Genomic DNA, 57671 nt, shown 5'->3' with positions numbered 1-57671 from the left:
TAAATTTAATACCCGACTAGCAAAACATAAGCTAACTTTGGCTATAATCCCTAAATTTTTTAAAAAGTAGGAATCATGAGCTTTTTAGATATTTTTTCCAAAACAAGAAAGCAACAATCCGCTCCTAGCGAGGCTCCGGCGCACTGGGTCAAATGCGACAGCTGTCACTCGCTAATGTATTACAAAGAGGTCGAGGCAAATTTTAACGTCTGTCCAAAGTGCGGTTTTCATATGAGATTAGCCGCCGACAAGAGGATAGCGATGATCTGCGACGAAGGCAGTTTCGTCGAGCTTGATACCAAGCTAAAGCCCGTCGATCCGATCAAATTCGTCGATAAAAAATCCTATAAAAAACGCATAAGTGAAAACGAGGAAAAGACGGGCAGAAGCTCGGCCGTGATCTGCGGCGAGGCCAAGATCGACGGCATGAACGTACAGCTGGCGGTTTTTGATTTTAGCTTTATGGGCGGCTCTTTAGGCTCGGTCGAGGGCGAAAAGATCGTGCGCGCCGTAAAAAGGTCGCTCGATAAAAAACAGCCTCTCATCATCGTTTCGGCTTCGGGCGGAGCGAGGATGCAGGAGAGTACGTTTTCGCTGATGCAGATGTCAAAAACATCCGCCGCTCTAAAGCTGCTTGACGAGGCCAAGGTGCCGTATATCTCAGTCCTAACCGATCCTACAATGGGCGGAGTTAGCGCGTCTTTCGCGTGGCTGGGCGATATCATCATCGCAGAGCCGGGCGCTCTCATCGGCTTTGCCGGACAGCGCGTTATCAAACAAACCATCGGAGCCGATTTGCCCGAAGGCTTTCAAAGATCTGAGTTTTTGCTAGAGCACGGTCTAATAGACGCCATAGTCGAGCGTAAAGAGCATAAGCAGTTTTTAAGCGATATGATAAGACTGCTCTCAAACAACCCGGCCTACGCCGCCAAGCAGCCTAGCGCTCAAAATTTGGACGACGAGGAATAAATTTGGAAATTTCCGTGTTTTGCATCCAAAAGTCAAAACGTGAAAATTTTGAAAACGAGATCAAAGAGTACGCGAAGATGTCGTCGAAATTCGCCAAAATTTCAGACGTTGTTATCTTTAACGACAAGATCGCCAAAGCCCAAAGCAAGGGGCGAGATGAGGCGCTAAAAGCCTACGACGAGGTTTATGAGCCAAATTTAAGCGGCTTTTGCGTGGCACTTGACGAAGCGGGCCGCGAATTTAACAGCGAGGAGTTTGCTAAACTCATCTCGGATAAGGCTCAAATTTCGTTTTTTATCGGCGGAGCTTACGGGCTCAGTCAAAATTTTAAACAAAAAACCGACGCCGTCGTTAGCCTCAGCCGCATGACGATGGCGCACAAGATCGCCAAACTTATGCTTCACGAGCAGATTTTCAGAGCTCTTTGCATAAACGCGAACCACCCATATCACAAATAAAGGAAAAAAATGCGCAAAAGCGACCTGGAGCAGTTCAAGGCACTTTTACTGGAGCGAAAAGCACAGATAACTAAAAATATTTTAGACTCGTCAAACGAGATGGCAGGACTACGCCAAAGCGGCGTTAGCGACGAGTTTGATATCGCCTCCGTAAACGCCGATCAGCTCATCGAGCAATCAATCAGCGCTCAACAAAGACAAGAACTAGCCGAGATCGATGTCTCGCTGCGAAAGATCGCCGACAAAACCTACGGCATCTGCGAGATGTGCGAGGAGGATATCGGGCTGGCGCGTTTACGCGTCAAACCGCACGCAAAATACTGCATCACCTGCCGTGAGATAGTGGAAAAAACCGCAAAATAGGGGTACGCCATGCAAATCAAACGTTTTATAGCTTGCGCCGTGCTTTACCTGGTCGTAGTCGGCGCGATTGTTTATCTTTTTGAGGCCGGCTCTTACGAACTTCATCTTAAATTTGCCCTCTTTGGCAGCGGCACCGAGTATGCGCTAAATTTACCCGTCGCCGTCTGGATGATACTGCCGCCTGCGATTTTGACGCTATTTTGCGTGCTTCACATGGCCTATCACGGGTTTAAATTTTACGCCTTTAAACGCAAAATTTCGCACGATGAGAAATTTTACAGAGAGCTCGGCAAAGAAATTTTACTCGGCCTTGATACGAACAAAGACTTTAAAACGAACTTTTATAAAATCCCGTCCCAGATAGCTAGAATCCTCTCGCCGTGGGATAGATACAAGGACGCAAATATCGAGGGCGAGGAGCTACAAAACGCCTTAGACATAATGCGCACGGTCAAAAACGGCGAAGTCGCCGACCTAAAGAAATTTAAGCTACCTAAGGACAATCCGCTCTTTATCAAAAACGAGCTAAACAAAATAGCAAATTTGGACGGATACTATCTAGAAACGCTTAAAAAACCTATGGGCGATCAGGGCGAAATAGTCCGCGAAGCAAGGAAAAAGCTAATAAATTTAGGCTCGCTCGCCGATATCAAAAAATTTGCTCCAGATCTGGACGAAAAAGAGATCATGACCCTTATCGCCCGCTTTGCCAAAGATGAGATAAATTTGAGCAACGACGAGATTTTGGAGCTGTTAAATTCGGATAAAATTTCAAAAGACAGCTTTAGTATCAGCGCCGCGACGCTAAAAAGCAAAATCGCTCCGGACGCTATCATCGGCATCTTCGAGCGGCTCAAAAACGAACGTCAAGAGGCGCAAGAGGCATACGTTTATCTGCTGTTTGAGTTTGAGATGCTCGAGCGCGCGCAGGAGGTTTTAGCAGGCCTTGAAGCCGGCGAATATCAAAATTTCCGCACCCTGCTATATCTCAGACAAAACGGCAAAAACGTCCCGACCGATCTATTTTTCAAGCACGCCCATTGCTGATAGATTTTTCAAAAAAGCCGCTTTTTCTAGCTCCGCTCGCGGGCTTTTCAGACCTGCCGCTTAGAAGCGTGGTAAAGCAGTTTAGCTGCGACGTGACCGTAAGCGAGATGATTAGCGCAAACGCCCTAGTTTACGAGGGTAGTAAAACGCTTGAGATGCTCAAAAAATCACCGCTTGAAACGCCATATATCGTGCAAATCGCAGGCAGCGACGCGGACATCGTCAAAAAGGCGGTGGAAATTTTAAACGGTATCGAGGGTATAGATGGTATCGATCTAAACTGCGGCTGCCCCGTGCCAAAAGTCGTCAAACAGTCCGCAGGCTCGGCTCTGCTAAAAGATATCTCGAATCTGAAACGTATTGTAGAAACCATCAAAAAAACCTCAAATAAGCAAATGACCAGCGTCAAACTACGCCTGGGTTTTGACGAGAAAATTCCTGAAATTTTAGCCCTCGCTGCGCAGGACGCTGGAGCGGACTACATCGCATTTCACGGACGCACGAGAGCGGGCGGCTACACGGCAGCGGTAGACTACGCCGCGATCGGCCGAGCCAAAGAAGCGGTAACCATCCCCGTCATCGCAAACGGCGATATCTCACCCGAAAACGCCGCCCAGGCGCTAAATTTAACCAACGCAGATGCGCTAATGATAGGACGCGCCTGCATCGGCAAACCGTGGGTTTTCCACGAGATAAAGACGGGCGAGAGTATCGACGCGGCGACGAAAAAGGCGATCATCTTGGCGCATTTTGACGCGATGATCGAGCACTACGGTGAGCACGGAGCAGCGATATTTCGCAAGCACCTACACCGCTACTCCAAAGGTATCGACGGCGCAAGCGCCTTTCGCGACGAGATAAACCACATCGCCGAGCCAGGCATCCTGCGCCAACAAATCAAAACCTTTTTCTAGCCATGCAAGGATACATCCTGCACACGCAAAAGGTGCGCGACGAGGACCTGCTCGTCTACATCCTCACGCCCTCGCTACTAGTCAAATCCTACCGCTTCTACGGCGCGCGCCACTCAAACGTCCTGCAAGGCTACAAGATCGACTTCGAACTCGAAGGCGGTGAAAACTTCCTCCCGCACCTGCGCAGCGTCCTGCACCTAGGCTACCGCTGGCTACTCTCGCGCGAGCGCCTGCTCGTGTGGCAGCAGTTTATGCGCCTACTCTACGCACACCTGCGAGACGTCGAGCAGATAGACGAGGTGTACTTTCGCGAGCTTGAGCTTTGCGCCTCGCGCTTTGACAGAGGCGCCCCCAAACGCCTACTCATCGAGAGCTACGTGCGCATTTTAGAGGCTGAGGGCAGGCTGCACGATGAGTTTTTTTGCTTTATCTGCGACGAGCCCGTGGAGGATAGAGTTGCGCTAGCTAGGAGCTTCTTGCCTGCCCACGAGCACTGCGCTGCACAAAAGGGCTTTAGTGTAGAAAAGATAAAAATGCTCTTTAGCGAGCGCTCTACGCTGCTACTTGATGATGACGAGATAGACGCGCTCTACTCGGTTTTGCTTCAGGGGCTTTGAGTAAATTTGGTGTTTCAAATTTGACTTGTCCGATTTTACTTTCAAATTTAACCCGCTCAAATTTTATGCGGACGGATCTCGCCGCGCCCTGCTCCCGATATCCAAATTTATCAGCTCATATTGCATCAAATTTACCGCCTCTTTACCTGGTTTTGGCTAAGATTTTGTAAATTTGACTTAAGGGATAAATTTGAAAAAATTCGCACTCGGCTTTACCGCCCTTTTCTTCGTCGTTTTCGTAAATTTTATTTACGAAAAGCTATCTCGCCCTACTCATTTTACCGTCACTCCCGATACTAAAATAGACCCAAACTCCGAGCTAGCTAAATACGTAACGCAAGAGGAGATAGACGACTTTGGTTTTAGATACTGGGATATAGACGAATACGAGGAAAACAACGCCACCCTTAACGCTTTAAGAAATTTGCTGAGGCTAAAAGATACGGATAAGATTTTAAATTTTATGACAAGAAACGGGCTTAGCGCCGACGTAAAGATGAAGGCAGGCACAACGCCGCTGATGTACGCTAGCTTTTACGACGACGAAACCACAGCAAAAAGACTTATAGATATGGGCGCGGACGCTCATGCGAAAGATAACTACAAACTCTCGCCCCTGGCCTACGCCATAGAAAACAACTCTACAAAGACCGTTAAGCTCTTACTTGATAGCGGGGTTAAATTTAGCAATAAAGAAAAAATTCAAAGATATTTAAAAGCGCCCCAAAACGATAGGATAAAAAGCTTGACTATAGACGGAGATAATATATTTGTAGAGTACGAAGTAAAATACGGTCAGAAAAACGAAGGCTCAAAAGGCTGGATATTGCCTTTTGATTATATTACCTTTGGCAACTTTACCGAGATGCTACAAATACTATTTAGTATGGGGTATTTTGACGAGAACGGCAACTATTTTAAAGATATGGAATATATGCCAAACTACGAACCTATGCTAAATTTACTACTAGACAACAACGTTTCGGGGCAACCTACTAAAGAGGAGCTAAAGAAGGCGTATGAAGAGTGCTACGATAACGTAAAATACTATACGAAAGAAAAAGAAAACTATATCTATAAAATGAATAAAGGCAGAGACGAAGAAGGCGAGGCTAGGTTGCGCAAAAACGACAAATATAGGCATTTATGCACCGAGTGCTTATATCATGAAGGTCTTTTAAAATACAAACCAAAGCCGCCAGATCCCGAACAAATAAAAAGATTTGACGATACGATAAATTTTTACTCTAAACACTGTTTGGACGAAAATGCTACATTTAAAGATACCGAATCTTTTGTAAAATGGGCAAATGAAGAAAAAAGGCGAGAGAATGTATTGCGGTTTTTAGAAGCGCACAAAAACAACCCCGCTAAGGTGATCTATATCGACGCCAACATAAGTAGTCAAGACAAAGAAAATCTAATATCCAATAAACTAATCCAAAAATTAAGGAGCAAAGATGCCGCAGAGCGACGATAATAGATCGCTATATAGCGCGGCGGGAGAATGAGGCAACCTGGCGGCAAAAGTCAAATTTGACCGAAAGAGCGGTCAAATTTAAGCTAAATTTGACGAGTCCTCACTCCTCGTCGGTCAAATTTTGAGCCTGAGAGGCGAAAAACGTATCGTTGTGGATATTTTCAAAAGCAGCCTTTAGCGAGACGAAAAGCTTTGGATTTTGCTTTTCTAAATTTGCCAAAAGCTCCTTAGTTTCGGCTCTAGCGTGAGGCATCTTGATATCAAATCGCATCGCCGGACACGCCTCGTCGCCGATAACCGTAAGCCCGTTTCGCACGGCGTTTTCGCGTAGCTGTCGTTCGCGCACGAATATAAACGGCCTGATAACCTCGATACCGTTTGCTGCGACGTATTTTGGAGCAAGCGTTCGTAGTGCGCCGTTATAAGTAAAATTCATAAAAAAACTCTCGACCGCGTCGTCGAGGTGGTGGGCGATGGCGAGCTTGTTAAAGCCGTGCTCGAGCGCGTAGGTGTAGAGATAGCCGCGCCTCATGCGCGAGAAAAAGCTGCAAAAGCTGGAGTTTTTGCGGATCTTATCCTTAGATATCTCAAAGATCGAGCTATCGATCACGTCGTGCTCGATGCCGTGCTCGGCGCAATGGCGCGTGAGATAGGCATAGTCCTCGCCCATGCCGTAGCTTAGCGTCACGGCCTTAAACTCAAATTTTTCAGGCGTGACGTTTTGCATATGCTTTAGCACGTGCGCGAGCGCGAGGCTGTCCTTGCCGCCGCTAAGACCGAGCAAAATTTTATCCCCGCCGCACACCATGCGGTATCTGGCGTTGGTCTGCCCAACCTGGCGCAGCAGACGCTTGCTAAGCTCTATCATAGCCGCTCGATCATAGCGAGCATAAACTGCGCGCTGACGTTTGCCGAGTCTTGCAAAAATTTATCGAAGTCAAACTCCGCACTGCCGCCCGCCTCGTCGCTGATCGCGCGAAGCACGAAAAACGGCACGCCCAAACTCTCGCAAACTAACGCCACGCTAGCGCCCTCCATCTCGGCCGCATCGGCTTTGAAGGTCGCTTTTAGCCACTCTTTTTTAGCGTTATCGCAGATAAACTGATCGCCCGTGGCTATGATGCCGCCTTTCAGCTCGATGCCTTTTTCTGCCGCGACGCTAGAGGCTAGCGCGTTTAGAGCGTCGTCGCTTTTGATAAAGATGCTAGTCTCAGGCACGTAGCCGTGCGGGTGTCCAAACGCCGTAATATCGACGTCGTGCTGCACTAGGCTAGTCGCGTAAAGCATATCGCCGATTTTCAAATTTGGATTTAGTGCGCCTGCGACGCCGGTAAAAAGTAGCTTGTCGGCGCCGAATTTCTCTATCATCGCGCTTGCGGTCAGGGCGGCGTTTACCTTGCCGATCTTTGAGTAGGCGATCACAAGCTCTTTGTTGCCGAAATTTGCTAGGTAAAATACGTTATTTGCGTGCTTAACTTCTTTGTAGTCCTTGATGCGCTCAAGCAGAGGAGCGACCTCCTCGCGCATCGCGCCTAAGATCGCTATCATTTAAGCTCCTTTAAAAGCTCGTCAAGGCTGCTAAGATCGGTGACACTAAAGGTCGGCTTTTCAGTGATTTTTTTGTTGATGCCTTTTAGCACGCTACCACCAAACTCCACGAAAATATCAACCTCATTTTCGATGCTTTTGATGCTTTGCTTGTATAAAACGGGGCTAACGAGCTGAGCTTTTAGCAAATTTAGCGCTTCGTCTTTGGTGCCGTAAGCCTTCGCCGAGGCATTTGAAACGACTGGGGCAAATTTAGAAGCCAATGCCGGCTCTAACTGCGCTGTTAGCTTCTCGCTAGCACTCTTTAAAAGTGGGCAGTGGCTGATGACGGACATATTTAGAGGCAATACGCGCTTAGCGCCCGCTTCTTTAAACGCGGACTCAAATTTGGCAATGTCGTCTTTTAGCCCCGCGATCACGATCTGGCCGTCGCAGTTGTAGTTCGCGGCATAAATTTGATGGCCGTCCGCTTGCGCGTTTTTGCAAATTTGCTCGACTGTCTCGTCGCTAAGACCCAAAATAACGCTCATCGTCACGTCTTTGCCAGCGCAGTCCTCTTGCATAAATTTACCGCGTAAATTTACGATCCTAAGCGCATCGATAAAATCAAATGCGCCGCTAACCGCAAGCGCGCTAAACTCGCCCAAAGAGTGGCCAAGCGCAAAGCTGGGCTCTAAATTTACGCTTTGCTTAAAAGCAAGATAGCACATAAGCGAATTTAAAACGATGGCGGGCTGGGTAAATTCGCTCCTGTTTATAAGGTTATTTTCGTTGAAAAGTAGATTTGAAAAGTCAATTTTTAGGCTATCACTTACATTTTGCAAAAACTCGGCGGCCGGGCGAAAATTTTCGTAAATTTCCTTACCCATGCCGATACTTTGCGAGCCTTGTCCCGGAAATATAAACGCCGCTCTCATCTAGATACTCTTAGTGGCAACCGCATCCGCCGTCATCGTGATGATGACCATGCCCGCCGCAGCAACCGCCCTCTTTATGCTCGTGATGACCGTGGCCTCCGCAACAACCGCCCTCGCCGTGATGATGGTCGTGATCATGTCCGCCGCAACCGCATGTATGTACGCCACCTACCATGCCGGTAGCTATCTCGTCCTCTGTAGCATCGCGTTTGTCGAAAATTTGAACCTTAAACTCCAAATCTTTGCCTGCGTAAGGGTGGTTAAAATCAACCGTTACGTCGTCCTCGCCGATAGATTTTACTATCACGCGTACGCTCTCACCATGCTCGCCTTGACCAAAAAGCTCCATCCCCTCTTTTAGCTCGATGCCAGCAAATTGCTCTTTAGGCAACATCTGAACCGCGCTAGAGTCGTACTCACCGCAAGCCTGCGCAGCCGGGATAATGATAACCTTCGTTTCGCCTTTTTCTAGTTTGGCAACCTCTTCTTCTAGTTTCTCGATGATATGTCCGCGGCCCGTTAAAAAGGAAATTTCCTGCCCTACTTGCATATTGGACTCTAAAATTTCGCCCGTTTTTGCGTCTTTTAGCTCATAAAACATAGCTATAACTTGTTCTTTCACGTTCTTCTCCTATTTATGAAAATAACGTGATTATATCGTTAAATTTATTAAAGAATGTTTTAGTTTCGAGTAGGTGCGGCTTTGGCTTCTTTACTGTCCGGATAGCCTAGTTTTAGCGCTTTGTAAAATTTATTTGCACTTGCCGTGTCTTTTATCTTATCAAAGCTAATAGCAGTGTGATAAAGAAGCTTTGGTGTATACTCGGCCTTGTCGTAGAGCTGGATACTTTGCTGGTAGTATTTTATGGCGTTGTTGTAAGCTTTTTGCTGATACGCTATCTCACCGAGATAAAAATTCGCCATTGCAGGCTTATGATCTTTGCTTAAAAGATACTCGTATCTAGCCTTTGCATCATCGAGCTTACCTGCGTCAAATAGCTTTTTGGCTTCGCTTGCTACGTCTTGATTTTTTTGCTTGGTAAAATCAATTTTCGGAGCTTGCGACTCAGCAGCGGCTGGGCTACTGCTAGCTACCGGCTTGTCTTCATCGTTTTTTTTTGTGGCAGCAGGTGCGGCGTTGCTCTTATCTATCAAAGCGCCCATATCTTTAAGGGCTTTGGTGATTTTTGCGTTGTTGGTCTCTTGTATTTTTCGGCTTTCTTCTACGTATTTTTTAAGCTCGTCAAAATCGCTTTTTGCTGTAGAATTTCCGTCGTTTCCTTCGATATCGTTTAGTCTTTTTTCTATCCTAGACATTCTTGAGTTCAGTCCGTCTAGTACGCTCTGCAAGCCTTCTAAGCGCTCTTGCATAGCATTTAAATTTGACTCAACGTCGCCCATATTTCTACTTAAATTTTCTACGTTTTGCTTGTTTTTTAGAAAAGTTTTTTCGTTATCAGTCAAACCGTAGGGACTCGAGCTATCTAAATTCCCAGCATCAAATACTGAAATTTCACTGGAAGCGGAATAAGAGAGGGTGGCTCCTATAAAAAGAGCCACGAAAGTTTTTAAATTCGTCATAAACTTAATTATGGAAGAACTTTGAATTCAGCGCGTCTGTTTTGAGCGTCGCAAGCTTTTGTTTTGTCTGTGCAAACAGGATTGCTTTCGCCATAGCTTACAACTGTGATTCTATCAGCAGCAACACCTTGTTTTACAAGAGCGTCTTTAGCAGCTTTTGCTCTTTTTAGACCAAGTGCATAGTTATACTCATCTGTACCCCATTCGTCGCAGTTACCCTCTACTTTTACAGAAAGAGCTTGAGCCTCTGATTGATTAAATAGACCTGCGTTTGTGTTGATAGCAGACTGCATGTCGCCTTTGATATTAAATTTGTCAAAGTCAAAGTATACAGTTTGAACTTGACCTTCAATGCTTGAGATTAATTGTTGCAATCTCTCGCTATCACTCATCATGTTATCGCTTGAGTTCATACCGCCCATATTTTGATTAGCGTCAGCGCTCATATCAACTTCAGGGTTTTTAGAGCTACAACCGCTCAACAATAAAGCCGCAATAGCAGCAGAAGTTAAAACTACTTTTTTCATTTTCATCCTTTTATAGAAATTTAACGTGATTATATCATAAAATTTACTAAATATTACCAATCAATCGACTGAATTTTGCCGATTTTTAACGGAAATTGGAAACTTTTGTTCTCATTTACGCGAATTATGCCAAGAGAACTCTGGCCTCCAAGCTCTTTTATAAACACTACGCTTTGCCCGTCGCTAGAAAATCTAGGGTATAAATTTTTACCGCTTGCGGTTAGTTGCCTAATGTAGTCAGTCTGCGTAGATATCATATAAATGTTAAAATCTCTCGTTCCAAAGCTACTCTTGCCGTCTTCTCTGCTAGAATAAACTATATAGTTTTGATAGGTACTAACGGAGTTGTTGTTTTTGCCGTGATATACCAACTGCTCAAAACCGCTTCCATCGACGTTTTGCGCGAATACGTTAGGATAGCCGAGTCTATCGGAAACGAAAACTACGCGTCTATCGCCGTCGACGAAGTTGCCGTTAACGTCTATACCGCTATAGTTGGTTACCTGAGAAAGCCTTTTTGAATTTAGATCATATATATAGATATCAGGCTGATCTTGTGGGGCCATAGTTAGCAAAATTTTATCTCCGTTTTGACTAACATCAGAGGCTATTAGCATACCTCCCTTACTATCTAAAATTTTAGTTTTTTGGCCGCTTGCAACATCGTATCTATAAAGAACTAAGTTTTTACCGCTGTAATCAGAGTAGTAAAACGCGCTCTGATCAGCTCCTATCCATTTAGGAAATATATTCAAACCGCCGCGAACAAGTACTTTTTGGTACGTCAAAGTGTAGTCGGCTATGACGATCTCACTTTGCTTAGAGCCCGTTCCTTTAGCAAAAATGATAAATTTTTCCATCCAGTTTACAGGCGGCATTTTTAGCTCGTTAATGAGCTCAACTATCGCTTTGTGTGCGATAAACGGATACTTTGCCCCGTCGTTCATATTGTAAATTTTCTCGTACTGAGTAGTCGCCGTTTTTGCATTAACTAGCTTAACCCTGAGGGTTAGAGGCGAGTTTGCAGAGCCCTCAAGCGCGTATCTAAATATAAGCTGCGCGCCTTTTTCGCTCATAACGTTCGTGTTCGAGTCGCCCTCATAGCTACTGGCGATATATTCGTCCACAACCTCAAAATCAGAGCTGACCTTCAAGTCGCCCAACATGATTTTATGAAATTTGCTTTTAAAAGCCTGATCGCCGACGGCCGTTGTCGCATCTTGAAGCACGATTTTTGGTAGGGCTAAGCCTTTGTTGACGACCGAAATAGTTGCATCAACGGCAAAAAGCCAACTGGTAAAAGCAAGAAAAAGTAAAATTTTCTTCATTTTTCCTCCATTATTCTAGTTTGTCTTCTAGTTTGGTTCCGAGCCTAACAGCTCTGCCTATCTGGGTAGGCGGCGGAAATTTCTCAAAAGTCATACTTTGCAAGAAATCCCTAACTTTGTTATTAAATTCGCTATTATATGATAACTTTTTTATATCGTAACTAAACGATCCATCAATGCCAATGACGATCTCAACCTCCGCCTCATCAGTAGAATCAGCCTTATAAGCACTCCATTTACTCTGCAAAATTCTACTAATCATACCGAAGTATTCGTTATATTCGCCTGTCATTTGCGACTTTGGAGTCTTGGCAACCTGATCTAAGGTAAGCGCATTTATAACGTCGCTAGCTTTTTTTTGCTGGCTAGTTATCTGGGCTTTTTCCGGTTTTTTACGACTTTGCTCTTTTGGTTGCTCTTTTTTCTTAACAACCTTATCTTCTTTTAGTTTAGAGGTGTCGATACTGCCAAATAAATCCTTTAAATTTGGCTCTTCAACTTTTTTTTCTTCAGGTTTTGGCGGTGCAGGATCCGGTTCAGGCGGCTTGTTTGTAGTGTCCGGCTTTGGCTCTTCTTTTTTAACCTCTTCCTTTACCGGTTGAGGTTTTTCCTCTTTTACAATCTCTTTTTTAGGCTCAGGTGCTTTTACGGTGATGTCGGGCTCGCGCTCAACTATCATAATATCCATAAAAGCATCTTTAGTATCGGTGTATTTTTTCGGCTCTTCTTTAAAATAAGTAAGCTTAATAAAAATACCGCTTATGATACAAAGGTAAAGAAAAGCCGATAGTAAGAAGTAACCGGAAGTGTTAAATTTGAGATCAAATTTATCCATTAGTTTGGAGCGCCACCTTTGTAAAGCCTGCGTTTTTTACACTCTTTAAAACAAACATCACATCATCGTATATGAGGCTTTTGTCGGCCTTAATATAAACAGGCGAGTTTTTATCGTATTTTGCCCCGATAAGCACTATATTGTCAGGAAGTTCGCGCAAATTCATGGTATTTTGATCTATTCTAACCTTTTTTGTGGCATCAACGATAACAGTCAAATCTTTTTTTTGAGCCGAGGATGTTTTAGTTTTTGAGCCGTCCGGTAGCAAAATTTGCTCCTCATAAACGATAGTAGGCGTCGTAACCATAAGGATCGCCAGCAAAACAAGCATGATATCCACAAGTGGAGTTATGTTTAGCTCCGGAGTTTCGTCGAGATTTATCATTGATCTTCTTTAAGCGTTACTAGGATATCGACTTCACGCCTGATGACACCCATGAGCTCATACGCTTTTCGTTTGATAAGCAAGCTAAACGTATAAGCGGGAATCGCTACAAATATACCTGCTCCGGTAGCCACGAGAGCCTCACTAATAGCTGGAGCAATAACTCCTAACGACGAATTTCCTCCGCCTTGACCAAGCTGAGAAAAGGTCTCCAAGATAGAAACAACCGTGCCGAAAAGTCCGATAAAAGGCGATGTAGAAGCAATAATACTAAGCCAAGTAATGCCACTAGTTGCATTTCGCTCAGCGATACTAACGGCGACCGAGAGCTTCTCTCTAGATATCGAGCCACTTATAAACCGTTTTAAAATGGATTCGTTTAAAACATGTTTAGACCCGCCCATTAATAACGACTCAAGAGCATTTTGTTCTTTTTTTTGCCAAGAGCTAAGCCCTGCCATACGAGATAAAAGTATGGTAAGGCTTATTATGAAATAAAAAGAGAGCCAACTAAGTACGAATATAGTAATAAAACTACTTCTTGATAAGTAGTTCAAAAAAATATCAAGCCCAGCCACTATCTTGTCCGAGCCATACTATCTAGTTTTGCTACGGCAGCGGCCATAGCGTTATTTTCGCTACTCATGCTAGCGATCAGATCCTTCGCCTTTTGCAATGAATTTGCTATCTCGCTCTCGGAATTTCCAGACACGTGAACGGCACCGTCGGCAAGGATGGTCGCCTTACCCTCGTTTATCTCGGCATATCCCCAGTTTATCGCGACGGCATCATGGCTTTTATCTTCGCTCTCGATGTCTATAACGCCGGCTTTCAAAAGCGAAATAAGCGAAGCGTGTCCGGGCAAAACCCCGAACTCACCCTCACTACCAGGCAAAACTACGCTTTTGATATCGTTTGAAAACACTAAACCCTCAGGCGTAACGATTTCTAAATGTAATTTATTCATTACTTTTTCCTTTAAATTTAGGCTTTAAGTTTTTCAGCTTTTGCTATCGCCTCGTCGATGTTTCCTACCATATAAAATGCATTTTCCGGCAAATCATCATATTTACCTTCCAAAATTCCCTTAAAGCCAGCAATATTCTCCTCAAGACTTACGTATTTACCAGGGCTTCCCGTAAATACCTCGGCAACGAAGAACGGCTGAGATAAAAATCTCTCTATCTTTCTAGCGCGGTCAACTGTGACCTTATCTTCTTCGCTAAGCTCGTCCATACCAAGGATAGCGATGATGTCTTGGAGGTCTTTATATTTTTGTAAAACCGCCTGCACGCCGCGAGCTACTTTATAGTGCTCACCGCCCAAAATTTGAGGATCGAGCATTCTTGATGTCGAATCAAGCGGATCGACCGCAGGATAAATTCCCTTTTCCGCGATAGCTCTGTTTAGAACGGTAGTCGCATCAAGGTGTGCGAAAACGGTCGCAGGAGCTGGGTCGGTAAGGTCGTCTGCAGGGACATAAACAGCCTGAACCGAAGTAATTGAGCCTTTTTTAGTTGATGTAATTCTCTCTTGGAATTTACCCATTTCGCTTGCCAAAGTCGGCTGATAACCAACAGCAGACGGGATACGTCCAAGAAGCGCCGACATCTCTGCACCCGACTGAGAGAAACGGAAGATATTGTCGATAAACATCAAAACGTCAAGTCCCATCTCGTCGCGGAAATACTCAGCCATCGTTAGACCTGTTAGAGCAATACGGTTTCTTGCCCCTGGTGGCTCGTTCATCTGGCCGTAGCACAAGGCGACTTTGTCCAAAACGTTACTTTCTTTCATCTCGTGATAAAGGTCGTTTCCTTCGCGAGTTCTCTCGCCAACACCTGCAAATACAGAGTAACCGCTGTGTTTAAATGCAACGTTGTGGATAAGCTCCATGATAATAACCGTTTTGCCAACGCCGGCACCGCCGAATAGTCCAACCTTACCTCCCTTTGCATAAGGAGCCAAAAGGTCAACTACCTTTATGCCTGTTTCAAAAATTTCACTTTTTGTGCTTTGCTCTTCAAACGGCGGAGGATCGCGGTGAATAGACCATTTTTTGTCAAATTCTACACCTTCGCCTTCGTCGATTAGATCGCCGACGACGTTGAAAATTCTGCCTAAAACTTTTTCGCCAACCGGAACGCTAATAGGCGCACCAAGAGCCGTAGCCTCAAGGCCTCTGGTTAAACCTTCGCTCATATCCATGGCGATCGTTCTTACGCGGTTATCGCCAAGGTGTGCGGCAACCTCTAGTATGAGTCTATTTTGCTTGCCCTCAACCTCGAAATTTACTTCGACGGCTTCGTTGATCTTGGGTAAATAATCCGTGAAATCGACGTCGACTACCGGACCCATTACCTGAGAAATGATACCTTTCATCCATACTCCTTAATTATTTCATTGATTCGACGCCACTGATGATCTCGATAAGCTCAGTGGTGATAGACTCTTGGCGAGCCTTGTTATACGATAGTTTTAGCTGCGCGACGCGCTCTTTGGCGTTGTTGGTCGCATTATCCATTGCCTGCATTCTGGCGCTGTGCTCAGCCGCAAGACTATCTACTAAAGCGTAGTACATACTATATTCGAAATACTTAGTAAGTAGTTCGTTTAAAATTTTACCGTCGTCGCTCGGCTCAAATTCCATCAAAGAATTCGTCTCCACTTCGACGAGTTTCGGCGGCTCGACCGGAACGATGTCGTTTATGCGAATTTGCTGCGAGATCATATTATTATAGCCGTTATGTACCAAAATAACTTTATCAGTCACACCGCTTATAAAGTCGTCTATCGCGTCTTTTATGATATTTTGAGCTTTCTCATAGGTTGGAGACGAGCTCACGCCGACATATTTTTCAAGCAAATTTATACCCTGGAAGCTAAAAAATTCTATACCTTTTTTACCTACCGCGCGAAGTCTTATCTTTACTTTTTTCGCCTTAAATTCGTTAATCATATTTCTAACGGTTTTGATGGTCTGAATATTAAAACCGCCGCAAAGACCCTTGTCTGCGGTAACGAATATAATATCGACCTTCTCGATATTCTCCTTAACGTCGAAAAATTTACTCTCGGCGTTTACGGAGCGATATTGATTGATCTTATAGGCGATTTCAGATAAAACCTCGTTGATCTTGAGCGCATAAACCCTAGAGTGACGAGCTGCTTCTTCAGCCTTGCGAAGTTTAGCCGTAGATACCAGCTTCATCGCGCGCGTCGTCTTTTGAGTGTTTTGGACGCTCTTGATCTTTCGTTTTATATCTTTTAAATTTGACATATTCTAGCCTTAGTTAGCGGCAAACGTCGCTTTAAAGTCTTTTAGCGCCTTATGCAAAAGCTCCTCGATCTCTTTGTCAAGTGCTTTTTTGGTTCGAATTTGCTCGAAAATTTCAGGATACTTCGCCTCAATATAAGGATAAAGCTCAGCTTCAAATTTTGTAACCGCTACAGTCGGGATATCATCTAAGTAGCCTTTCGTACCGGCAAAGATAATAACGACTTGCTTTTCAACGGCTAGCGGGCTGTAAGGAGGCTGTTTTAATACCTCGACCATCCTTTGACCGCGCTCGAGCTGTTTTCTCGAACTCTCGTCTAGGTCGCTCGCAAACTGTGCAAACGCTTGAAGCTCGCGGTATTGCGCAAGGTCAAGTCTCAATGTTCCAGAAACTTGCTTGGTCGCTTTTATCTGGGCCGCACCGCCGACGCGAGAAACCGAAAGACCGACGTTGATCGCAGGGCGGATACCTGAGTTAAATAAGTCAGACTCAAGGAAAATTTGACCATCGGTAATAGAAATAACGTTTGTCGGAATATACGCCGAAACGTCGCCCGCTTGTGTCTCGATAATAGGAAGAGCTGTTAGGGAGCCTGCACCTAGCTTATCATTTAGCTTAGATGCGCGTTCTAGCAAACGAGAGTGCAAATAAAAAACGTCGCCAGGATACGCTTCGCGGCCCGGCGGTCTACGAAGAATCAAGCTCATTTCGCGGTATGCGACGGCGTGTTTTGAAAGATCGTCATAGATGATTAGGGCGTGACGAGAGTTATCTCTGAAATATTCACCCATTGTTACGCCAGCATAAGGAGCTAGGTACTGAAGTGCAGCAGCGTCGGAAGCGCCTGCATTTACGACGATAGTGTACTCCATAGCACCATACTCTTCTAGCTTTTTAACGACTTGAGCGACCGTTGATTGTTTTTGTCCGATCGCTACGTAGATACAAATAACGTCTTGACCTTTTTGGTTGATGATGGTGTCTATCGCGACGGTAGTTTTACCGGTTTGGCGGTCGCCGATGATGAGCTCGCGTTGTCCACGGCCGATCGGTACTAGCGCGTCGATAGCCTTGATACCAGTTTGAAGCGGTTCGTGAACGCTCTTTCTGGCCATGATACCTTTTGCTTTTTCCTCGACAAATCTAGTCTCGCTAGCTTCGATCGGGCCTTTAGCATCTATCGGCTCGCCGAGTGAATTTACAACGCGGCCTATCAAAGCATCGCCCACAGGAACGCGTAAAAGCTTAGCTAGGCGTTTTACGCTTGATCCCTCTTTGATGCCGTCCGTTTTACCCAAAATAACGATACCGACGCTACTTTCCTCTAGGTTTAGAGCCATGCCTTTTTCGCCGTTCTCAAACTCGACCATCTCGCCAGCCATAACGTTTTTTAGGCCGTAAACGTTAGCAACGCCGTCGGCCACGGATATAACTTTGCCCGTCTCGTTCACATCAACGTTAAGGCTAAAATTTTCAATCCTTTCCTTGATGATGGCGCTGATTTCATCTGCTTTTATTTTTGCACTCACGCTTTTTCTCCTTTATATTGCTTTTAATATGTATTCGCTCATTTGGGCTTTTAGCCTATCTACCGAAAAGCTAGCCTCCACGCCCAAATCGTCTAGTTCGATCTTGATGCCGTTGTAGTCGCTTTTTACCGGCTCTAAAATGATTTTTGCGTTAAATCTCTTAGAAAAGCTGCTTTCAAGCTCTGAAATTTGAGCCTGACTGATCTGCGAGCCGCCGTAAATTTTGCCGTAAAAAACATTATCCATTTTTGATTTTTGCGCTAAAAGCTCTGAAACGATATTAGGCAAAATATCAAGTCTTTTATTTTCGCCGAGTAGTTTTATGAAATTTACAAATTTCTGATCCGCCTCACCGACTAAAGATAGAACAAAATCAGCTTTTTGACTATTTTTTAAATTCGGCGAAACGATGATATTTTGAAATTTTTCATTTGCAAATGCGTTTGCGATCTCTTGTAGCTTGGCGGTAAAGCTATTAAACTCATCTTTGCTAAGGTCGCTAACTAGGGCTTTTACGTATTTTTTTGCGATAAGTTCTTTCATTAGCCGACCCTTTTAAGCATGATATTGATAAGCTCGCTTTGATCCATTTTGACGCTGTCGCTTGCAAAAATTTCATTTAAAATTTCGCCCACGACAGACTTAACCATGCGTCTTTTTTCAAATTCTTTTTGATCTTGGAAGCTTTTTTCCAAATTTGCGACCTCTTGTCTAGTCTCTTCTTTGATGCGCTCTGAGATCAAAACAGCCTCTTTTCTAGCGGTTTCTACTAAGCTAGCGGCATTTGCTTTTGCCTCTTCTACGCGCCTTAGAGCATCGTCTTTTTTGGCTTTTGAATCTTTTAGTTTTTGCTCGATATTATCAAGTCTTGCCGCGATACCGGCAATTCTTCCCTTGTAGGCATTTTTGATAGGGTTTGCTATAAAATAATACAAAATCGCAGCAAAAACGATAAAGTTTATCGTTCTAGGCACGATGTCGTATCCGCCGTCCGCCATTAAAACAAAAGGACATAATAAAAGTAAAATTTTGCTTTTCATATTAAATCCTTGCGAGTTTTGCTTTTAAAGCAGCTTGAAGTTCAGGTAGTTTTTGCTGCAAATCAGCTCTAAAATCGCTCTTTTGAGAGTTTAAATTTTGGATAAATGCGTCATAATCAGCCTCCAAAACTCCGCGCTTTTCGCTGACTATCTTAGCGGCCGCGTCTTTTGCGGCATTGATAGCCTCTTGCTTTATTTTGCCCGCCTCGCTTCTTGCAGCGGCTATGAGCTGTTCTATCTGCGCTTCGTACACGCCAAGATCGCTCGTATTTTTACTAGCGCTCTCTTCGTCGTTTTTTATCGCATCGTTTCTAGCGTCTATAAATTTAAGTAGAGGCTTGTAAAGGATGGAATTTAAAACGGCGATAAGCCCTAGAAAAATAACTGCCGTTAGGACGACTAACGGCAAATTAATTTCCAACATCAAATCTCCTTAAAGTTTAATATTTTCTTAAGCATAATAAAATCGCGCTTATTTTACAAAAAAAAAGGATAAAACAAGCTAAATTTAAATAAATATTTTTATTTTATCTTGTTTATTAGCCTATCGATATCAGCTATGTCATCAAATTCGATAGTGATTTTTTTGCCTTTTATCTTAACCGGTACGTCAATTTTAGAAAAAATCTCTTTTAAATTTGTTAGTCTTTCTAGATATCTTTCATCTAACTTAAGTGCAGCTTTAGGCGGTAATTTATTTTTTAGATTTTTGACCAAATTTTCCGTCTCGCGCACGCTAAGGCGCTGCCCGATGATAGTATCGACCGCTGTTTTTTCATCGTTTGGCTCAAGCCCCACGATGACCTTGGCGTGTCCTTGCGTTAGTTTGCCCTCTTTTATGTACTCCTGCGTCACGGCGCTAAGACTCAAAAGCCGCATGGTATTTGTTATCTGAACCCTACTTTTGTGGATGATGTTTGCAAGTCCGTCCTGAGTAATTTTATATTCGTCTATGAGCTCTTTATAAGAATTTGCAAGCTCAATCGGATTTAGGTCCTCTCTTTGGATATTTTCTATGAGCGCTAGTTCGCGCAGGCTTTGGCTCTCGATGTCGGCGACTATGGCCTTTATCTTGCTTTCGCCAAGCAGTTTGGTCGCGCGAAATCTCCTCTCACCCGCGATCAGCATATATCCGCCGTCTTTTTCTATGACGATGATCGGTTGGATGAGTCCGTGTCTTTTGATACTTTCGCTAAGCTCTCTTAACGCAGTTTCGTCGAAATTTTTACGCGGCTGATACGGGTTTTCGGTAATCAACTCAAGGTCTATTTCTTTTATTATTTCGCTGTTACCTTCGTTTATTTCAGCTTTATACGCTAGCTCTACATCACCCAAAATCGCTTCTAGTCCGCGCCCTAGTCCGCCTTTTTTAGCCATTCGTTATCCTAAAATACAGCATGCCAAATTTTGATACGCTACCGAGCCGGGTGATTTTATGTCGTATAAAATTACTGGCTTACCAAAGCTCGGGCTTTCGGCAAGCTTTACGTTTCGCGGTACTATTACGAATTCATCGCCCATATCCTTGTTTTTAAACAGTTTATTTTCAAAATGCTGCTTTAAATTTGCCACGGTTTCCTTGGCGAGGTTATTTTGCGAACTGTACATAGTCGGCAAAAATCCTTTGATATTTAGCTTCGGATTTATGGTTTTTTTGATGATTTTTACCGTATTTAAAATTTGCGCAAGTCCCTCTAATGCGTAAAATTCGCACTGTATCGGGATTATCACGCTATCGCTAGCGCTTAGTGCGTTTACGGTGATGCTGCCCAGCGCCGGAGGACTATCGATTATAATGAAATCATACTGCCCCTCGACCTCTTCGATCTTACTTTTTAGTATCTTTTGATAGTCTTTGTTTTGTTCGCTTAGTTCTTGCTCGATGCCTACGAGACCGATGTTTGAAGGCGCTAGAAAAAGCGTCGGTATCTCGGTTTTTAGCACTATTTGAGACAGCTTTTTGCGGCCGGTGAGTACGTGATATATATTATATTCGTAGTCGTTTCTACTAAAGCCCATTCCAGTTGTCGCATTTGCTTGCGGATCGATGTCAATGAGTAGGACTTTTTTTTCGGCTACCGCTAGCGATGCAGCCAAATTTACCGCCGTAGTCGTCTTTCCGACGCCGCCTTTCTGGTTTGCGATAGTTATAATTTCACACATGAGAATTTTCCAATTTTTTTGTTTTTTAATTGATTAATTTTACAAAAAACTTACTTTGTCCAAGTTTAGTTTCGGCTTTAAAATTTCTGAAAGAATTTCGCGGCTCGTCCCCGCCGATATTTTGTAAAAATATTAAATTTTACGTCAAATTTAAGCAAATTTATCTGAGCGAAAAAACCCTTCGTCCATCTATATCCAAAGAGCCGTCAGATAGGAGTTTTGCGTATTTGAGTGACACCTCTTCGCCCTCAAAGTGCGTGATAAATTCTCTTGATTTTTCAAATTCGCTCTCAAATTTTTTAAAAATTTCCGCCCATGACGGAGCCGTTTGTAGCTGCTTGCAAAACTCTCCGACCGCAACGCTAGGACTTACGTCTATATCTAAAATTCCGGCGTTTTCGGGCGCGTTTTTTAGATTTATACCCATGCCGCAAACGTAAATTTCGCCGACTCTCGTCGTCAAAGTTCCGCCGATTTTTTTGTCGTCGACGTAAAAATCGTTCGGCCATTTTAGCCAAATTTGAGAGCCGCGAGCCGCGAGCACTTCGCGCATTATCATCGAAAAGTAAATCGATGCTGACTCGCCTTTTAGATCGCCGGGCAGCGCCGTCTCGCTCATGCAAAACGAAAAAAATAGATTACCCTCCAGCCCGCTCCACGTGTTGTTTCTACTGCCGATACCTTGTGTCTGCTCCTTTGCCACTAGCGCAAAAGGCGGCTGTATTTCGCCGTTTCGCAGCCCTTCGACCAAAACTTTTTGCGTAGATGGGACGCTATCTGCGAACTCTATTCTCAAATTTTATTCCTTTTAAATTTACTGATAAATTTGACGTTGTGGCGCGCTTGCTACCGTTACTCTACTCATATTACAAAGCTATATCGCCGATACCAAGGCGCTTGCCGTTTAGATACGCGCTAGCGTCTACGGGCTTTTTACCGGACTCTTGCACCTTTATGATCTTAACCGCGCCCTCGCTGCATGCAACGCCAAAGCCAAGCTTGTCGACGCTTAAAATTTCGCCAGCGCGTTCAAATTTACGCCCGCAAAATTCGCGCATGATTTCTAAATCCAAAATTTTTAGCCCGCTAACTAGATAAATCCCCGGCCATGGCATTAATGCGCGAAATTTATTATAAATTTGCCCTGCTTTTTCATCAAAGCTAAAAAGGCCGTCGGATTTTGCTATTTTTTTGCAGTGCGTAGCCTGCGCATCGTCCTGCCTAAGCGGCGTCAAATTTGCAAAATTTCGTAGCACTCGTACTATAAGCTCGCCCGCGAGATCCCCGAGCTCGTCAAACAGCTGCGCCGCCATTTTATCCTCGCAAGGCGTGTAGGCAAAATCAAGCATATCGCCCGTATCAAGCCCCGCATCCATCAGCATCGCCGTCACTCCCGTCTGCTTCTCGCCCGCTAGTAGCGCACTTTGGATGGGGCTCGCGCCGCGGTATTTTGGCAGGATCGAAGCGTGCAAGTTTATGCAAAGCGCAATATCAAGGACGGCCTGTGGCAAAATTTTACCGTATGCGGCAACCACGATAAAATCAGGCTTTAGCTCTTTTATCTGCGCTGCGACCGCCTCGTCTTTGAGTGTCGCAGGCTGAAATATCGGCACGGTGGGCAGACATTGCTGCGCATAAACTTTAACCTCGCTCGGAGTTAAAATTTGCTTCCTGCCGACGGGTTTATCTGGCTGCGTAAATACGGCCGCGATCTCAAATTTTGCCTCCGCAAGCGCGCGTAAAATTTTAGCCGCATACTCGGGCGTTCCCATAAAAACTATATTCATTCTTTTCCTTTAAATTTAGCCAAATCACGGCGCGAGCGATCATGCAGGCGCTAATCATGCTCGAAATAAATTTTACGCAGACCGCGGAGTAAAACCGGTTCGTACCCGCTCGCGGGAAGTAAAATTTATACGCATCGCACAAACCAAACTCCGCGCAAAAGGCCGCATCATTCGTTTTTCGCGCCTTATTTGACGGTGGATTGATTTTTATCCTCGGATCCGTCTGGCCAAGGCCAAAAAGCGCACGGATCTTCGGACCAATAAATCTTTGTAGACGGTTTCGCCCCTAACTCATCCAGGCTAATCTTGCCGTCACGATTAGCGTCCAACCTCTTAAATTCAGGGCCCGAGCGCAGATTTAGCTCTACTCTCAGCCCAGACGACACCTCGCTCGCCATCCACTCCTGCAAACTCAGCACGCCGCCACGATCCTTGTCGTTAAAGTCCATAAAATTCGGCACCGGATCGGCGGGATCGCAGCCGTATGCGCCGAAGCATAGAAATACTAGAATAAAAATTTTATTCATTTCGCCTTCTTAAATTTTATCTTTTTGCGACATTTGCAAGCGGTAAACATAAAATTTACCCGCATATGCGGGCACGCTTAAGGCCTGCGTTCGCAAAAGCCCTCTACGGCGCAACTTTTACCGCAGCCTACAGCTCCTTTTTAAGCAGTTCAAGCAGGTTAAATTTTAGCTCGTTTATATTTTGTCCCGTCGCCGAAGATATCGGCATTACAAAAAACGGCTTAGCGGAGTTAAACTCATAAATATCTTGTTTAAATTTTATCTCGTCAGCCGCACCCGCGAGTCCCAAATGCGCTAAAAATGCGTCAAATTTTTCCTGCAAATTTTCGGCCGCGTCCGCGCGAGTTAGAGCGATCGCGTAGTCTCTTTTTGCAAGTCCCTCTGAAAATTTCGCCGTCTCGGCCCTCAGCGCGTCAAACTGCTCCTCAAGGCTGCGGTAGTTTGCAAGATCGAGCATAAAAAGCAAAATTTTAGTGCGCTCGACGTGTTTTAAAAACTGCACGCCAAGCCCGCGCCCCTCGCTAGCCCCCTCTATGATGCCAGGGATATCGGCCATGACAAAGCCGCTGTATTCGTCCACCTCGACGAGGCCGAGCTTTGGCGTGAGCGTGGTAAACTCGTAGTTTGCGATCTGAGGTTTGGCGTTTGAGACGGTCGAGATTAGCGTGCTTTTGCCGACGTTTGGAAAGCCTACGAGCCCCACGTCGGCGATGAGTTTTAGCTCTAGTCTCACCTCGCGCGTCTGCCCCTCTAGGCCTTTTTGCGCGTATTCGGGGGCTTGGTTGATCGAGCTTTTAAAGTGCACGTTGCCAAGCCCGCCTTTGCCGCCTTTTAAAAACAGCCTCGTCTCGCCGTCATTTAGCATATCAAGCACCAGCTCGCCGCTATCCTCGTCGTAAACGCTGGTGCCGGGAGGCACGATAAGATAGAGATCCTCACCACTTTTGCCCGTCTTTTTGCGACCCTCGCCGGGCGCGCCGTTTTGCGCTTTAAACTCCCGCTTGCCCTTGTAGGATGAGAGAGTGTGGGAGTTTTTATCGACCCTAAAATACACGTCGCCGCCGTCGCCGCCGTCGCCGCCGTCGGGACCGCCTGAGATGACGAATTTTTCGCGGCGGAAGCTGACGCAACCTGCGCCGCCGCCCCCTGATTTGACGCTAAATTTTACGCTGTCTATGAACATTTTTTACCTTAGTTTTTAAGGGCGATTATATCCAAAATTACTAAAACTACAGCAAGATCGCTTTTAAAGCCGTAGTTTAATCTTAATCTTAAAAATTTAAGTATTTCTTTCATAAAAATCTTTTCAAGACGAAAGGGCCGTAATCAACAGGACTTACCTTACGTCCATTCCTTTGTAAAAATTTACTATTTTAGCGTTGCTAGTATAGCCGTCGTTGCCGCACTTTTCTTTAAATGCAATGATATCTACAAGATTACAAAATTTTATCTACTTAGCGATCTAGCAAAACAAAATTTAGATATGTGTCTTTTACCGATCGTTTGGTCTTTTTGTTCCCAAAACCTAAAGTTATTTTGTCTAGATTTTCAAACTTTGCGACAAGCGGCGTAAAATCGCAGTCCTCGAAATGATACTCTTTCCTTAAATTTATCTCCCCCCGAAGGAGGAGAATATTTATTTTTTTGGCGGATTATTTCCGCGACCTTTACCGCTTGGATTACCTGTAGTACTCGGACCATTTGGCGGCCTAACTCCAGATTTTGCCATCATTTCTCCTTTATAAGCCTAATCCGGCTTTTGACGCAAATTTGGCGACCTATATAAATTTAACCGGTCACAACTATAAAATCACTCATTCTCGTCGTCATCACCCAAATAATCATCGTTATTTGGATTATGCGCATCCGCCCAATCGTCCATATCGGCATCATTGTTTGGATTATTTATATTCGACCACAAATCAAGCTCGTCCTGGCTCATATCTGACGTATTCATTTTAATCACCTCCTTTCCGTAAGATTTTGATATAATTAGCGTAATTTTACAGAAAGGTTCGGCGACAAATGGCGACAGAAAATTATGATAGAAAATGCAAAGAGCTAGTGGACGATATACGAAATGGAGTTAGTCAGATAAGGCTTGGATTGACGAATTTTTTAATAGAATTTGTAGAATTCGACGAAAATTCAGATGACGAAAGCTATTTAAAAAAACGAGCAAAATCATACGAAAAGCTCATGCAAAGAGTTAAAAACGAAAATTTAAGCTCGCAAAAAATGGCGGATAAATTAAAAGCAATTTATAAATTCCTGCTTGATAGCGATGAATACAAAAAGCTTAAACGCTATAAGACGCTTATAGACGATAGCTTCGAGAGAAAAATTTTAGGCGATGAAATTTGCGAAAATATACAAGAGGGCTCAAAAATAGCTTTTGGTGATACGAACGAGCCAAGCGATACATAGCCCGTTGAATATGGATATGGCGTGATCACAAATCGATCGCCGCTTCTAGCGACCCGACAATCCGCGAGAACATTCGCGAATCTTTTTATCGTCCTTTAAACACTTTTTTAGTTGCTTAACGCAATAGTCTTTTTTATACTCCTCACCCTGCTCGCCGACGCACTTAGAGATAAAAGAGTATTCTTCATCTATTGAATAACGCTCCAAAAATATATCGTATCCGCCATAAGCTATCGCTCCTGCTACGACAGCACCGAACCAAAATCCACCACCTGATTTGATGGATGCTTGGTTCTTTTTCGCGGCTTCACCTATCAAGCTTTTAAATTTATCGCTACTTTGTATATCTTTCACGATTTTTTCCGCGTCGCTCGGACTAATTTTATTACCGTCTATCTCGATTTTTAATGACTTAATACTTTCGTCGATAAGGGCGTTTATACCTCTTAATAGGTCTTTGTCTATTATGTTGTTTACGAGATATTTTAAAATTTCGCTTTTGTCTATTTTTATCATAGCTAATCCCTTTAGAATTTAAATAATTCCCCATGCGCCATTATTTACACAAATAATATTCGGTAAAATTTCAAAATTAGAGCTAAACTTTAAAGTCTGAGGAACGGCGCGCCTATCATTTCTAACTCGTGATTTTTTGATAAATTTTAAATCTCGTCGTAGCGAGTTTTATAACGAAATTTTCGCGTGAGAAAAACCTTTCGATTTCACAGCGATTTTTCGAATTTTTATTTAAAAGAGGGGCTTGCGCCCCGAAGATTTAGCGATATTTACGCAGCCGGATAAACCGATACTTTTTTGCGGTTTTTATCTTTTCGCTCAAATTTTACGACGCCGTCGATCAGCGCGAAAATCGTGTGATCGCTGCCCATGCCTACGTTGCAGCCTGGGTGCGTCGCAGTGCCGCGCTGGCGGATGATGATGTTGCCCGCGCGCACAAACTCGCCACCGAATTTTTTAACACCCAAGCGGCGTCCGATACTATCTCTATTATTTTGGGTTGAACCTTGACCTTTTTTGTGTGCCATTTCCTATCCTTTATGCGTTAATCGAAACGACTTTGACGCGGGTATATTGGCGTCTGAAGCCGCGTTTTACTTTTGAATCTTTGCGTCTGCGTTTTTTGAAGATAACGACTTTTTTATCCTTGCCTTCGCAAACGACCTCCAAAACCACCTTGGCACCCTTTACGAACGGTGCTCCTACCTTTAACTCGCCGTCGTTTAGCGCTAAAACTTCGCTAAGCTCGAGCTTTGCTTTCGGCTCAGCATTAAAATGGTCTAAATTTAGGTAGTTGCCCTCTTCGACCTTATACTGCTTGCCGCCGTGTTTGATGATAGCATACATCAAAAATCCTTTAAAATTTGGTAGCCAAAAAGGCATTTGCCGTGCAAAATTTAAAAGCCCGTTTGGTATTAAACTTTGAATATTATCCGAAATTTTATAAATTCCTACTGAAACGCCTCGCAAAATTCCTACGAAATTTCAAATTTCAAGGGCTCGGATTTATTTTAAACTAAAGATAAATGTGCTACTATCGCAACGAAATTTTTGAAGGAGAATTTTATGAGAAATTTAATAGCTGCGCTCGTAGCAGCGGTATTTTTTATCGGTTGTTCCAACTGGAATATATCCAACGAACCAAGCGGAGTACGCAATCAAACAAAATCCCAAAGCAGCAAAACAAATATCGGCGGCGTAAATGATAAAGTCCAAGAGGTCTCCACCGCAGGCACCACCGATATGGTCGAAACGACCTTGCCCGATAGCACAGGCATGACTAATGCGCCGAAAGATCGCAGCGATGCATTTCATATCAATCAAGTAATTTCTGCATGGAATAAACAGCCAGACTCCATCAAGACAACCGAAGACAATGGCAATATCTACACCTGGAAAAACTATAAGCCAGGCTGCGACGTATCACTTACCAGCGACTCGGAAGGCTACGTATCAAAATCCGCTATCAAATCAGCACTCTCTCAGTGCCTATAACCAACTTATCCGCGACGCCGAAATTTTAAAATTTTGTAAAATTTCGGCTTACGAGCGGGTCTGCTTCGTCAAATTTAATCTTAGAGTTATATGGTTCGCTCTTAAAAATTTACTATACGTATTGTATAATCGAGGACTTTTAATCACTGGAGTAAAATATGAAGAAAATTTTATTTGCAGGTGCGCTTTTAGCGGCATTAGGTAGCTATGCGGTGGCGGGCGAACACGTCAAGGTATATCACGGCGAGAGCTGCGGCTGTTGCCATAACTGGGCAAAATATATGGAGCAAAATGGCTTTGAAGTCGAGATGATTTCGCTGGCTGACGAGCCGCTTATTCAGAAGAAGAATGAGCTTGGGCTTCCGCTCGAGCTCGCTAGCTGCCACACCGCGATCATAGACGGATATGTAATCGAAGGACATATGCCAGTAGGCGAAATCCGCACGTTACTAAAAAATAAGCCTAAAGACGTCATCGGCATAGCAGTGCCTGGCATGCCACTAGAAGCACCAGGTATGGAGCAAGGCTCTCAGCCCGAGGTCTATGACGTGGTAGCGTTTAAAAAAGACGGCTCGTATCAAAGCATCGCCACTTACAAAGGCAAAGAAAAAATCAAATAATCCGCCGCTTTAAAGCGGCAACTTACTTATTAGCTCGCTAAAATTTTGCGTATTTTATGGCTCAACGCAATTTGCTTTAGCCGGCAAATGCTGCCATGATCTGCAAAAATGATGCGCAAATTAATTTCAAACGCTAGCTATGATAAAGGGGATTAAAAATTTAAGTGGATGGGCTAATAGGGGTCGAACCTATATTCACAAATCCAGAGTTTGTTGTCCTGCCATTAGACGATAGCCCATTGCGGAAGCGGTATTTTATAGAATTTTGCTTTAAAAAAGCATAAGAGCGGGTGGAATTTTAAAATTTTGCAAAATTTTAATTAAATTTAAAGCCCTGCTGCGCCTAAACGATAAAATTAAAACGCAAAAGCTAACGCTGCTTTCATAGGCTTTGATAAAAGAATATGGCTGCTCGCCGCGGAGCTAAATTTTAAAATTTGGCTAGTTTATCCTATATTTACGCCTTCGCGAGCTATTTGTCGCAGGATGAAATTTTAGCATATAAGCCTTCAAAACATATATGTTTAGTGCTCGTTGGGCGCGGGCGCGGCCTTAAATGCTATAAATCGCACCGAAAATCCGCAGCGAGCATGATTGCGACAAAACCTGAATACAGCGCTCTAAATAAGTGTCAAATAGACTTGCGGCAAGATCGCACAAAAAGCCTGTCAAATACTTGCCTCAAGCGGAGCGTAGAATTTATTGCTACTAAATGGGGTCTAAACTAAAATCAAAACCAAAATTTAGGCGCGAAGCTTACATGAAATTTCTTGCAAAGGCCGTTCGCAGGCTCAAAAGATATTGCGAAATTACATAAAATTTGACTGCGGTAAAATTTTCTCATACATTGTGTTAATACCAAACATTCGACGAATCAAATCAAGCACGACGAACAAAGTGAAATCTCTCATATATCGTTATATGGCACAGGCTATTTTGCTAGACCAGAGCAGAAATATGCGAAATTTAACTCCACGCATCGTTTGAACACTTAGAAAGCGCCTTGCTTTCCAGCTAAATAGCACGAGCAAATTCATATCGCGTGCTGTTTAAAACTCAAAAATTAATTGGAAATTTTAAATTTCGGGCGCGGGTTCACTTCTAAGTATTTACAAAAATAGTGCATCGAAACTAGGTAAAATTTCGCTTTGTCGCGCCTAAAATTTAGATGAAATTTTGCGTATCAGCTCAACCGCCTCTTTTGCGTCCGCGCATACGAACTCAAAATGCGCCCGTAACTCCGAGGCGCTGCCGTAGCCGCAGCTTACGCCCACGCTTCGCACCGCTGCCGACTTTGCCGCGATGGCGTCAAGCGACGTATCGCCGATCATAAAGATATTTTGGCTTACAGAAGGCAGAATTTCGTCACTGCAAATTTTGTCATAACAAGGAGTGGAATTTATCTCATGCGCATCATAAATTTTACTGCCGCGCGCGCCACCTTTATCGCTCTCGCCCTCAATGTCGACACCGCTCTTTTGGCTATTATCGCCAGCCTCATGTCTATCGCTCTTTACTTCGCTTAAATTTTTAAACGAAATTCTATCAGAATTTTGACTCGCGATGCTGCTTAAATTTTGCTCGTAAACTTCGCTAGGATCAGGATCAAGCGCAGGAAGGCTCTTTAAATCAGGTGCTGAAATTTCACTCAAAATCGCGTTCCTGCTAGCAACGCTTGTATTTTCATCGGCAGTCGCGTCGTGAGTTTTACCGCGAGCCACATGCGGGCTTTGGCTAGCGGTCGCGCCGCAAATTCCTAAATTTTCGAGGGCCTTTAAAATCGGTTCGGCGCTTGGTTTGGGATCTTGCACGTCCTCTCGCCCGACGATGGTGCCGAAAAATTCCGCGATACCCAGATGCTGCAATAAAATTTTAGAAAATTTCGACGTCTTGGTCGTCACAACACCCAAGTTTGCAAACTCGCTCGCCGCACGAACCGCTTCGAACGCACCGCTTAACAGAACGGTCTGATCTAAAAAAGTCTGCGCATATCGCTGTTTGTAGGCGAGCACGAAATTCTGCACATCGCGCGTCACACCTAGACGTTCAAACATCACTTCTAAAGGATACCCGATAAGCCTTTTAATCGCTTCGTCGCTAGGCTCTGTAGCGCCCAAATGCGCAAACGCGTAGTGAAAGCCATCCAGTATCGCGGGCGTGGAGTCTATGAGCGTACCATCGAGATCGAAAAGCAGAGTGGTTTGGAATTTTGGCATTTTAAAATTTAATTTGGATATAAAAAAAGCGGAGCCGAAGCCCCGCTTATGTGGATCTAGAAAAGATTATTTTCTAAATTTAGCATCAACGCGTCTATTTTGAGCGCGGCCTGCTTTAGTAGCGTTTGTAGCGATAGGCTTAGTCTCGCCGTATCCTACAGTAGTGATTCTACTGGCATCTACGCCGAAGCTCTTAAGCGCACCTCCAACTGCAGCAGCTCTGCGCTCGGAAAGCTTTTGATTATATGCATTCGAACCGGTGCTATCGGTGTGACCCTCTAGAATTACTTTGTAATCAGGGTGAGCCACTAGCACGTCGCTTACGTTTTTGATCTGGTTCATAAACTCAGGGGAAATTTTTGAGCTATCTGTAGCAAAATTTACGCCCAAATTTAATCTAATAACCTTCTCGCAACCATATTCATCTACAACTACACCAGCAGGTGTGCCTGGGCATCTATCGACATTATCGCATACGCCGTCGTTATCTGCGTCTTTGCAGCCTGTAGGAGCCGGAGCGGCAGCTGGAGCTGCGTCAGCATATCTCTTGCCAAAATCAACTGCAAAGCCTAGAGTATAGAACAATACGTGGTTGCCGTCGTCAAATCTGATAGCATCGCGTGCTTCAAGTTTTGTAGCGAAATTGTCGGTAATGTAGTACTTTAGACCCAAGCCGTATTGACCGAAGCCGCTATCTTGATCGCCATCGTTGTAAACGTCTTTGGTGTAATCCATATAGCCAAGACCTAGCAAGCCGTATAGTTTGAAATTATCGGTAAAATTTACCAAGTCTTTTACAGCATTGATGTGATAATATTTAGCGTCAGGCTTATCGTTGCCTACTCTGTGAGCTAAATCCTCTACGCCAATATTGCGAGAGTAATCAAAACCAACCTCTACTTGATCGATAAACGAATCTTGTAGATTTTTGGCAAGACGTAGACCGAACATAAAATTCGAATCCAAATCCATATTGCCCTCATGAGTCATTCCACCAATAGTAGGGGTGATCTCCCAGTGATAATCAGCATCGCTAGCGAACAATGCGCCGGATGCACACAAGCTTAATGCAAGTAGAACTTTCTTCATTAAACATCCTTTCAAATAAAGTTGTAATTCGATATTACCATAAAATTTTTAAAGAATTTACAAATTTGCGACAATTTCGCCACAAATTTGTAAAAAACATTATCTCTTAGAGAACTGCGGACTTCTACGCGCTTTGCGGCGACCGAATTTCTTTCGCTCGACCACGCGACTATCGCGAGTTAGCAGACCTTTTGGCTTAAGAGCCGCCCTAAAATCTTTATCCATAGCCGCAAGTGCTTTTGAAATTCCGTGTTTTAACGCATCTGCTTGAGCCGAATATCCACCGCCCAAAGTCTGCGCGGTGATATCCATCGAGGTCTCTTGCTTAGTCGCCAAAAGCGGCTGAACGACCCTTAGTTTGATCGCTTCGTGACCGCCTAGCCAGGTGTTTAGATCCATACCGTTTACTACGATCTTGCCGCTTCCGGGTTTTACCCAAACCTTAGCTACGGCAGTTTTTCTCTTTCCGGTTGCATAAATTGTCGCCATGATTATTTTCCTTTTTTAGTTGTTTGCGCAGTATGAGGGTGCTCGCCGCCTTCATATACGAATAGCTTTTTGATCATCGCCTTGCCGAGCTTCGTCTTAGGAAGCATGCCGCGAACCGCAAGTCTGTAGAGCTTTGCGGGATTGTTTTTAAGCAGGTCTTGAAATTTTACGCTCTTTACGCTTCCGAAATAGCCCGAGTAGCTGTGATAAAGCTTGTCGTCGCCTTTGTTATTGCCGGTAAATACGGCTTTTGAAGCATTGATGATAACGACGTAGTCTCCGCAATCCACGTTTGGAGTGTAGCTTGGTTTGTGTTTGCCGCGTAGTAATACCGCAACTTCGGTAAGCATCCTACCGAATCTTTTGTCGGTCGCGTCGATAACGACCCAGTCGCGCTTAACTTCGCTAGGCTTTGTAATTTCTGTCATGGTTTCCGCCTTATTAAAATTTGAGCTGTGATTATATAGAAATATCCTTACGTATAGCTTAATTTAAGCTATCTTTAATCTATCTGCGCTCAAATTTTATCTAAGCTTTAAAATTTTATCCCTCCTCATTCACTTCGATAAGCTTAGCGCCCGCAGCTTCGAGAGCCAGCACGAAGGCGCGCACCCGCACATTCGGATAAAACTCGCGGATTACGCTTTTATATCGCGCCACTTGAGCTTTGTTTTGCGCGAGGTATTTTTCTGAGCTTTTGTAATCAAAAAGCAAAATTTCATCCTGCCTAAAGCATGCCAGATCCACGCGCAAAAGATCACCCTCCGCGCTTTTGATCGGCATCTCTTTATAAGCCCAAGCGCCCTTTATCAGAGCTAAAAATTCCTCGTTTTTGCTTAGTCCTAGCGCTCGCGTCGCGATATTTTCAAAATCCGCATCATTTAAAAATTTAGTGTAGCGACCTCTTGCCAGGCTTACTCCTCGCAAAATTTCATCTGGCCCAAATCCTTCGCTCATCTCCAGAGTATAGTGCAGCGCCTCTCCGAAATATATCGCGCTTAGCGCCTCCGTTTCGCCGCCGCCTGCTTTTTCTTGCGCGCCTTGAGGCTCGCCCGCTACTAGCGCGATCTTTTTTTGCGACGACTGCTCTTCTGATTTTACGAAGCTTGGTATTACATAGCCGTATTGAAAATCCGGGATATCCAGCCACTCCACGACGCCCGCGCCCTTGGTCTTTTTGGCGTAAGGCGAAAAAAAGCTATAATTGTATTGATCTATTTTTGCCTCGGAGCGTTTTACGATGATGAGCGAGCGTTCGGCGCGGGTAAATGCCACATAGAGCTTATTTATATCCTCTTCATGCGCAGAGCGATCGTTTTCATCCATTAATGCTGCAAATTCCGTATCCAGGCTCTTTCTGCTCGCAAATTTATAAAAAATTCTCCACTTATGCGTGGCAAAATCATAGTCCGTCGCGAGCTTTGAGCTCTCGCCCCGGTCTTTTCCTCCGATGCGGTCGCAAACGATTACGTGCGGGAACTGAAGCCCCTTGGACTTATGCACAGTCATAATTTTAATGCCGCTTTGTTCCTTGGCAAATACCTCCGTTTCGTCGTTTGCAAACAGATACTCGCTAAAACTATTAAATTTTGCCAGCGTCTCAAAAAACAGCAGCAGATCCGGATCGACAAAATTTAATTTCAGCGCACTAGCGATAAATTCTGCCGTTTTTTGCGCATTTTTATGCAGATCGACCGCTATCTTTTTAAGCCGCCTACCCAAAATCACTTCGGCGTTTCGCAGATAAATTTCATCGCCACCTACGCAAAATTTCGCATATTGAATTACGGCATTTACCTGCTCGCTGCAACGCAGGGCCTTATTTGAGCCGCTGCAAACCTCGCAGAATTCTGATAGCATCTCTTTTAGCGCGCTTACGTGCTCATTTTTCCAGCATAAAATCGCAATATCATCAGCTCTTACGCCGCACTCCTCAACAAGCCTGCGCGCTTGCTCCACAGCCCCCTTTAGCACGTCGTCGTATGAAAACGCTGCTACATAGCCGTAATCATCGCTTTGCACCTCAAATAGCGGCATTTGTGGATGAGAAAGAGGATAATCCTTGATTTTTTGCAGCACCGAAGCAGGCAGATCGCTATCTAGCTTATTTGCTGCGATTTGATCTTCATAAGACGCAAATTTATCGCGCAAGATCTCATTTACAAATTTTACGATAAGTTTTAAACTGCGATAATTGCGCGGCAGGCTCTGCGTTTTGATTTGACTAAACTGCTCGCGCAAAATATCAAAAATTTTTCTCTCTGCGCCGCGAAATTTATAGATGCTCTGTTTTTTATCGCCTACGTAAAAAAAGCTACCGCAGCGCTCTTCCGCCCCTTTGCCAGCAAGCGCCTCGGAGATTAGCGGCAGCATGATTTCATATTGGCAAATGTCGGTATCTTGGAATTCGTCTATTAAAATATGCGTGATTTTAGAATCGAGCCTGAAATATAAAAGCTCGCGATTGCCCTGCAACGCCTCTGCGCTTGGATTTAGCAGCGAGTGCACAGCTGCGGTAACATCGCCGAATGTAAGCTTGCCGCTTTTGCGCTGCACCGATTTAAGCACCTCGGCATAAATTTTAATTAGTCCTGCCAGCTTAGCCGCATATGTTGCATCCATCCACGCTATTTCTCGAGTTATGGCGTCTTTTAGCCTTGCTAGCTCGCCGTCAAGATACGAAATTTTTTTAAGCTGCGAGCGCGGATAATCGAAACTACCGTTGGCAAGAGCCGAAAGAATGAAGCCCGAAGATAATTTTGACAGATCACTAACAGGGCTTAGCCCATTTACGGCTCCAGCGCTTACTCCCGCATCTCTCGCCGCTTTTTGCAAGTAGGATAAAATTTCATTTATCTCTGCTAGCGCGGAGTTTTGGGGAAGCGTAGGCGGATTTATGCTTATATCGCCTCTCCAAATGCTTTGTAAGCTATTTAAAAACTCGTTCTTTGTCATTCCTGAGTCGCTTACATAATCCACGACCTCTCTTAATAGCGTTTCGTTTTTACAAATCGCGCCTAAAAACGCCGCCTGCTGCACACCCAAAATCCCTTCATCGTTTTCAAAGCTTGGATCGATGCCGCTATTTAGCGCAAAGGAGCGCAGAGCCTTTGCAAAAAACGCATCAAAGGTAAAGACGTTTAGGCTCTCGCTTAAAAATTTAGGCAGTAGGCGCTGCTGCGCCGCCAAAACCTCATCCACGCTCATATTTAGATCCTCGCAAATTTGCGCCAGCTCGGGGCTTGGCACAAGAGCGCCGTCGCGCACGATAAGCAAATTTTGAAATTTCTCCACGATGCGCGTTTTCATCTCAGCAGCCGCTTTTTTAGTAAAGGTAAGCGCTAAAATTTCATTGATCGGCTCGCCTTTTAGCACCAGCTCGATGAACCTGACTGCGAGATTGAAGGTCTTGCCGCTGCCCGCGCTTGCTTCAAGCGCCAGATAATTTTCAAATTTTGCCATCAATCTGCCCCTTGCAAATGATCTTATAAGCGCAGTATTCGCAGCTTTGCACCGCTTCCGTACGTGTAAAAGCGACCTCGCTTGCAAATTCCTTGCCGATAGAGCTTAGCGTCTCGCGTAGGTTTTCTAAGCTAGGCGTTTTGTCGCCAGGAGCCGCAAACGCGCAATCTTTTAGCGACAGATAGGCGCATTCGCACTCCTGGGCTAAAAGCGCGCGATAAAACGTAAGCTGGAATTTTTCCATATGTTTTTTAGCTGAACCACGTTTGTAATCGATGATAAACTTCCGCCCTGCCTTATCTTCGTCGATGCGGTCGATCCGCCCGCTCAGCCGCACTCCGTCAAGCTCGCCTTTTAGCGATACTTCACTACTACTAAAGCTCCAAATTTGCTCATGCTCTTCTAAAAGCTTAGCTAGCTTTTCTACCGATTTTAGCTCAAGCTCCGCATCAAAGCGCGCAATCCCTGCTTCTCGCGCAAGCTGCGAATAAATAGAGCGAAATTTTTCCATGCTAAATTTCATCCCCGCTCGCTCGTATAAACGCTGAAAACTCGTATGTAAAATTTTACCTAAAAGCGCATTATCCTCGCCAAATTTTAGCCCCTCTTTTAGCCCGAAAACGTAGCGGTAATAATACTTCCTCTTGCATTCTAAAAACGTATCCAGCCGCGAAAACGATAGCTCCTCGGCAAAAAAATCATGGCGAGCCATGGGATCTTCTTGTCCGCATAAGGCGGGCTTAAATTCCTCTCTCCCAAAAAGCCGCAAATAATCTTCCTGCGAAAATTCCGCGTCTTGTTGCACTTCAAAGCTTTTCAAAAACCGCGAAGGCAACTTCTCGACGCTTTGCAGATAGCAAATCGCGCTTTTTTTAGCGCCTCTTAGCAAGCCGTCGTAGTAAAATCTTTGTAAATTTTCGCGGTCTGCATGGCTGATGAGCCCTGCTCTAGCGCGCAAAGCAGAGTTTAAAAACATCTCTCCGCTACTGCGCTTAGGCACCAGATCATCGTTAAAATCGGGGATTATCACACCGTCAAATTGCAGTCCGCGGCTCTCTAAAAGCCCCATTACCGTGACCTTTCCGCCACGAACATCATCAAGCTTAATGCGCGAAATTTCTAACAAAAAAAGATCGATCAGATTGCCCAAGCTTAGGTTTTCGTCCTTAAATTTTCGAAGCAAAATTTTAATTAGATATAGCGGCTCTTTTAGCTTTTCTTGCAGCAGCGCGTCGCTAATTTTAGGTAAACAGGCGAGCTTGGCAATTAGCGCCTCAAAATGCTCGAAGCTTACTTGCTTTGCAAAATCGCGTACAAACTCGCCAAAAAGCGCCTCATCCACGCCCACACTCGCAAAAAACAGATCAAGCTCCTGCGGGTTTGGGCGCTGCGGATACTCATCTGCGCCCTCGTGCATTTTAGAACACCTAAAGCGATCACGCTGCTCAGGGCTTTTTGAATACCTATCTTCTTCCTCAAGCTCTATATGCTCCAGTTGCATAGAGTATCGTAGGCTCCCTTGCTGCTTCCTTGAAGGCTCCTGCCGTTTTGCACGAGCCGAATAATCGCGCTGCTGCACATGCTCCAAGGGCTCTTGCAACTCTGCAAACTCTACTGAAAAGCTTTGCTCTTCCGCGCTATTCGCGCGTTCCGCCGAAATTTCGTGCAGAATTTCAAAATTTTCCGTATTTTCAAATGCCTCCGCAGATATAAAATTTAAATCCGTTTTAGAATTTGAAAAAATTTCGCAATCAAACGCGGAATTTTGCTGTGCGAAATTTTGCGAAATAGAATTCTCCGAAGCGAAATTCCCTAGCGCTAAATTTTGCTGTACCGCGGAATCCTCCACATTCAAAAATCCTCCATCCGGACTTTTGAATGCGTGGTAATCTACGCCAAATTTCGGCATGCGCGCTTCTTTTAAGCACTGCGAAATTTTCTCTAGCGTTACGTAAAATAGGCTATCTTTAAGCTTCTCGCCCATCGCGAAATTTAGCATGCGGTGCGAGCCGCGAGCCCTTGCGATGCGCTCGTCGTAAAGCCGCAGCGTGCCGGCAAAGCTCTCGTCGGGCAAAATCACCGCGATGCTCTCCGGCGCGATGCCCGCGCGCACGAAGGATGAAATTTTTTCAAAAACGTAGCTCGCCTGCAAGCTTCGCAGCTCAAAGCCTCTACACACAACCGCTCCGCCCACGCTTAGCGGCTTGCGGCTTAAAATTTCACCCGTACCAAGATTTACGCGGTAGGTAAAACCTGGCTCTAGGCTTATGCCGCAAAGCTCCTCCACCGCGCGCACGGGCTTGGAATTTAAAGTCGTGGCTCTAAAGCTCAGTACGACCTCGCTAAGCTCTGCAGCGCGCTTAAAAACCTCGAACTCAAATGCGCTAGGATTGCCGTCGATGCTGATTTCTATCCACTCAAATCCGCGCAGATAGGATTCGTTTAGTTCATAAAGCGCGGGCAGCGTGATCTCGTCGTAAAATCCATGCTCACGCAAAATCCTTGCATACGCCCCCGCTAGCTCTCGCAGAATTTCAAAATGCTCGGCATACCACGCATAGGTGTCGCTAAGATCGAGCGCATCGATACTTACGCGCTCCGTCGCAAGCTCCTTGAAAAAGCCGAAAAGATACTCGCGGTTGCACATAAACTCGTAAAGCTCGCTAGGGAATTTAAGCCTCTCGCCTGCGCGCTTGCTCTCGTTTACCGCTTGTTTCATAAAAAGCGCGCGGTCTATCTCGCCGCAAGCGACAAGATCCGGTACAAAAAGCGCCTTTTCGTAGAATTCCGCCAACGTAATCCTTGGCGCCAGCACGCCGCCGCTCTCGCTTTGCAACGCCGCGCGTAGCGCACGCGAGCTGGTGTAGACAAAGAGATTTTTAGAGGGCAAATTTTTCAAAACAAATCCTTTAGAGCGATTCGCAGAACGCGGAATTTTGCGATATTTTAGCAAGAAATTTTTAGTTTGGGCTTTTAAGCAAAGAAGTTTTTGAAAAGCTTGAGAGGTTAAATTTTATCAAGTCAAATTTAGTAAGTTGGATGAGCGTAAAATTTTAATCTGTGGCGCTTTGAGCGCAAAATTCTACCTCGCTCCGCATTAATCGCGACATATTTCGACGCAAAATTTTACGAGTGGATTCCGTAAATTACAAAGCGGCAAAAACGCGATCAAATTTAAGCGGGCTCAAGCTCGATCTTGTATCCCAGGCTCGGGACGTTTTTTATGATTTCACCTCCCACTTTATCGCGGATACGCTTGACGAAGGTGCGAAGCGCCGTATCACTCACGGCTCCTTCAGTCCAAACATAACGCTTGATCTCCTCGTAAAGCACCAGCTCGCCCACGCGACTGGCTAGCAGCGAAACAAAAGAAAGCTCCTTTTTAGTAAGCACGATCTGCTCGCCATCCTTCAGTAAAATACGACGAAGCCCATCAAATACGTAGCCCGCACCCATATTTACGACTCGTACAGAGTCCAGCTTAGACTTCATCAGCGCACTTATCTCTAGCACGAATGCGGCGATATCTACCGGTTTAAAGTAATACCGCTCGACGCCAATCTCCATAACGCCTTTTAGCTGCTCCTCCCTACTGAAGCCGCTAAGCACCACGATAGGGGCATGCGGAAAGATCTGCTTGATCTGGCGTATCATCGCTAGCCCATCCTCGATCGGCATTAAAATGTCGGTAATGACGAGATTAGGGCTAAATTTTTTGAATTTTTTTACACCTTCAAGCCCGTTTTGGGCATTGTAAACGTTGTTAAAAATACCCTCAAACGCCTTATGCAGCGAGGCTAGTAATTTAGTATCATCCTCGACTAGCAAGACGTCCAGCTCTTTTAAAGCGCAGCTCATAGCAGACCCCTCAAGGCGAAATTTCAAACGAAATTCTTTCAAATTTTCTCTTTTATTGAGCTTAAAATAATGTTAAGTTAAAAATTTAATTCCATAAAGTAACACAACTCTTATTTTAGGTGCAAATATGGGCGGGATTAAAAAAGAAGCGTGAGTAAAAACTGCAGCATAGAGATGGGTAAAATTTAAAGTGACGCGAGCTAAATCTTATTGGTGCGAAAAAGATTTAAGAGCGGCTGAAAGTAAAATTTTAAAGCTGGCGCAGGTAAAATTTCACTACGCGGCGGAGTGGAATTTTATTTTAGGCAAATATTTTAGAGGGAAATGAAACAGCGCCGATAAGGTTTTAGCAGGTAAACGGCGTTAGATAAAATTTTACAGGCGGCAAGGCGTTTATTTGCATAACTTGACGGCAACAAGACGACTTCTAAATTTAAACGGCTTAAGACTGCGCGAAATGTACCGCAGGATCTATTTTGAAAGAGCTAAGCGCACCAAGCCCAATTTTTAAATTTAAAACGCATGAAATTTAGCTGCGAGCTTAGAAGTTATACGGACACGAAATCACACGAATGAAAAGCATGTGGCGCGCAACCGGTTTTAAATTTAAAATCGCGACTAGCGCAAATCTGTTTCATCCAAAAAGCTGCTTAATCCAAAATCACCGCGGCAATCCTTAGTTCGCAAAAGCGTGCTTTACTCACTACTCCGACTTGCGATTATCCAGGCTGCGACAGGCTTTAAATTTACGACGCAAAGACCGCATTAAAATTTAAAGCTTGCCGTAAATTTAAAATTTTACCGCGCAATCACGGTAAAATTTCATGCAGACAAAATTTCAAAAATCATAAAATTTCAAGAAATTCTTTGAAGATATATTTGCTTTCTGTAGGCCCCGCGCTGGCTTCGGGGTGGTGCTGCACCGAAAATACGGGATAGTCTCTGTATCTCACCCCCTCGATCGTGCCGTCGAAAAGATTGCGGTGCGTGATCTCGCAGATCTGCGCGATCGTTTCGGGGACGTTGTAGTTGTGGTTTTGCGCGGTGATCTCGATCGATTTGGTGCGCAGATTTTGCACGGGGTGGTTTGCGCCGTGCTGGCCGAATTTCAGCTTGTAGGTCTCATATCCCATCGCGTTGCTTAGCAGCTGATGACCCAGGCAAATTCCAAAAATCGGCACGCGCGCTTCGACCATCTTTTTGATCTGCGCGATCTCCTCTTTGAGCATGCGCGGCTCGCCCGGGCCGTTTGATAAAAACACGCCGTCGATCTGCCCCTCTTTAAATTTGGCGATCAAGCTCTCTGCTTTAACGTCGTGCGGGAAAACCTCGACGCCCAGCCCCAGATCGCAAAGCTCGTTGAGAATGTTTCGCTTGACGCCGTAATCGATCACGGCTATCTTTTTGCCGCAGCTTGCGGGCTGAGCGTAGCTTCCGCGCTCGGCATTCCAGCGCCCGGAGGTGTGCTTATACGGCGTCTTCGTGCTTACAATGCTTACGTAGTTGATCTCCTCTATGCGCGCAGACTCGCTGAGCGCCTTTTTAAGAGCCGCCTTATCGCTGATCTGCGTCGAGACGAAGGCGCGCAGACTGCCCTGATCGCGCAGCATCTTGGTTAAAAATCTAGTGTCGATGTCGTAAACGCCAAATTTCCCGTTTTGAAGAAAATAATCCTCCAAGCTCATCTGCGAGCGGAAATTTGAAGGCTCGTTATTAAAATTTCTTACGAAAATTCCGCTGGCGTGGATTTTGGAGCTTTCCTTGTCGTTTTCGTTGATGCCTACGATGCCGATTTCGGGCATAGTGAAAATAATAAACTGCCCCGCGTAGCTTGGATCTGAGATGATCTCCTCGTAGCCGGTGGCGGAGGTGTTAAACACGAGCTCGCCGAATGCGCTGCCACCTTTGCCGAACGCCTTAGCTTGCAGGTAGATGCCGTTTTCTATGTAGATATATGCGTTCATTACAGCATGCCCCGTTTTCTTAGCTCCTCTTCGTAGAGCTTTTCAAACACAAGCTCGTATTCTTCGGTACCTGGGATCAATTTTTGCTTGTAGCCATCGATCTTTTCATAGACCTCGTCCTCGATCTTTTGGTAGCTTTTCAAATACTCCTCGATCGCGTTATAAATTATCGTCTTTAGCCTGTTTTCCGAGACTTTATAATCGATCAAATTTTTCTTCCAAACGGTTTCTAAAATTTTATGCGATATGGTGCCGTAGCGATCCTCAAAATTTAGCTCGAAATTCTCGTCGTTTGCGATGTGGCGTTTAATGAGCCAAAACATATCTTTTTTATTCACGCTCATCTCATCTAGCTCGCTTATGCGCTCATCTATCAGCTCGTTTGCGCGCTCGTCTATCGCTCTTTCTTTTTGCAGATCGGCCCTTATGATCTCGTCCGCTTCCTTGGCGACGGGCTCTATGCCCGCACTAAGCGTAACGCAGCCCGAGTTTAGCAGATCCAGCGCTATTTTATGCGCGATATATGGCACGTGTGGTAGTCGTATTCGCATGATCGTTCCTTTAAATTCAGTTCTATGAGCGGTCTCGCCGCCCGCGTTTGCAAACGGCGGAATTTTAAAATTCTTAAAATTCCGCCCGATTTTATAAAATTATCGTGTCGCTTCTTTCCGGACTGGTAGAGATAAAGCCCACCTTCGCGCCGCTTAGCTCCTCTATTTTGCGGATATAATTTTGCGCGTTTTGCGGCAGATCCTCAAATTTTGAAATTCCCTTGACGCTGTCCCAGCCCGGCATCTGCTCATAAACCGGCTCGGCAGCTTCCAAATCGATCGGAAAATAATCGATCTCCTCACCCTTGTAGCGATACGCGCGGCAAATTTTAATGCTCTCAAAGCCGTCTAAGACGTCAAGCTTCATAAGCGCGAGCTTGTCGATGCCGCTAAGGCGCACGGCGTATTTCGTAGCCACTCCGTCGAACCAGCCGCAGCGGCGCGCCCTGCCCGTCGTGGTGCCGTACTCCTTGCCGATCTCGCGCATCGCCTCGCCCTGCGGACCTTTATCCTCGGTAGGAAACGCGCCGTTGCCCACGCGGGTGGTGTAGGCTTTTAAAATTCCCATCACCGTGCCGATATCTTTCGGCGCAAGCCCGAGCCCGCTGCAAGCCCCGCCCGCGATGGTAGTCGAGCTCGTGACGTAAGGATAGGTGCCGTGATCGATATCAAGCAGGCTTCCTTGCGCACCCTCTACAAGCACGCGCTTGTCGTAATCAAGCGCCTTCCACAACATGTGCGTGGTATCGGCGATATATGGCTCGAGCGCGCTTTTATAGCGCTTTAGCTCCTCGTAAATTTCAATCTTGCTAGGAATTTTAACCCCCGCTTTTTCAAAAACGCTCTCATGCGAAGCGAAATCCCGCGATAGCGCCTCGGCGAGTCTTTCGGGCTCCAAAAGCTCCGCTACGCGGTGCCCCGTGCGCGCGATTTTATCGGCATACGCAGGTCCTATGCCTTTGCCGGTAGTGCCGATCGCAAGCTCGCCCTTGCTCTTTTCGCGTGCCTGATCGATCAGCGAGTGGTACTGTAAATTTAAAAACGCCTTCTCGCTTATGAAAAATCTGCCCTTTAAATTTTCAAACTGCGCCATCTCGGTAATCAGCACGTCGGGGTTGATAACGACGCCGTTTCCGATGATGTTGATGATATTTTTATGAAGCACGCCGCTGGGTACCAGATGCAGCGCAAATTTCTCGCCGTTTATGACGATGGTGTGGCCCGCGTTGTGCCCGCCGCTGCTGCGACATACGAAATCGTAATTCGCGCTTATCATATCTACGATCTTGCCCTTGCCCTCATCGCCCCATTGGGCGCCGATGACTACGTCAACTTTACTCATTTTTCATCCTTTTGCATAATTTTTTCTATCAAAGCATCCACTAGCAGCGCAAAGCCGCTGGATTTTAGCCCGTCTATTTCGTAATTTCCGCCGTTACAATACACCGCGCCCGCGTCTAAAAATCTAAAAAATAGCGCGTCGTAATAGCGCATTTTAGAGTAATACAGCAGCGAAACGCGGATATACTCGTAATCTACGCCTAAATTTAAAATTTCATCCAAACACGGCTTTAGCTCTTCAGGCACCTGCGCACGCAGAGCCTGCACGTCCTTTAGCGACGTGGCGCGAGCCGTAGCATCCAGCCAAGGCAAATTTTGCTCAAGCAGCGTCTCAATCTTGCCCTTTTCAAAAATTTCAAGCGGCAGGTTTAAAATTTCGCAAATTTTTTTCGGAATTTCGATATTGCTCAGCTGAAGCGCGGGCATAAGATCAAATTCTTTAAAAAATTCCTGCGCGATTTTGATCGCAAGCGGCAGGTTTTTCTCCCCGATTAGCTCCGCGCCGATCTGATAAAATTCGTCGCTTGGGTATTTGAAGGTCGGCTGGACGTAAAATAGCCGCCTTAGCTTATCGTCTTTCAGCCGTTTGCGCACGATACGCACGACATCCACGGTGCTGTCTGCGCGAAGCGCAAGCTCGTGGTTCGTGGGATCGGAGAGCTTAAGAAGCTTTTGCGGCGCGACGCTTAGGTGCTGATGATATGAAAAATATGGCGTTAAAATTTCGCTAAAGCCGTTTTTAACGAGGATTTCGCTCGCTTTATTTTCCAGCTCGCGCTTGAGCTGTGCGCTCTTTCCGAAATAAAGCCTCGAGCCGTTTGGTATCTCGTGATCGAAATCGGCGCTAACGCTATCTATCATGCTGCCTCCAAATCGCTTATGAACTGATCCAGCCGCGTTTTAAAGCTCTGAATGAAGCTTGCCAAAACGCGGTAATCAAGCGAAAGAATATCTAAAATTTGCTTACGTATTTCTGTATTTAGCGCAAATTTTTCGCTGCCCGCGCTTTGAGTTTTGTTTAAAATTTCGCCGAATTTTGCCCTAAAGCCTTCAAATTCTCCGGGGCTCAGATCGCCCGCATCGGCGCGCGAAACGAAGCTTAAAGCAAGCTCTTTGTAATCAAGCGCGTTTAAAAAGCTGATAAACTCATCTTTGTCGATGGCTGTGAGCTTGGGCGTATCTTTAAAGCGCGCGATGAAAGCGTCTATCTCTTTGCGATCCAGCGCTTTTGCGATAAAATTTCCCTGCAGATAGTTAAATTTTAGATTATTTAAGAGCCGCAGCGACAGCGCATTTTCGACCCCTTGAGCGCCGAGAGCAAATCCGAACTCGCGCTTTAGCTTGCCTGTGATCTCTACCATCGTTCGGATAGCATTTTTTTTCTTGCCTATGTCAAGGCAGAGCTCGCGGTCGATTTTAACGATATCGAAAGGCTGGGCATTCAGGAATGGGATATTATTTTTATTTGCGCTATTAAGAGCAAATTTAACCCCAAGATCTGCATAACGCCCACGCGCAGGGGCGAATTCCTTAAAATTTCGCTCGCTAAAATCGGTTATCTCAAACATCAACTCGCCTTTTGCATTAGCCCTGTCTCGCAAGCTGTGAGCTACGAAATCGTAAAATTCGTCGTTTGCAAGCACGGCTAGACTTACGTTTATCGAGCAGTTTGCGCCCGTTTGAGCGTTAAATTCCATCATCTTTGAAAACGCAAATTTTGAGATCGGCAACTCAAATCGCGGCTCGCTTAATATCTGCGCAAAATCCTGCGGGGCAAGAATTCCGCGCTTTCCGCGATCCCAGCGTAAAAGCAGCTCATATCCGTAAATCTGCGCGCCGCTAATGATCGGCTGATAGAGCACGAAAAACTCCCCCTCTTCGATCGCCGCAGCAATCCCTTCCTCGCTAGATTCATCTGCTTCGGCGCGCTCAAAGATGCAGTAGCGGTTTTTGCCGCTCGTTTTAGCGCGATACATCGCTCTATCCGCGCGCGATAAAAGTCCTGGAAAATCGATCTTTTCGCTGCCGTCGTAAAACGCTGCGCCAACGCTGATGCTTGCGCTAATCTCATTGCCTTTAAGATTAAATTTCATCTTTGAAATTCCAAGCAGACGATCTAATAGCACATGCGCGGCATCCTTACTTTGCAGATCGCCAATGATAGCTCCAAACTCATCACCGCCTAGGCGCGCTAAGATATCGCCTTTACGCAATAGCCCGCTCATCGCTTTTGAGATCGCTTGCAAAAACATATCGCCGACCTCGTGCCCGTAGGTGTCGTTGATCGCCTTAAAGCCGTCAAAATCGATGAAAAGTACCGCCATAAGCTTGGAATTTTCGCCCGAGTTTGCGGTAAATCTCTGCGCAGCCTTCATAAAATACACTCTATTTGGAAGCCCGGTAAGCGCGTCGTGATGGGCGATCTTAGCTAGCTCGCTCTCTTTTTGCTTTATCTGCGAAATTTCGGTAAACATCAAAATGAAATTTGAAGTAAGCGAAAAATCATCCTTTATCGCAATTGCCGTAAATAGCGCAGGAAAAGTGCCACCACCTCTTTTTAGTCCGTAAATTTCATCTTTGTAAGAGGTCTGTTTGCCGACGAGATTTTTTCTAATCCTCTCCATCACGTCTGCTCCGCCCTCCGTAGGAGCGAAGAAATTTGGAATTTTGCCGATGGTCTGGCTTTCGCTATAGCCGGTGATTTCATAAAAGGCGTTATTAGCGCGCAGCACTCGACCGCTCTCATCTGTGATTAAGATTGCCTCTAGCGAGCGCGAAAAGACGTTGGCGTTTAAATTTAGCTCCAGCTCCGTCTGCTTGCGCGAGCTAATATCTTCGAGCGTAGTTTTTACAAGGCGAGAGTGAGAGCCGTGCTTTTCAGTGACGTAGCCTTGCATACTGATCCAAGTATAGGCATTAGCGGCATTTCGCAGACGGAATTCGCAGCTAAAATCGCTCCTAAGCCCAGCGGTGCATTCGCGGATCATTTTATTGAAATTCTCTAAATCCGCGAAGTAAATTTCATAACTGAACTCCCCGAAGCTCATCGCAGTGTTTAGCCTTTTGCCGCGATATTTTAAAATTTTAAAGTAATTTTTATCAAACGACAGCGTCTGCGCGTCAAGATCGATTAAGCAGGTGCAAAAATTCCTAGTCTCGATTACGGTGCGGTAAAAGTCCAAATCCTCCTGCAAGCCGCGGATCGCCTTAACATCGTCATCAATATTTTGAAAATAAAACGCAGCCCTGGCGGCGGACTTTTTGACATAGATGCTCACTTCGTAGCTATAGCGGATATTGTCATTGTGGCGAATTTTATAGCTTTGAGAAAAGCTTAGCTCTTCTGCGGGCATATCGGCTAAGCGGTTTAAAATTTCATTTTTAGCCTCATTCGCATCCTTTTCATCCAGCAAATCCCATAGCCTTATCTCGCCGCTTAAAAACTGCGCCGCTTCATAACCCCAAAGCTCTTTTATATTTTTGCTAGCATCTACGATCTTGCCCGAAGTGTAGTCAAACACGAGCGTAACGATAGGCGCGTGATTTAAATACTCATATTTTTGCTTAGTTTCATCATAAAATCTGCGATATTTTGACGCATCCAGCACCACAAAAAGGGTTGAAATTTTACTTCCGTCGCGGATATAAGATTTTTTTACATAAAGGTCTTTGACGCCATTTTTGGTCTCTTGGCGGGTTACGACATAGTTTTCTTTGACATAGTTTGCGCGCTGGGTTTGATAGGCGTGATCGTAAAACGAGCCTGCTTGCAGCGCGAATATATTCCGTCCTACGACGTCATCGCCATAAAGCTCGCGCGCACCGTTGCTAGCACTTTCGATCGTGCCTGCGACGTTATCGATGCTAAGCACAGAAAGGGAGCTATATTTTAGCGCATCTTTAAAGCTGAGGCTAAAATCGCCGTGGCGCAGATTAGACTTCAAAACCTCGTCTATGGATTTAGAAATTTCTAAGACGGAGCTTAGCGGATTTAGCGCTTCTATATCGCGAATTTTGGAGTGATAATCTCCTTGGCGCAGCGCGTTTTGAACTGCCGCAAGCGGGATAAAAACGCGCTTTTTTAAAAACGTAAAATTTGAAATTAGAAGGATTAAATAAGCTAAAATAGCCGCCGCTAGCGCTACGACAATAAAATCGTCCGCGCCTAAAAAATAGCCGGCTCGTTCGCGAGCCATTACGAAATTATCTCCAAATTTCGCAAGATAGGCAAAGCTTAGCCCAGATTCGTCTTCAAAGCTTACCACTTCGCCTAGACGCGAAAAATCAAAATCCTGCCCCAATATATCGGTTACGCTGCCAGGAGCGTTAAAAAATTTACCTTCGGCGTTAAAGACCAAAATATCTCCCAGCGAAGAAAGCCTAGCAATCGGCCTAGCGGTGTTGGCAAAGCCTAGCAGATATGAATCAGCGTTTACACGCTTGATTAAAAAATATCGCCACGCCCCGTCCATCATCATATAGCGTGATACCCATTCATCCTTTTTTAGCTCGCTTGCGATATCCGCAAGCCGTATCTCGCCAAGATCCGAAATGCGCGCATCCGATGAAAAATGTGCCAAGCTCTCCTGATCCGCGCCGTGGGCGCGCAGATAAAAAATAGCGTCAAATCTATGAGAAGATTTTACGACGTTGCGGATCAAATCCGCGTAAAGCTCGCTTTGTGCAGCTTTGTGCCTTGTGTCCAAAGAAAGGATATTTTCTTTTAGAATTTCAAGCTCGCTAAAAAGCGACTCGTCGGTATTTTTAAGTAAAGTAATCGCCGTGCGCGTCCGCAAATCAAGCTGCGTAGCGATCCTAGTGCGCAAAAAGCTAATCTCGCAAACTACTACAAGCGTAAGCAGCGCAGCGCCTAGAATCAAGGCAGCGTTAAATCTTTCGGTAACGAAGTCTTTTTTGTTTTTCATGCCAAATTCCAAATTTTGCGGGATTTTAGCAAATTTCGTTTTAAAGCCGATTTAAGCTTGTATTTTCGCGCCCTTTGCGCCCAAAAAATGCATAATCAAAAGCACGGCGAAGCTAAAGAGTAGCATCAGCGCCGAATATGCGTGAGCCTGCGCAAAATCGAGCGTTTCGGTTGCTTCATAAATCGCAATGGAGGCAACCTTGGTCTGCTCGCTCACGCTGCCGCCGATCATCAGCACGACGCCAAACTCACCCATCGTGTGCGCGAAACAGATCACCAAGGCGCTAAGCAGGGAATGTCGAATCGCGGGCAATGCGACGCGAAAAAGCTTGGAAAAATAGCCCTTGTCTAGTGAATCGCACGCCCAAAAAAGCGAGCGAGGAAGCGAGCGAAAGCTCGAAACTAGCGGCGAAAACATAAACGGCAGCGAGTAGATACAGCTTGCGATCACGAGCCCGCTGAAATTAAATACGAGCCGAAGTCCGAAGTGTTTGTCAAAAAACTCCCCTAGCACCGAATACGGCGATAGAAAAACGAGCAGGTAAAAGCCTAGCACCGAGGGCGGAAGCACTAGTGGAAGCGAGATGATCGATTCAATCACGCTTTTGCCGCGAAAATTTTTTCTCGCCATAAAAAACGCAAGCGGCACGCAGATGATAAACAACGCAAATGTCGTTAAACTCGCAAGCTTTAATGAGACGAGAAACGGCGTGTAATCGAGCCCCTTTAGAATTTCAAACATTTATCCTCCGAGCCGAGCCGCTGGGCCCAAACTATAAAATCTTAAAAGCCTAGCCCTACTTTAAAATTTAGAGGCAAAGCTAGATAGAATTTGCGCAAACCGCATAGCCATAAGGCTTTGCAAAATGAAATTTTGAAAAATTCTGCGCAGAGCTAGCTGCGCAAGAGCTTTAACGAAATGAAATTTTAAAAATTTCGCGCAAGCTAAAGCGAGCGGAATTTTATAAAATTGCTTGGCTAATAAATTCATTCAAGCGTACAAATCCTGCTGAACCTTTAAGCTCTACCAAGCTGGCAAATTTTTAAGACCACAAATTTTGCTGAGCTAAATTCCAAAAAGCTTCACTAGGCTTTAAAACTTGAGCGGGCAGGATTCATCTGAGCGCAAATTTCACGCAAGATAGGCTAAACGGCGTTCTCCGAACAACTTAGCGGAATTACATTGAGACCGACAAAACGAAATTTTAAAATTTCGTATAAACCTACAAGAGCCGGGTTAATGAAATCTTGTCATAGCTTATTAAGCTAGTTTAGCACGCAAGCTTCGAGCCGTTAGAGCTTTTAAAATTTCAAAGTCACAAAATCCAGGTAAAATTCCAAATCTAAAAATTTTAAGTTTGCGCGAAGCTTCACATTAAATTTTTTACCAAAATCGCATGATAGAATTCGCGCAACTCCTGCCAAAAAAGTAAGCTAAAAGCCGCCAAATTTAAAAATAAACCCACCACGCCAATTAATAAATTCAAAGAAGGAATTTAACGGCGCCTGTCTGCGCAAAATCTAAAATTAAAGCTTAATTTCCGCACGCTATCTAGCCTCGCATTGCAATTTTGCTCTAACCTGCGTTTAAATTTTGTGTTTCATGAAAATCTAAGCGCGATGCGAATGAAATTTTAAAATCTTACCGTATTTTGCGGGCAAATCTAGCTAAAATTTCGCAAAATCCCTCGTCTAAATTCCATAAAAGCCTGTATTTAAATCTCTAATCTAGTTGAAGTTTCCTACTTAGGCGCACCTAAAAGCTTGTCTGTAAGTTTAAATTTTACGCAGAGTGATATTAAAGGCTTTGGCACCCGCTTTGACCTCATCGCCTACTTGCAAGCCATCGGCTTCTGCATTGCTTAGCACCACTTCGCACAGCTGGCTGCCGATCGCTACGACAGCCACTTTGACCCCGTCGCGTGCTTGCAAATCGACAATCTTGCCCGCGAAAGAAAACTTCTGCGAGCCGCTAGTTTTAAGGAAAATTTCCTCCGGCGTACTGGTGCGGACGATCCTGCCGTCCTTCATCTCATAAACCCGCTTGCAAAGCCTATAAATCTCACTCACATCGTGGCTTACCAAAATCACGGTCTGATGAAACTGCTCGTGGATTTTTAGCAGATACTCTTGGATTTTTTCACGCATCGTAAAATCAAGCGCCGAAAGCGGCTCGTCAAGTAGCAAAATTTCAGGCTCTTGCATCAGTGCGCGAGCAAGTGCCACGCGCTGCTTCTGTCCGCCGCTAAGACCCTCGACGCCGGATTTCGCAAACTCACTAAGCTCTAAAATTTCAAGCAGCATTGCGGCTTTTTGCGGATCGTTTCTGGCAAAAAGTAGATTGCCCGTCACGCTCATATTCTCAAAAAGTGCGTAGTCTTGAAATAAAAAGCCGATCCTGCGCTTGCCCGCACTTAAGAATTCATTGCCTTCTTGCAGCACACGATCGCCGTCTTTTATGCTACCACTATCTGCGCGCAAAAATCCCGCTAAAATGCGCAGCAGTGTAGTCTTACCGCTGCCGCTGCGCCCATATAGGCACACAAATGAGCCTTTGTTAATCTCTAAGCGAGCATCAATCGAGAAATCATCACTGATTTTTTTCTTACAATCAATCGTTATCATATTTTTCTATATATATCGCAGTGGCGCTAATGTATGCGAAAACCTCGTCGCCCTCGCGTAAAGCAAGCTCCTGCGCAGAATGCGCGCTAATGAGCACATCAAAGCTTATCTTGCCTTCAAACCTGAGCGTGCATAGAATTTCGCCCAAGCTTAAGCTCGTAATCTTGCCGTGAATTTCATTTTCGCTAGATACACCACTTAGAGCTTCGCGAGATAAAAGCACATCGGTGCTTTTAAAGCCCACGTAAACTTCACTGCCCACCTTAAGCTCGCTACTTAGCTGCAGAAATACACCACGTAGCTTGATGCCGCCCGCGATAAATCCTACAGAATGGATGCCGTCTTTTTGTAAAATTTCGTTGATTCTCGCTCTAATCATTAAAACTCGTATCCGTATTTAGCAAAGATCTCTTTGCCCTTATCGCTTAGGATAAAATCATAAAATGCCTTGGCTTCGGCGTTGTCTTTGGCGCGGTTTAGCACGACCATGCCCTGGGCTATCGGCTCGTAGAGCTTGGTATCGACTAAGACGAAATTTTCGCCCTCTTTGCAAGGCTTATCGTTGCAGCCGTCCTTCGCCATCTTAGGCGCATACATCGCGCTAGCCGCGATAAAGCCGACATCGGAAGCTTTAAGCGCTTGCGAAAGAGCCTCGCCGATCGATTTTGCCTCTACGATTTTGCCTTTGATCTCATCGTAAACTCCCGCTTTTTGGAAGGCCTGTACGCTTGCGGTGCCGTAAGGAGCGGTCTTTGGATTTGCTATCGTGATAGTTTTGACGCTAGGGTCTTTTAAAATTTCAAGCCCCTTGCTAAGATCTACGCCGCGCACGCTAAACATCGCCACTTTGCCTTTGGCGTAAGTTTTGGCAGGCGCCGTCGCAAAGCCCTCTTTATGTAGATCGTCTGCAAATTTCATATCCGCCGCCATAAAAATATCAAACGGCGCGCCGTTTTTGATCTGCGTGCTAAGCGCACCGCTAGCGCCCAAGCTCACGTTTAGCGTGGTTTGCGGATGCAGCTTGGCAAATTCCGCCTTGATCTCGTCAAACGCATACGTCGTGTTCGCAGCGGCTGCTACGCTAACCTCTCCGGCGCTAAGCGCGGCTGCGGTTAAAATTCCTAAAAGCACTGCTTTCAACTTCATTTTATGCCTTTCGTTTCGGCTCTCGTCGAGAATTGAATTGTATCTAAAATTTTAAATTTACGCCTTAAATTTTAAAATTTTGCGCACCCGATCTCATCCTATTACGCACCAATAATGATCTCGCTAGGCTCGATGATCGCCGTTACTTCATCTCCTACTCCTAGAGCCATCGCGGTGGCAGATTCTCGCGTGATGATCGCGGTGATGCTTTGATGCGAGCTTGTGCCTAGACAGATCTCTGCGTTTACCGCGCCGATTTTGACCTCGTTAATTGTGCCTTCGATTTGATTCGCCGTGCTAAATTTTAGCTTCTCCGAGGCTCCTTTAGCGATGATGACGCTTGGAGCCTTAAATAAAAACAGCACATCCTTGCCCACCTTTAGCCCTAAATTTTTTTCGCTCTCTACGGTTACCGTCGCGCATAAAATTTCGCCACCTGCGAGTTTAGCCGTGATTTGAGAATTTACAGCGCCTGTTTGAACATCCGTAATCTCAACACTTAGCTGATTACGCGCAGAAAGCTTCATACCGATCTTCTCTAAGCTTAAAAGGCTCTCTTCGGTGATCTCGTCAAGCTTTAAAATTTCACTCAAAAATGTCTCACCCGCGTGGCTGATAGCATCATAGGCGCGGATAAGCTTGTGAGCGTATGGGGTAAGCTCGGAGCCGCTATTTTTCTTTGTGCCTTGAGTGCGGACGATGAGCGGCTTTTTACTCGCATTGTTGATTAAATTTAGCGCATCCCAGCCGTTTTTATACGACACTCCTACGATCTCTGCGGCCTTTGTAATACTTTTAGTCTCATCTACGGCCTTAAGCAGCTTAATGTGCTTGGCTAAAAGCGATGCTTTGTTGCCGAGCATGAATTCCAGAGCAAATTTTGCGTCCATTTTCATCCTTTCTTATTTACTTTCACGTGATTTTATAATATATCCTCTGATATATTTCTTAAAGAGCTGCAGGCTTTATTTTGCGATATAAAGAGGGAAATTCTATATGAAATTTTACCTTTATTGACAAAATTTCTTTAAACTTGTAAAATCGCCATTTTGATTTATAAAGAAGGGTCACATTTGAAATTTATAAAAATTATATTCTTAGCTGCAGCATTGGCACTCTGCGGTTGCTCGCAAAAGCAAGACGCGGCGCCTAGCGGCGATACGGATGGTTTTGACGAGGAGTTTGCCAAGCGCGAGGTTTTCGATCCGCTTAGCGGCTATAACCGCGTTATGACGAGCTTTAACGACGTATTTTACTCATACATATTAACCCCCGTAGCCAGCGGCTACGATTACGTAATGCCCGATCCGATCCAAGGCGCGTTTTCAAATTTTTTCTATAATATTTTATATCCGATGAGGCTCGTAAACAACCTATTGCAGGGTAAATTTGAAAATTCTTGGGACGAGACGAAACGGTTTTTGATCAATTCGACCGTTGGCTTCGGCGGACTTAACGATATGGCGGGCAAATACTACGGGATTCCGCGCCACGACGAGGATTTCGGGCAGACGCTCGGATATTGGGGCGTGCCGGCAGGCCCTCACATCGTCTGGCCGATCTTAGGACAGAGCAATCTACGCGATACAGCGGGACTTGTCGGAGATTATTTTTCAAACCCGATAAATTATATTAAAGATGGCACCGTTCGAAACTCCGTCAACGGATTTAGAATATTTAACGACTACTCGCGCGATCCGAAATTTTATGAAAAAATGACCAAAGATGCGGTGGATCTATATCCGTTTTTGCGCGATGCTTACGAGCAAAATCGCGAGAAATTAATAAAGGAATGAAAATGAAAATTTTAAAAGTTCTAGCGCTTTGCGGAGCGCTTTTGATTTCGGCGCACGCTATTAGCGATGCGGATATCGAGCCGGTGATGAGCCAAAAGGTCGCCGAGGCCGTAGGCATTATGCGAAGCAGCACCCCGAAAGACGCAAAGCCAGCGAAAATTTTTGCACTTTTTGACGACTATTTTGATTATAAAATGATGGCAAAGCTATCCCTTGCCAAGCATTACGCGAGCCTTAGCCCCGCGCAGATCGCGGAATTTAATAAGGCCTTTGAAGCGCATCTAAAGCGCTCGTTTATCGAAAAGCTTTCGCTTTATACCGATCAGGATATGAAGGTGCTAAGCAAACAAAGCCCGAGCGATAAGCGCCGCGTGCTAAAAACGCAGGTCATCGGCGAGCAGAAAAACTACGACATCGATTTTAAATTTTATCCTAACGGCTCTGATTGGCGCATCTACGACGTCGATATCGTGGGCGTCAGCCTAATTCAAACCTATCGCTCGCAGCTAGGCGACGTAACGCAAAGCTTGGGCTTTGACGAGCTCATAAAGCGGCTAAATTCCACCGTCATCAATAGCGGCGAATAGCACAGCGCGCCTAAAAGAGCGGTATTTGAAAAAAATTTTTCGCCTAATCGTCGCGTTTCCGAAAATCACGCTTGCGCTGTTTACGGCGCTGGCGCTCTTTTTCGGATATTACTCCACAAAGCTAGAGATCGACGCTTCGAGCCAGACGCTTCTACTAGATAATGACAAAGACCTTCAAATTTGGCGCGAAGTATCCAAACGCTACGAAACGCCGAATTTCTTGGTGCTTGCATACACTCCCGCGGGCGATCTTTTAGCGCCCGAGACGATCCGCAAAATAGAGCAGATGGATGCGGCTTTTTCCAAGCTTGATTTCGTCGCTAGCGTCACGGACATCACGAATGTGCCACTTTTGCTAAACAAAGGTGGCGGTATGAGCGAGCTGCTTAAGCACATACCCACCCTTACCGACGCGGACGTAAATTTAACTGCGGCTAGGCGCGAGTTCGCCACAAGCCCCTTTTACGCATCAAATTTAGTAAGCGCCGATTTTCGCACTACCGCAATTTTAATAAATTTAAAGCCGCAGATCCGCTACGAGGAGCTTTTGCACCTAAGAGACGGAGCCAAAAGCGCTCTAGAGCAAGCAGAGCATGAGGGCAACCGCTCGGGGGCTCAAATTTCAGAGCTTAAAGACGCGCTTAAAGTTTCGGAGCAAAATTTTAAATCCTACCGCGACGAGCTGCGCGAAAAGGATCATCGCGACATTGTGGCTTTGCGCGCGCTGATCGCAGGCTTTGAGAAGGAATTTGCGGGCGACCGATTGTTTCTGGGCGGATTAAATATGATCGCCGACGACATGGTGGGCTACGTCCGCTCGGATCTGGCGACCTACGGACTCGGCGCCTTGGTGCTTCTGCTAGCTTGCTTTTGGCTATTTTTTAGACAGGCGAAATTTATCCTGCTGCCGCTTATCATCTGCGCGTATTCGGTCGTACTCGCAGCGGGATTATTCGGCTTTTTGAGCTTTGAGGTCACGGTGATTAGCTCAAATTTCATAGCGCTTCAGCTCATCATCACGGTTTCGGTCTGTATCCACCTAATCGTCGCCTACCGCGAGTTTAGCGCGCGCTTTCACGCCTTTTCGCAGCGTCAGCTCGTTTATGCAGTGCTGCGCGAGCGCGCAAGACCCTGCTTTTTCGCGATCTTTACGACCGTTATCGGCTTTATGTCGCTAATTTTTTGCGATATAAAGCCCGTAATTTCTCTGGGAATTATGATGAGCGTAGGCATCAGTATCTCGCTAGTTACGGCATTTGGAATATTCGGCGCGGTTATGTCGCTTCTAAGGCGCACGCACAATAATCGCAGCTTCGAGCAGCACTTTAAATTTACGCTTTGGTGCGCCGAAACGGCGCTGCGTAGCAGAGGCGTGGTCTACGGAGTGTGCGCTGCAGCGGTGATCTTTGGGCTGTACGGCATCTCACAGCTGCGCGTCGAAAACAGCTTCATCGGCTACTTTAAAAAAAGCACCGACATCCGCGCAGGTATGGAGGTCATAGACACAAATCTCGGAGGAACGATCCCGCTTGATATCGTAGTTAAATTTAAAAGCGCAGGTAGCGCAGATTTTGCTAGCGAGAGCGAAAATTCCGCAAGCGGAAGCGCAAATTCTAAGAACGGCGAAAATTCCAATCCCGCTGAGCGAAATTTTGCGGCAAATTCTACTCGGCAAAATTCTATCACGCAAAATTTAAATGATCAAAATTTTTCTGAGCAAGGCTCCGCTGCGGCAGCACAATCAGGCGAAGCCGTAAATTCAGATCAAACCCACACCGCAAATTTAGAGCAAAATTCCACCGCGAGTGACGATTTTGGCGATTTCGAAGCCGAATACGCCGCCAACGAAAACAAGCCGCAGTATTGGTTCACATCCGAAAAGATGCGCATCATCAGCAAAATAGATGATTTTTTGAAGGACAAAAACGTCACGGGGCACGAGTTTATCGGCAACGTAAGCTCGCTTGCGTCGCTTTTGAAGCTCGGCAAGCAGATTAATCAGGGGCGCGATCTGGACGATCTGAGCCTTGCTCTAATCTACTCTGAAATGCCGGCAAACTACCGTGAATTGGTGCTTTCGCCCTTTGTAAATATCGAAGCGAACGAGGCGCACTTTAGCGTCCGCACGATAGACAGCGATCCGAATCTTCGCAGGGCGCAATTCCTAGCCGATCTTAAGCGCGATCTGGACTCCCTGCTCGCTAAAGATAATGTCACGGTGCAGATTAGCGGCATAATGGTGCTTTATAACAATATGCTTCAAAGCCTGATGAGCTCGCAGATAGGCACTCTGGGTATCACCGTGTTCGTGCTTTTCGTGCTTTTCGTGATCATCTTTCGCTCCTTTTCATACGCGCTTATCGCGATCGTCGTAAATTTAATCCCGCTTTGCGCCTGCTTCGGCATTATGGGGGTTGCGGGCATTCCACTAGATATTATGAGCATCACGATAGCGGCGATTAGCATCGGTATCGGCGTGGACGACGTCATCCACTACATCTACCGCTATAAGCGGGAGTTTGCGCGCCTGGGCGACGAGGCCGCGGCAATCCGCGCGAGCCACGCAAGTATCGGATACGCGATGTATTATACGTCGTTTGCGATCATTTTAGGTTTTAGCGTGATGATGATGAGCAATTTCTGGCCTACGATCTACTTTGGGATGTTAATATGTCTGGTGATGAGCCTGCTTCTTTTGGGTGCGCTCATAATCCTACCGTCGCTAATAATGAGCCGAAAGGGCTTAAAATTTAGCCTCTTTAAAGCTAAATAAATTTTATCTCGCTATAATTCCCGCATTTGGAGAGGATGGCGACCTGGTGGCGTCTGCGGACTTCAAATCCGATAGGAGGGCGGTTGACCGTTTTCCGGGGGGTTCGATTCCCTCCCTCTCTCGCCGAATTCTTTTAAAATTCTATCTTTAAATTTTATCTTTCACGCTTTTAGCCACGTACTTCGCGAATTTATATCAAATTTCGGCTCTAAATTTATCCGTTTTTAAACAGAATGGATAGCATTGCTCGTTAACTTTTCTTCAAGGAGCGAGTATGAAATACGCATTAGGCGCTGCACTTGCGGCGTTGATTTTTGCAGGATGCGGCGATAACGATGTGGAGCTTGTTAAAAACTACACCCTGCCCGATTTTAAATCTATGAGTATCGGCGCGGCGATCGAGGGCTCGAAAATCTGCAAAAATATCACGTGGAGCAAAGAGGAAAACGGCGGATTAAAGACGGTTAAGATGGTCTGCGACGTGGATGTAGAGCATAGGC

The 57671-nt window shown here is 45.3% G+C and carries 57 protein-coding genes, 1 tRNA gene and 1 pseudogene; 14 read left to right on the top strand and 45 right to left on the bottom strand.

The genetic code is table 11. From position 1 onward, the window contains the following. Positions 1-75: 75 nt before the first annotated feature. The 7 genes from accD (at position 76) to Q0101_RS01945 (ending at position 5848) form a co-directional block, all read left to right on the top strand. Positions 76-969 carry an acetyl-CoA carboxylase, carboxyltransferase subunit beta gene (accD, locus tag Q0101_RS01975; protein WP_297941785.1) on the top strand — a complete coding sequence of 298 codons (894 nt, stop codon included), beginning with the start codon at positions 76-78 and terminating at the stop codon, positions 967-969. 2 nt (positions 970-971) lie between these two features. Further along, the gene (locus Q0101_RS01970; RefSeq protein ID WP_297941783.1) at positions 972-1427 is read left to right on the top strand and encodes a 23S rRNA (pseudouridine(1915)-N(3))-methyltransferase RlmH; all 456 of its coding nucleotides are present in this window, start codon (positions 972-974) and stop codon (positions 1425-1427) included. Between the two features lie 9 nt (positions 1428-1436). Beyond that, positions 1437-1790, top strand: a complete 354-nt coding sequence (gene dksA, locus Q0101_RS01965; RefSeq protein WP_002952411.1) for an RNA polymerase-binding protein DksA — start codon at positions 1437-1439, stop codon at positions 1788-1790. 9 nt (positions 1791-1799) lie between these two features. Then, the gene (locus Q0101_RS01960) at positions 1800-2837 is read left to right on the top strand and encodes a hypothetical protein (protein WP_297941779.1); all 1038 of its coding nucleotides are present in this window, start codon (positions 1800-1802) and stop codon (positions 2835-2837) included. Next, the gene (locus Q0101_RS01955; protein WP_297941791.1) at positions 2834-3751 is read left to right on the top strand and encodes a tRNA-dihydrouridine synthase; all 918 of its coding nucleotides are present in this window, start codon (positions 2834-2836) and stop codon (positions 3749-3751) included. Before Q0101_RS01960 ends, Q0101_RS01955 begins: the two co-directional genes overlap by 4 nt. Before the next feature lie 2 nt (positions 3752-3753). Then, positions 3754-4368, top strand: a complete 615-nt coding sequence (gene recO, locus Q0101_RS01950; RefSeq protein WP_297941776.1) for a recombination protein RecO — start codon at positions 3754-3756, stop codon at positions 4366-4368. 190 nt (positions 4369-4558) lie between these two features. Further along, entirely contained in the window at positions 4559-5848 is a 1290-nt protein-coding gene (locus Q0101_RS01945) for an ankyrin repeat domain-containing protein (protein WP_297941773.1), read from the top strand. A gap of 100 nt (positions 5849-5948) precedes the next feature. Here the strand turns inward: Q0101_RS01945 and Q0101_RS01940 are convergent, their stop codons facing one another. The 24 genes from Q0101_RS01940 to Q0101_RS01825 form a co-directional block, all read right to left on the bottom strand. After that, entirely contained in the window at positions 5949-6716 is a 768-nt protein-coding gene (locus tag Q0101_RS01940) for a tRNA 2-thiocytidine biosynthesis TtcA family protein (RefSeq protein ID WP_297941770.1), read from the bottom strand. Further along, positions 6713-7396: a 5'-methylthioadenosine/adenosylhomocysteine nucleosidase gene (locus Q0101_RS01935; RefSeq protein ID WP_297941767.1), complete on the bottom strand. Its 684-nt coding sequence runs from the start codon at positions 7394-7396 to the stop codon at positions 6713-6715. Before Q0101_RS01935 ends, Q0101_RS01940 begins: the two co-directional genes overlap by 4 nt. Next, positions 7393-8313 (bottom strand): ACP S-malonyltransferase, encoded by a 921-nt coding sequence (gene fabD / locus Q0101_RS01930; RefSeq protein ID WP_297941764.1) that lies wholly within the window; start codon positions 8311-8313, stop codon positions 7393-7395. Before fabD ends, Q0101_RS01935 begins: the two co-directional genes overlap by 4 nt. A gap of 10 nt (positions 8314-8323) precedes the next feature. Beyond that, entirely contained in the window at positions 8324-8935 is a 612-nt protein-coding gene (locus Q0101_RS01925) for a peptidylprolyl isomerase (protein ID WP_297941761.1), read from the bottom strand. Positions 8936-8994: 59 nt separating this feature from the next. Continuing rightward, positions 8995-9894, bottom strand: a complete 900-nt coding sequence (locus Q0101_RS01920; protein ID WP_297941758.1) for a tetratricopeptide repeat protein — start codon at positions 9892-9894, stop codon at positions 8995-8997. An 8-nt stretch (positions 9895-9902) separates the two neighbouring features. Beyond that, positions 9903-10421 (bottom strand): OmpA family protein, encoded by a 519-nt coding sequence (locus Q0101_RS01915; protein WP_039895131.1) that lies wholly within the window; start codon positions 10419-10421, stop codon positions 9903-9905. 53 nt (positions 10422-10474) lie between these two features. Next, positions 10475-11749: a Tol-Pal system protein TolB gene (gene tolB / locus Q0101_RS01910; RefSeq protein WP_297941752.1), complete on the bottom strand. Its 1275-nt coding sequence runs from the start codon at positions 11747-11749 to the stop codon at positions 10475-10477. Between the two features lie 10 nt (positions 11750-11759). After that, a complete protein-coding gene (locus Q0101_RS01905) occupies positions 11760-12584 on the bottom strand; it encodes a TonB C-terminal domain-containing protein (protein ID WP_297941749.1) in 825 nt (274 codons plus the stop codon). Beyond that, complete coding sequence (locus Q0101_RS01900; protein WP_009494953.1) at positions 12577-12969, bottom strand: biopolymer transporter ExbD; 393 nt, start codon at positions 12967-12969, stop codon at positions 12577-12579. Before Q0101_RS01900 ends, Q0101_RS01905 begins: the two co-directional genes overlap by 8 nt. Next, positions 12966-13547 carry a MotA/TolQ/ExbB proton channel family protein gene (locus Q0101_RS01895; RefSeq protein WP_297941746.1) on the bottom strand — a complete coding sequence of 194 codons (582 nt, stop codon included), beginning with the start codon at positions 13545-13547 and terminating at the stop codon, positions 12966-12968. The genes Q0101_RS01900 and Q0101_RS01895 overlap by 4 nt, the downstream gene beginning before the upstream one ends. Beyond that, on the bottom strand, positions 13547-13936 hold the full coding sequence (gene atpC, locus Q0101_RS01890; RefSeq protein ID WP_002952434.1) for an ATP synthase F1 subunit epsilon: 390 nt from the start codon (positions 13934-13936) through the stop codon (positions 13547-13549). The genes Q0101_RS01895 and atpC overlap by 1 nt, the downstream gene beginning before the upstream one ends. A gap of 17 nt (positions 13937-13953) precedes the next feature. Continuing rightward, positions 13954-15351, bottom strand: a complete 1398-nt coding sequence (atpD, locus tag Q0101_RS01885; protein WP_297941744.1) for a F0F1 ATP synthase subunit beta — start codon at positions 15349-15351, stop codon at positions 13954-13956. Positions 15352-15364: 13 nt separating this feature from the next. Further along, complete coding sequence (atpG, locus tag Q0101_RS01880; RefSeq protein WP_297941742.1) at positions 15365-16249, bottom strand: ATP synthase F1 subunit gamma; 885 nt, start codon at positions 16247-16249, stop codon at positions 15365-15367. A gap of 9 nt (positions 16250-16258) precedes the next feature. After that, a complete protein-coding gene (gene atpA / locus Q0101_RS01875; RefSeq protein WP_002952438.1) occupies positions 16259-17776 on the bottom strand; it encodes a F0F1 ATP synthase subunit alpha in 1518 nt (505 codons plus the stop codon). Positions 17777-17788: 12 nt separating this feature from the next. Beyond that, positions 17789-18319 carry a F0F1 ATP synthase subunit delta gene (locus tag Q0101_RS01870; RefSeq protein ID WP_297941740.1) on the bottom strand — a complete coding sequence of 177 codons (531 nt, stop codon included), beginning with the start codon at positions 18317-18319 and terminating at the stop codon, positions 17789-17791. After that, a complete protein-coding gene (locus tag Q0101_RS01865) occupies positions 18319-18816 on the bottom strand; it encodes a F0F1 ATP synthase subunit B (protein ID WP_297941738.1) in 498 nt (165 codons plus the stop codon). The genes Q0101_RS01870 and Q0101_RS01865 overlap by 1 nt, the downstream gene beginning before the upstream one ends. A 1-nt stretch (position 18817) precedes the next feature. Beyond that, on the bottom strand, positions 18818-19240 hold the full coding sequence (locus tag Q0101_RS01860) for a FoF1 ATP synthase subunit B' (protein WP_297941736.1): 423 nt from the start codon (positions 19238-19240) through the stop codon (positions 18818-18820). A gap of 98 nt (positions 19241-19338) precedes the next feature. Then, complete coding sequence (locus Q0101_RS01855; RefSeq protein ID WP_297941734.1) at positions 19339-20193, bottom strand: ParB/RepB/Spo0J family partition protein; 855 nt, start codon at positions 20191-20193, stop codon at positions 19339-19341. A gap of 3 nt (positions 20194-20196) precedes the next feature. Next, a complete protein-coding gene (locus Q0101_RS01850) occupies positions 20197-20979 on the bottom strand; it encodes an AAA family ATPase (protein ID WP_002947459.1) in 783 nt (260 codons plus the stop codon). Positions 20980-21139: 160 nt separating this feature from the next. Next, positions 21140-21775: a biotin--[acetyl-CoA-carboxylase] ligase gene (locus tag Q0101_RS01845; protein WP_297941731.1), complete on the bottom strand. Its 636-nt coding sequence runs from the start codon at positions 21773-21775 to the stop codon at positions 21140-21142. A 70-nt stretch (positions 21776-21845) separates the two neighbouring features. Then, the gene (fmt, locus tag Q0101_RS01840; protein WP_297941729.1) at positions 21846-22766 is read right to left on the bottom strand and encodes a methionyl-tRNA formyltransferase; all 921 of its coding nucleotides are present in this window, start codon (positions 22764-22766) and stop codon (positions 21846-21848) included. A 185-nt stretch (positions 22767-22951) separates the two neighbouring features. Beyond that, positions 22952-23293, bottom strand: coding sequence for an EF-hand domain-containing protein (locus Q0101_RS01835; RefSeq protein ID WP_297941727.1), 342 nt, complete (start codon positions 23291-23293; stop codon positions 22952-22954). 127 nt (positions 23294-23420) lie between these two features. Further along, positions 23421-24476, bottom strand: coding sequence for a GTPase ObgE (obgE, locus tag Q0101_RS01830; RefSeq protein ID WP_297941725.1), 1056 nt, complete (start codon positions 24474-24476; stop codon positions 23421-23423). A gap of 627 nt (positions 24477-25103) precedes the next feature. Then, complete coding sequence (locus Q0101_RS01825; RefSeq protein WP_297941722.1) at positions 25104-25250, bottom strand: hypothetical protein; 147 nt, start codon at positions 25248-25250, stop codon at positions 25104-25106. 68 nt (positions 25251-25318) lie between these two features. Here Q0101_RS01825 and Q0101_RS01820 point away from each other — a divergent pair, with 68 nt between their 5' ends. Further along, positions 25319-25720 carry a hypothetical protein gene (locus Q0101_RS01820; protein WP_297941721.1) on the top strand — a complete coding sequence of 134 codons (402 nt, stop codon included), beginning with the start codon at positions 25319-25321 and terminating at the stop codon, positions 25718-25720. Positions 25721-25765: 45 nt separating this feature from the next. On the opposite strand, the gene Q0101_RS01815 is transcribed toward Q0101_RS01820, so the two are convergent. The 3 genes from Q0101_RS01815 to rplU all read right to left on the bottom strand — a co-directional run bounded on the left by Q0101_RS01815 (position 25766) and on the right by rplU (position 27082). Beyond that, positions 25766-26236, bottom strand: a complete 471-nt coding sequence (locus Q0101_RS01815; RefSeq protein WP_297941719.1) for a hypothetical protein — start codon at positions 26234-26236, stop codon at positions 25766-25768. A 269-nt stretch (positions 26237-26505) separates the two neighbouring features. Continuing rightward, positions 26506-26763, bottom strand: coding sequence for a 50S ribosomal protein L27 (gene rpmA, locus Q0101_RS01810; RefSeq protein WP_291938329.1), 258 nt, complete (start codon positions 26761-26763; stop codon positions 26506-26508). 10 nt (positions 26764-26773) lie between these two features. Then, positions 26774-27082 carry a 50S ribosomal protein L21 gene (gene rplU, locus Q0101_RS01805; protein ID WP_040303368.1) on the bottom strand — a complete coding sequence of 103 codons (309 nt, stop codon included), beginning with the start codon at positions 27080-27082 and terminating at the stop codon, positions 26774-26776. Between the two features lie 219 nt (positions 27083-27301). Between rplU and Q0101_RS01800 the strand changes: the two genes are divergently transcribed. After that, positions 27302-27730 carry a hypothetical protein gene (locus Q0101_RS01800; RefSeq protein WP_040303372.1) on the top strand — a complete coding sequence of 143 codons (429 nt, stop codon included), beginning with the start codon at positions 27302-27304 and terminating at the stop codon, positions 27728-27730. A 158-nt stretch (positions 27731-27888) separates the two neighbouring features. Beyond that, on the top strand, positions 27889-28350 hold the full coding sequence (locus Q0101_RS01795; protein ID WP_297941716.1) for a DUF411 domain-containing protein: 462 nt from the start codon (positions 27889-27891) through the stop codon (positions 28348-28350). A 165-nt stretch (positions 28351-28515) separates the two neighbouring features. Here Q0101_RS01795 and Q0101_RS01790 read toward each other — a convergent pair. The 18 genes from Q0101_RS01790 to Q0101_RS01705 all read right to left on the bottom strand — a co-directional run bounded on the left by Q0101_RS01790 (position 28516) and on the right by Q0101_RS01705 (position 52905). Beyond that, a tRNA-Gln gene (locus tag Q0101_RS01790) sits at positions 28516-28589 on the bottom strand. A gap of 918 nt (positions 28590-29507) precedes the next feature. After that, complete coding sequence (locus Q0101_RS01785) at positions 29508-30566, bottom strand: HAD hydrolase-like protein (RefSeq protein WP_297941714.1); 1059 nt, start codon at positions 30564-30566, stop codon at positions 29508-29510. A 66-nt stretch (positions 30567-30632) separates the two neighbouring features. Beyond that, a complete protein-coding gene (locus Q0101_RS01780; RefSeq protein ID WP_297941712.1) occupies positions 30633-31655 on the bottom strand; it encodes an OmpA family protein in 1023 nt (340 codons plus the stop codon). A gap of 99 nt (positions 31656-31754) precedes the next feature. Further along, on the bottom strand, positions 31755-32144 hold the full coding sequence (rpsI, locus tag Q0101_RS01775; protein ID WP_005869670.1) for a 30S ribosomal protein S9: 390 nt from the start codon (positions 32142-32144) through the stop codon (positions 31755-31757). Between the two features lie 2 nt (positions 32145-32146). Further along, a complete protein-coding gene (gene rplM, locus Q0101_RS01770; protein ID WP_005869672.1) occupies positions 32147-32572 on the bottom strand; it encodes a 50S ribosomal protein L13 in 426 nt (141 codons plus the stop codon). A gap of 115 nt (positions 32573-32687) precedes the next feature. Beyond that, positions 32688-35606, bottom strand: a complete 2919-nt coding sequence (locus Q0101_RS01765) for a RecB-like helicase (RefSeq protein ID WP_297941711.1) — start codon at positions 35604-35606, stop codon at positions 32688-32690. Then, entirely contained in the window at positions 35593-38505 is a 2913-nt protein-coding gene (locus Q0101_RS01760) for a PD-(D/E)XK nuclease family protein (protein WP_297941709.1), read from the bottom strand. Before Q0101_RS01760 ends, Q0101_RS01765 begins: the two co-directional genes overlap by 14 nt. Before the next feature lie 275 nt (positions 38506-38780). Then, the gene (locus Q0101_RS01755) at positions 38781-39464 is read right to left on the bottom strand and encodes a response regulator transcription factor (protein ID WP_297880467.1); all 684 of its coding nucleotides are present in this window, start codon (positions 39462-39464) and stop codon (positions 38781-38783) included. Between the two features lie 845 nt (positions 39465-40309). After that, entirely contained in the window at positions 40310-41428 is a 1119-nt protein-coding gene (gene carA, locus Q0101_RS01750) for a glutamine-hydrolyzing carbamoyl-phosphate synthase small subunit (protein WP_297941707.1), read from the bottom strand. Further along, positions 41428-41979 carry a DUF507 family protein gene (locus tag Q0101_RS01745; protein ID WP_297941704.1) on the bottom strand — a complete coding sequence of 184 codons (552 nt, stop codon included), beginning with the start codon at positions 41977-41979 and terminating at the stop codon, positions 41428-41430. Before Q0101_RS01745 ends, carA begins: the two co-directional genes overlap by 1 nt. Before the next feature lie 91 nt (positions 41980-42070). Beyond that, on the bottom strand, positions 42071-43321 hold the full coding sequence (locus Q0101_RS01740; protein WP_297941702.1) for an adenylosuccinate synthase: 1251 nt from the start codon (positions 43319-43321) through the stop codon (positions 42071-42073). After that, positions 43318-44181 carry an ATP phosphoribosyltransferase regulatory subunit gene (locus Q0101_RS01735; protein WP_297941700.1) on the bottom strand — a complete coding sequence of 288 codons (864 nt, stop codon included), beginning with the start codon at positions 44179-44181 and terminating at the stop codon, positions 43318-43320. The genes Q0101_RS01740 and Q0101_RS01735 overlap by 4 nt, the downstream gene beginning before the upstream one ends. After that, complete coding sequence (locus tag Q0101_RS01730) at positions 44178-48245, bottom strand: diguanylate cyclase (protein ID WP_297941698.1); 4068 nt, start codon at positions 48243-48245, stop codon at positions 44178-44180. Before Q0101_RS01730 ends, Q0101_RS01735 begins: the two co-directional genes overlap by 4 nt. Before the next feature lie 51 nt (positions 48246-48296). Further along, entirely contained in the window at positions 48297-48986 is a 690-nt protein-coding gene (gene modB, locus Q0101_RS01725; protein WP_297941696.1) for a molybdate ABC transporter permease subunit, read from the bottom strand. Positions 48987-50020: 1034 nt separating this feature from the next. Then, positions 50021-50869 (bottom strand): ATP-binding cassette domain-containing protein, encoded by an 849-nt coding sequence (locus Q0101_RS01720; protein ID WP_297941694.1) that lies wholly within the window; start codon positions 50867-50869, stop codon positions 50021-50023. Continuing rightward, complete coding sequence (locus tag Q0101_RS01715; RefSeq protein ID WP_297941692.1) at positions 50856-51248, bottom strand: hypothetical protein; 393 nt, start codon at positions 51246-51248, stop codon at positions 50856-50858. The genes Q0101_RS01720 and Q0101_RS01715 overlap by 14 nt, the downstream gene beginning before the upstream one ends. Beyond that, positions 51248-52015 (bottom strand): molybdate ABC transporter substrate-binding protein, encoded by a 768-nt coding sequence (gene modA / locus Q0101_RS01710; RefSeq protein ID WP_297941690.1) that lies wholly within the window; start codon positions 52013-52015, stop codon positions 51248-51250. The genes Q0101_RS01715 and modA overlap by 1 nt, the downstream gene beginning before the upstream one ends. A gap of 101 nt (positions 52016-52116) precedes the next feature. Next, positions 52117-52905: a TOBE domain-containing protein gene (locus tag Q0101_RS01705; protein WP_297941688.1), complete on the bottom strand. Its 789-nt coding sequence runs from the start codon at positions 52903-52905 to the stop codon at positions 52117-52119. Positions 52906-53088: 183 nt separating this feature from the next. Between Q0101_RS01705 and Q0101_RS01700 the strand changes: the two genes are divergently transcribed. From Q0101_RS01700 to Q0101_RS01685, 4 genes and pseudogenes are all read left to right on the top strand, one after another. Then, a complete protein-coding gene (locus Q0101_RS01700) occupies positions 53089-53811 on the top strand; it encodes a VacJ family lipoprotein (protein ID WP_297905516.1) in 723 nt (240 codons plus the stop codon). 2 nt (positions 53812-53813) lie between these two features. Further along, the gene (locus tag Q0101_RS01695; protein ID WP_297905513.1) at positions 53814-54398 is read left to right on the top strand and encodes an ABC transporter substrate-binding protein; all 585 of its coding nucleotides are present in this window, start codon (positions 53814-53816) and stop codon (positions 54396-54398) included. 25 nt (positions 54399-54423) lie between these two features. After that, positions 54424-57171 (top strand): MMPL family transporter, encoded by a 2748-nt coding sequence (locus Q0101_RS01690; RefSeq protein ID WP_297941685.1) that lies wholly within the window; start codon positions 54424-54426, stop codon positions 57169-57171. A gap of 274 nt (positions 57172-57445) precedes the next feature. After that, positions 57446-57671 (top strand): annotated as a pseudogene (locus Q0101_RS01685) (hypothetical protein); the annotation flags it as partial.

It is taken from the genome of uncultured Campylobacter sp., assembly GCF_937921625.1.
Classification (GTDB): Bacteria; Campylobacterota; Campylobacteria; order Campylobacterales; family Campylobacteraceae; genus Campylobacter_B.
The sequence above is the reverse complement of the archived record's forward strand: the minus strand, read 5'-3'. Positions and strand labels throughout refer to the sequence as shown.

What these genes read in the sequence shown, in the direction of transcription:
- accD (WP_297941785.1), top strand. Translation starts at nt 76, where the DNA reads ATGAGCTTTTTAGATATTTTTTCCAAAACAAGAAAGCAACAATCCGCT.
- dksA (WP_002952411.1), top strand. Translation starts at nt 1,437, where the DNA reads ATGCGCAAAAGCGACCTGGAGCAGTTCAAGGCACTTTTACTGGAGCGA.
- Q0101_RS01960 (WP_297941779.1), top strand. Translation starts at nt 1,800, where the DNA reads ATGCAAATCAAACGTTTTATAGCTTGCGCCGTGCTTTACCTGGTCGTA.
- recO (WP_297941776.1), top strand. Translation starts at nt 3,754, where the DNA reads ATGCAAGGATACATCCTGCACACGCAAAAGGTGCGCGACGAGGACCTG.
- Q0101_RS01940 (WP_297941770.1), bottom strand. Translation starts at nt 6,716, where the DNA reads ATGATAGAGCTTAGCAAGCGTCTGCTGCGCCAGGTTGGGCAGACCAAC.
- Q0101_RS01935 (WP_297941767.1), bottom strand. Translation starts at nt 7,396, where the DNA reads ATGATAGCGATCTTAGGCGCGATGCGCGAGGAGGTCGCTCCTCTGCTT.
- fabD (WP_297941764.1), bottom strand. Translation starts at nt 8,313, where the DNA reads ATGAGAGCGGCGTTTATATTTCCGGGACAAGGCTCGCAAAGTATCGGC.
- Q0101_RS01920 (WP_297941758.1), bottom strand. Translation starts at nt 9,894, where the DNA reads ATGACGAATTTAAAAACTTTCGTGGCTCTTTTTATAGGAGCCACCCTC.
- Q0101_RS01915 (WP_039895131.1), bottom strand. Translation starts at nt 10,421, where the DNA reads ATGAAAAAAGTAGTTTTAACTTCTGCTGCTATTGCGGCTTTATTGTTG.
- tolB (WP_297941752.1), bottom strand. Translation starts at nt 11,749, where the DNA reads ATGAAGAAAATTTTACTTTTTCTTGCTTTTACCAGTTGGCTTTTTGCC.
- Q0101_RS01905 (WP_297941749.1), bottom strand. Translation starts at nt 12,584, where the DNA reads ATGGATAAATTTGATCTCAAATTTAACACTTCCGGTTACTTCTTACTA.
- Q0101_RS01900 (WP_009494953.1), bottom strand. Translation starts at nt 12,969, where the DNA reads ATGATAAATCTCGACGAAACTCCGGAGCTAAACATAACTCCACTTGTG.
- atpC (WP_002952434.1), bottom strand. Translation starts at nt 13,936, where the DNA reads ATGAATAAATTACATTTAGAAATCGTTACGCCTGAGGGTTTAGTGTTT.
- atpD (WP_297941744.1), bottom strand. Translation starts at nt 15,351, where the DNA reads ATGAAAGGTATCATTTCTCAGGTAATGGGTCCGGTAGTCGACGTCGAT.
- atpG (WP_297941742.1), bottom strand. Translation starts at nt 16,249, where the DNA reads ATGTCAAATTTAAAAGATATAAAACGAAAGATCAAGAGCGTCCAAAAC.
- Q0101_RS01870 (WP_297941740.1), bottom strand. Translation starts at nt 18,319, where the DNA reads ATGAAAGAACTTATCGCAAAAAAATACGTAAAAGCCCTAGTTAGCGAC.
- Q0101_RS01865 (WP_297941738.1), bottom strand. Translation starts at nt 18,816, where the DNA reads ATGAAAAGCAAAATTTTACTTTTATTATGTCCTTTTGTTTTAATGGCG.
- Q0101_RS01860 (WP_297941736.1), bottom strand. Translation starts at nt 19,240, where the DNA reads ATGTTGGAAATTAATTTGCCGTTAGTCGTCCTAACGGCAGTTATTTTT.
- Q0101_RS01855 (WP_297941734.1), bottom strand. Translation starts at nt 20,193, where the DNA reads ATGGCTAAAAAAGGCGGACTAGGGCGCGGACTAGAAGCGATTTTGGGT.
- Q0101_RS01850 (WP_002947459.1), bottom strand. Translation starts at nt 20,979, where the DNA reads ATGTGTGAAATTATAACTATCGCAAACCAGAAAGGCGGCGTCGGAAAG.
- fmt (WP_297941729.1), bottom strand. Translation starts at nt 22,766, where the DNA reads ATGAATATAGTTTTTATGGGAACGCCCGAGTATGCGGCTAAAATTTTA.
- Q0101_RS01835 (WP_297941727.1), bottom strand. Translation starts at nt 23,293, where the DNA reads ATGAATAAAATTTTTATTCTAGTATTTCTATGCTTCGGCGCATACGGC.
- obgE (WP_297941725.1), bottom strand. Translation starts at nt 24,476, where the DNA reads ATGTTCATAGACAGCGTAAAATTTAGCGTCAAATCAGGGGGCGGCGGC.
- Q0101_RS01825 (WP_297941722.1), bottom strand. Translation starts at nt 25,250, where the DNA reads ATGAATACGTCAGATATGAGCCAGGACGAGCTTGATTTGTGGTCGAAT.
- Q0101_RS01820 (WP_297941721.1), top strand. Translation starts at nt 25,319, where the DNA reads ATGGCGACAGAAAATTATGATAGAAAATGCAAAGAGCTAGTGGACGAT.
- Q0101_RS01815 (WP_297941719.1), bottom strand. Translation starts at nt 26,236, where the DNA reads ATGATAAAAATAGACAAAAGCGAAATTTTAAAATATCTCGTAAACAAC.
- rpmA (WP_291938329.1), bottom strand. Translation starts at nt 26,763, where the DNA reads ATGGCACACAAAAAAGGTCAAGGTTCAACCCAAAATAATAGAGATAGT.
- rplU (WP_040303368.1), bottom strand. Translation starts at nt 27,082, where the DNA reads ATGTATGCTATCATCAAACACGGCGGCAAGCAGTATAAGGTCGAAGAG.
- Q0101_RS01800 (WP_040303372.1), top strand. Translation starts at nt 27,302, where the DNA reads ATGAGAAATTTAATAGCTGCGCTCGTAGCAGCGGTATTTTTTATCGGT.
- Q0101_RS01795 (WP_297941716.1), top strand. Translation starts at nt 27,889, where the DNA reads ATGAAGAAAATTTTATTTGCAGGTGCGCTTTTAGCGGCATTAGGTAGC.
- Q0101_RS01785 (WP_297941714.1), bottom strand. Translation starts at nt 30,566, where the DNA reads ATGCCAAAATTCCAAACCACTCTGCTTTTCGATCTCGATGGTACGCTC.
- Q0101_RS01780 (WP_297941712.1), bottom strand. Translation starts at nt 31,655, where the DNA reads ATGAAGAAAGTTCTACTTGCATTAAGCTTGTGTGCATCCGGCGCATTG.
- rpsI (WP_005869670.1), bottom strand. Translation starts at nt 32,144, where the DNA reads ATGGCGACAATTTATGCAACCGGAAAGAGAAAAACTGCCGTAGCTAAG.
- rplM (WP_005869672.1), bottom strand. Translation starts at nt 32,572, where the DNA reads ATGACAGAAATTACAAAGCCTAGCGAAGTTAAGCGCGACTGGGTCGTT.
- Q0101_RS01765 (WP_297941711.1), bottom strand. Translation starts at nt 35,606, where the DNA reads ATGGCAAAATTTGAAAATTATCTGGCGCTTGAAGCAAGCGCGGGCAGC.
- Q0101_RS01755 (WP_297880467.1), bottom strand. Translation starts at nt 39,464, where the DNA reads ATGAGCTGCGCTTTAAAAGAGCTGGACGTCTTGCTAGTCGAGGATGAT.
- carA (WP_297941707.1), bottom strand. Translation starts at nt 41,428, where the DNA reads ATGAACGCATATATCTACATAGAAAACGGCATCTACCTGCAAGCTAAG.
- Q0101_RS01745 (WP_297941704.1), bottom strand. Translation starts at nt 41,979, where the DNA reads ATGCGAATACGACTACCACACGTGCCATATATCGCGCATAAAATAGCG.
- Q0101_RS01740 (WP_297941702.1), bottom strand. Translation starts at nt 43,321, where the DNA reads ATGAGTAAAGTTGACGTAGTCATCGGCGCCCAATGGGGCGATGAGGGC.
- Q0101_RS01735 (WP_297941700.1), bottom strand. Translation starts at nt 44,181, where the DNA reads ATGATAGATAGCGTTAGCGCCGATTTCGATCACGAGATACCAAACGGC.
- Q0101_RS01730 (WP_297941698.1), bottom strand. Translation starts at nt 48,245, where the DNA reads ATGAAAAACAAAAAAGACTTCGTTACCGAAAGATTTAACGCTGCCTTG.
- modB (WP_297941696.1), bottom strand. Translation starts at nt 48,986, where the DNA reads ATGTTTGAAATTCTAAAGGGGCTCGATTACACGCCGTTTCTCGTCTCA.
- Q0101_RS01720 (WP_297941694.1), bottom strand. Translation starts at nt 50,869, where the DNA reads ATGATAACGATTGATTGTAAGAAAAAAATCAGTGATGATTTCTCGATT.
- Q0101_RS01715 (WP_297941692.1), bottom strand. Translation starts at nt 51,248, where the DNA reads ATGATTAGAGCGAGAATCAACGAAATTTTACAAAAAGACGGCATCCAT.
- modA (WP_297941690.1), bottom strand. Translation starts at nt 52,015, where the DNA reads ATGAAGTTGAAAGCAGTGCTTTTAGGAATTTTAACCGCAGCCGCGCTT.
- Q0101_RS01705 (WP_297941688.1), bottom strand. Translation starts at nt 52,905, where the DNA reads ATGGACGCAAAATTTGCTCTGGAATTCATGCTCGGCAACAAAGCATCG.
- Q0101_RS01695 (WP_297905513.1), top strand. Translation starts at nt 53,814, where the DNA reads ATGAAAATTTTAAAAGTTCTAGCGCTTTGCGGAGCGCTTTTGATTTCG.